The sequence below is a fragment of the Microbispora bryophytorum genome (assembly GCF_006874465.1).
Lineage (GTDB): Bacteria > Actinomycetota > Actinomycetes > Streptosporangiales > Streptosporangiaceae > Microbispora > Microbispora bryophytorum.
Genome location: NZ_VIRL01000017.1, coordinates 112,877 through 169,502, shown reverse-complemented (window position 1 = coordinate 169,502; position 56,626 = coordinate 112,877). Strand labels below are relative to the sequence as shown.

Here is a 56,626-nt window from a genome sequence, read left to right as displayed (position 1 = left end):
CTGGATCGCGCCGCTGCGGTCGAGGCCGACCGAATTGATCGGGGCGTTCACGCCGATCTTGGGGATGACCAGGCGCTTGGGCGTCGAGGGCTGCATCGCCGGAGCCGCCGGGATCTTCGGCACCGGCGGAGGCGCGGTGGCGACCGCCTGCGTCAGCGGCTGACCGGCGCCGCCCGGGCCCACGGAGGGGGCGAGCCCGTTCTGCGGCGCCGCGAGCTTCACCGTCTCACGGGTCGACGCGGCGTACTCGTCGGGGTTGTTCACCATGATCACTACGCCCACGATCACGACGACCAGACCCAGGATGGCCGCCGTGATCAGCACGCGCCGGATGGTCTCCGCGCCGCCGCCCGGCGGCTTCTCCTCCGGCGGCTGTGGCGGCGGCTGCATGTGCTGCATGTGAGGCAGCATGACCGGCTGGAAGACCGGTTGGCCGTAAACCGGCTGGGGGTAGCCCTGCCCGCCCGGCCCGAGAGGCACGCCGTACGGCTGGCCCGGCGGGTACTGTCCAGGTGGCGGGGTGGTCATGGCTCGTCCTACCGCCTCACCGGGCGGCGACGGGTCCGGAGCACGAGTCCGCCGGCCCCCGCCGCCAGCATGAGCGCGGTGCCGGTGAGCACGAAGAGGCGAGCGTCGGGGCCCGCCTCGCCTCCGCCGCCGGTGGCCGCGCCACCTCCGGGCGTGCTCTCGACCTGGGCGGACTTCGTGGTCTTCGTCTTGGACGGCGTGGGCGACGCGAAGACCGTCTCGAACACCGTCCGGGTGTTACGCGGCGAGGGCGAGGCGCTCGCGGAGGGACTGGGGCTGGCGCTGGCACTCGCGCTCGGGGACGCCGAGGGGCTCGCCACCGCGATCGTCGCGACCGCGGGAATCGTGTTGGCGCCTGTCGTCGCGACCGCGCAGTTGTAGAGCGCGGTGGGCGTGGTGGTGGTCGTGCCCGTGCCGGCCGGCGCGATCATGCTGATCTTGAAGTCCTTCGCCGTCAGCACGACGGAGGTGGCCCCGGCCGACGGCGTCACGGTCAGCGTCGCGGTGGGAAGCGCCGGCATAGGCCCCTGGGCCGCGACGACCGCGGTCAACGCCGTGCCGGTCGGCGAGGGCGTGGACACTCCCGCGGTCATGCCGACCGGCAGCACCGACGCCGACACGGTGGGCTGCAACTCGATCGTCGCGCCGCTCGCGATCTGCACCGGCACGGGGAACGGCGAAGTCGTGAGCGGCTGGATGCTCAGGGTCGCGGTGTACTGAGTGCCGGTCACCGCCGAGGTGCTCGCGTTGAGCGTCACGGTGAAATCGTGTGTGACGGCGGTGCCACCGGAGGTCCCCGGGCTGCACGTGTATGTCACGGTCTTCGTGTCGGCTCGCGCGCCGAGCGCGCTCAGGCCCAGGAGAAGGCCCGCGCTGACCACTCCGGCCGCGGCGGCCCTTCCGGCGACTCGGCCCCGCGCCTTTGACTTCAGCACTGACTTCTCTCCACTTCGATGCTCGCAGTCAACAGGCGTACCAGCATTCCAGCATACGGTCACGGTCAGGTAGAGATCTTACGGACAAAAACCCCAAGACCGCCTCCAGTTGCTCAAACTTTCTTGCTTCTTCGGCATGTCCGCGTCCAGCCGGACGCTAGTGCCCGCCGTACGAGCCGGAGTTCGGGCCGAAGCGCCGCAGCAGCAGCCCTCCCACCGCCGCCGCGGCCATCAGCGCCAGGCCGGTGAGCACGACGAGCCGGGCGTCCGGGCCCGCGTCGCCCCCGGCCCCGGTCTGCGCACCGCCGAGCGGCGTCGTCTTGATCTGCTTGGTGGCCGTATGGGAGGCCGTCGCGGTCGCCGTGACCGTGGTGGTCGTCGTGGTCCTCGGGCTCGGGCTCGGGCTCGGGGTCGTCGAGGCTCCGGCGCTGGGACTGGGCGAGGTGTTCGTGTTACCGGCCGGGCTCGGCGAAGGGGACGGCGTGGCGGACGGCGAGGGAGACGAGGAGGCGACGACGGTGAGCGCGAGCGACGCCCGCGTCGCGGACTCCGGCAGCGTGCACGTGTAGAGCGCCTCGCCCGTGCCGGCGGTGTCCCCGGCCGGTCGCAGCTTGAGCGTGAAGTCCCCTGCCGCGACTCCGATCGTGCCCACCGCCGTCGGAGTCAGCGTGACGAGCAGTTCGGGGATCGGCGTCAGCGTGGCCGACGGGGAGACGGTCGACGCAAGCACCGTTGAGGCGGACGGGCTCAGCGTGATGGCCGAGGGACTTTCCTCCTGCGTGCCGGTCTCGGTGTCGTCCGTGGCCGAGCCGGTGTCCTCGTCGGAGGGAGTCGCACTGGCTGAGGGCGACGCGCTCGGGGAGGGTGACGCGCTCGGGGAGGGGCTCGCACTCGGGGAGGGAGCGGCCGATGCGGACGGCGACGCCGACGGAGAGGGCGTGGGAGTCGGCGATGGGCTGGGAGTGGCGGACCCGCTCACGACGGGAGCGCCGGTCACCTCCATCAGGCCCTCGGCGACCATGACGTCGTTCGGTGCGATGCCCGTCGCCGGCGCCACCATCGCGCTCTGGCCGCTCGGCGGCGACGCGGGAGCGATCCGCCAGGTCACGGTCGCCGCACTGCTCACCACCGGGTCGTCGGGCGCGACCAGGGTCACGTCCACCGGGTAGGTCGCGGCGACGCCGCCCGCCGGAGTGCAGGAATACGGCACGGTCGTGGTTTTGGTCGCCGCGAGCACGGGCCACGTCATCAGGGCCAGTGCGGCCGTCGCTCCCGCCGCCGACCGGGCCGCGATGCGACGCCTGGCACTCCTGCGCCGGGCACTGGGGTCGGGCACGACGTCTCTCCTGCCACCACAGTCACGTACGAAGTAACGAACAGTCTCCCAGCAGTCGACCACCGCCATAACCGGCGGGCCCCCTATGTCAGGAAATTCTCAGGGAACCTTCATCGCCCTCCCACGGTAGTGAGGGTGGAGGTATCGAGATGAGACGACTACTCGTGGCCCTCGCGGCGATGGCCGCGATCCTCGCGCCGGCCCTGCCCGCTCACGCGCGGGCCGGCTTCTGGGCCGTGACCGAACTCGACCCGTTTCCCGCCGAGGTGCGGCCCGACGTCCCCTACACGGTGGGTTTCTGGGTGCTCCAGCACGGCACCCATCCGTACGAGGGGCCCGGCGGCCTCGATCCGATCGGCCTGCGCCTGACCGGGGAGGACGGCACGACGCTGACGTTCGGCGGAACGCCGCTGCCGGAACCCGCCCACTACGCCACGTCCGTCAAGGTGCCGGCCGGACGGTGGCGGGTGCAGGGCCTGCAGGGCATGTTCGCGCCGTACGAGATCGGCACGCTCACGGTGCCGGGCGGGCTGAAGGCGGCTCCGCCGCAGTTCCCGGTGCCCGCCGGCTCCGAGGTCATGGATTATTGGGGGCCCGTGAAGCCGCCCGGATTCCCCTGGAAGGCGGCGTCCGTCATCCCCAACCGTCTTCCCGCCGCGACGCCCGTGGCGTCCGTGGCGTCCGTGGCGTCAGTGGCGTCCGCGCAGCCGGCCGGGGCCACGCAACCGGCCCAGGTCTCCGCGGCCGTCGGTGATTCCTCGCCGTGGCGTCAGCCGTACGCGTTGGTGATCGTCGCGGTGGCGGCGGTGGCGGGCACGCTGCTGGTCCAGCGCACGGCTCGGGCGGCCGTACGGCGCAGGCCGCACGATCCGCCCGAGCGCGAGACGCGGGACGGCGAAGAGGTGATCAGCACGGGCTGATCAGCCCGCGATCACTTGCCCTTGGTCTCGGTCAGCGTCGCGTAGACGATGATGTTGTCGGTGTAGTGGTGCTGCTTGGCGTTGTAGACCCCGCCGCAGGTGATCAGCCGCAGCGACGATGTGATCGTGTTGCTGTAGACACGCTTGGTCGGGAACGTCGACTTGCTGACCTGCTCGATCCCGTCCACCGTGAAGATCGCCATCTTGCCGTCCGCGCGGAGAACGGCGATCTTGTTGCCGCGCTTGAGCTCGCGCAGGCGGCTGAAGACGGCGGCGCCCTTGCGGGTGTTCACGTGCCCGAGAATGATCGACGGCCCCTGGTCGCCGGGGGCCGGTCCGTAGCGGTACCAGCCGGTGAGGCTGGGCTTGCTCAGCGGCGGCGTCTGGATGACGCCGGACTTGTCCACGCCCACCGAGCCCACCGCGGCCTTCACGCCGATCGCCGGAATGCTGATCTTCAGCGGCCTGCCGGTGACCTGCTTGGTCGTCGTCTTCTTCGCGCCGGACGACAGCGGCTTCGTCGACGACGAGGCCGCGCTCGTGAGGGTCAGCGGGGCGATCGGCTGCATCACGGGAGACGGCGGCGGGGCGGCCGGGTCCGCCGCCGTGAGCGGGACACCGGGCCCGCCCGGGCCGACTGTCGGCGGCAGGAGGGCCACGTTGCCCGCGTCCTGAACGTTCACCGTACCCGCGACCGGTCCGCTCTCCGGAGAGTCCGAGGGGCTCAGCACGACGAGCATCCCGGCCATCACCGCCGCGATGCCGCCGAACGACCCGGCCACGAGCAGGGTCGCGAGGACCGGCTGGGGCAGCGGCTTGCGCGTCTTCTTGGCCTCGGTGCCCGCGTCACCCTGCTCGGGGACGCCACCGTCAGGAGCGTCGTTCATCGTCATCCTCCTCAGCCCCGCTCGCCCGAGTGCGCCGCCCTGCGCCGGAGCATGGCCACACCACTGAGCATGCCGATCATCAACAGTGCGCCGCCCGAGCCGATCAGCAGCATGGCCGAGGACGACACGCGCTCGGGAGCCTCACCGGTCTGCGCGCCGCCCTGCGGCGTGATCGCCACCTGCGCCACGCTCGGTGTCGCGGTCAGCGTCACCGTCCGCGTCGCCGTCGGCGACGGACTGCCCTGCGTCACCACCGCCGTCACGATGTAGTTCTGCGTCTGCGCCGCAGCCGGCGACGGGCTGGCCGACGGAGAAGGCGAAGGCGAAGGAGAGGTCGACGGGGAAGGCGACGGCGACTCGCCGCCGCCGCCCGGGTTCTCATCCGTGGGACTGGCGGAAGCACTGGGCGATGCGCTCGGCGAAGCGGACGTGTCAGGCGACGGGCTGGCGGGGTTGTCACCACCGCCGCCGATCTTGACCTGAACGGCGACCGGCGCGCTGACGATCTCGCACGTGGCGCGGTACTCCTGAGGCGGGTTGGCCACCTCCCGCGTGACCACGCGGAAGGCGTCAAGCTGGCCCCACTTGCCGTCCTCGACGTTCTTGATGCTGATCGTGTGCTCGCCGAACTTCAGGCCCCGGAACTTCCACAGGGTCTGTCCGCCCTTGTTGGCGTCGTTGACCACCGTGCCGTCGTCGTTCCTGGAGGGGTCGACACGCGGAGGGGTGCCCGGCTCGTTGTCGACGTAGATGTCGACCGGTCCGGCGCGCTGGTCCCTCTGCGCGATGTAGTCGATCCCGGTGCCCGTGAAGGTGAACGACGCCCACGCGTCCTTGGCCGTGGTCCTGTGCAGGTCCAGATGATTGTCGTTGTTCTGGCTCGGCTGGTCGTTGAGGTCTTCCCACCCGGGTCCGTAGGAAATCCGCGGATCGTCGTCGTTGACCACGACCTCCGAGGCGGGCGGGCGGAAGTCGATGAACAGCTTGCCGGGCTTGACCGTGAGGGTGCCCTCCCGATCCGTGTAGGCGAAGTCCGCGATGCCTTCGGGAAGCTTGAGCGGGGTGCCCTTGACCATCGCCCCCGGCTGGTCCACGAATCCCTTCGGCTGAAGCTGCCCGATCCAGCTGCCGCTGAGGTTGACCCGTCCGGTCACCTCGACGCGGCCGCCGTTGGGCAGGAGCGCGGGCGCTCCCAAGCGCGTCGCGTCCTTGTAGCCGAGCTTCCAGGAGACGTTGAGCGGGTCGCCGACGTTCAGCGTCGTGGGGACAGTGAGCTTCGTCCGGAGATTCACGGTCCCGGAGCCCGTTCCGGCGATGCCGCCGTTGCAGGCGTAGTCGACGACGAGATCGGCGGTATTGGCCTGCGCCGTCACCGCCGGTACGACAATCGCCGCCGTACCAGCGAGGCCGAGGGCCAAGGCAGCCACGGTCCTAGGAAGACCAGCTTTCCACCGAATCACCGCATACTCCGATCACAGGACCGCCCTGGCGGGCCTATAGCAAACCGAAGGTAGATCTTAGGGGCAACCGAAGCGGTCAAAGTGGCCATTATCACGAAGGTTTCGTAGTTGTGACCGTCCGTACGATGCGAAGCCGATCGACCGGCGGACGACCAGAATCGTATTCTGGTGCGGCCAACAGATTCTGAGCCGGAAGGCGTACCCGATGCGGCGAGACCTCTTCGACGAGGAGCACGACCTCTTCCGTGAGACCGTCCGTGAGTTCATGGCCCGTGAGGTCGTCCCCCACCACGCGCAGTGGGAGAAGGACGGCATCGTCCCCCGCGAGGTGTGGAAGAAGGCGGGCGAGCTGGGGATGTTCGGCTTCTCCGTGCCGGAGGAGTACGGCGGCTCGGGGATCACCGACTTCCGCTACAACATGGTGATCGTCGAGGAGGTCATCCGCGTCGGCGCCAGCGGCCTGGGATTCGGCCTGCACAACGACATCATGGCGCCGTACATGGTCGATCTGACCGACGACGAGCAGAAGCAGCGCTGGCTGCCCGGCTTCGCGTCCGGCGAGCTGATCACGGCGATCGGGATGACCGAGCCGGGGGCCGGCAGCGACCTGCAGGGCATCCGGACCACCGCCGTCCGCGAGGGCGACCACTACGTGGTGAACGGGCAGAAGACCTTCATCACCAACGGCATCAACTCCGACCTCGTCGTGGTCGTGACCAAGACCGACCCCTCGGCGGGCGCGCGCGGCACCTCGCTGCTGGTGGTGGAGCGCGGCATGGAGGGCTTCACCCGCGGCCGCAACCTGGAGAAGGTCGGCATGCACGCGCAGGACACCGCCGAACTGTTCTTCGACAACGTCCGGGTGCCGGTGGCCAATCTCCTGGGCGGCGAGGAGGGCCAGGGCTTCTTCCAGCTCATGCACAACCTGCCGCAGGAGCGGCTGTCGATCGCGGTGGCGGCCGTGGCCGCGGCGGAGACGGTGCTGGAGGAGACGATCGAGTACTGCCGCAACCGCACGGCCTTCGGCCGCAGCATCGGCAAGTTCCAGAACACCCGGTTCCTCCTGGCCGAGCTGGCGACGGAGGTGGAGATCGCCCGCCACTACGTGGACAAGTGCGTGCGGGCGCTCAACGCCAAGGAGCTCACGGCGGTGGACGCCGCGAAGGCCAAGTGGTGGACGACCGAGCTGCAGAACAAGGTCATCGACAGGTGCGTCCAGCTACACGGCGGCTACGGCTACATGCTGGAGTATCCGGTGGCCAAGGCCTGGCTGGACAGCCGCGTGCAGACGATCTACGGCGGCACCACGGAGATCATGAAGGAGATCATCGGCCGGTCCTTCGGCTTCTGAGCCGCGCTCCCGACGCCCCACACCCGACGCCCCGCGCCTGGCGGCCCGCTTCGGGCGGCTGCTTCTGGCGGCCCGCTTCTGACTCCCGAGAATCAGCAGCCGATCAGCTGTGCTGCTGTCCCCAGATCAGCAGCATGGCCACCACGAACACGACCATCACGCCTCCATAGGCCACCGGGCTCAGCCGGAAGAACCGGCGCACCTTGTTCAGCAGCCACGCGAACAGGAGCGCCAGGAAGACCAGAAGGATGAGTCCGGTGTCCACACTGATCAGTATGCGCGGGTTTCCCCGTCCCCGCGTGCCCCTCGGCACAAGCCGGCGCGCAGAGACTCAGCGGGGATCTTCGCCGCCTTCGAGGATGCTGCCTCCGAGAATCACCCGCGCGACCAGCTCCGGGTCGTCGCTCATCGGCACGTGGCCGCAGCCCCGCAGCAGCAGCGTCCGCTGCCCCGCCCACCGCGCCGCCCGTACGGCCTGGCGGCGCGGCAGCAGCCGGTCGCGGTCGCCCCAGGCGATGGTGACCGGCACCTGAGGCGGCGCGGGCGGCGCTGCCCAGGCCAGCGAGTCCAGCGTCTCCTCGAACCCCACGCACTCGCGCAGCGCCGTGGCCGCCGCCAGCACGGCCTCACGCGGCAGCCGCTCCGGACGGGCCACCAACAGGCCCAAGGCGAGCGCCTTCCCCCCGTCCGTGCCGGCCGCGAACGCGGGCAGTCCGTCCGCCTGCGCCGCCAGCCGCAGCAGGCGCAGCACGGCCCGCGAGTACGCGTGCTCGGCCCGGGACCAGAACCCTGCGGGAGACAACGCGACAGCCGTGCGGACGTCGCCGCTGGACGCCAGGTCGAGCGCGATGTAGCCGCCCAGCGAGTTTCCGGCGACGTGCGGCCGGTTCAGGCCGAGCCCGATCCAGAAGTCCCGCACCGCCCGCCCCAGCGTCTCCACGTTGTACGGCGTGCCGTACGGCAGCGGCGGGGAGTCGCCGAAGCCGGGCAGGTCCACCGCGATGACGTCGTGCCGCTCCGCGAGCAGATCGAGGACCGGCAGCCAGCCGCGCCGGTGGTGACCGATGCCGTGGAGAAGGATCAGCGGCGGGCCGCTGCCGCGACGGTCGTGGGCGAGCTCCATACGTCCGAGTCAAGCACCCGGGACGGCAGGAAAAAAGCGCGCAGCGCAGCGCGTCGCGTCCGCCGCCGTCCGTTGCGGCGGAGCCGCTGCATGATCGTTTATGCGGGCTGCAATCATGTTCCGTCGCAATAGTTGAATACGAAAAGAAACTGATCAATGACCTTGACTAAGCCGGAGGAACACACCGGCCTCGCCGACCTGCCGGAGCCGGACGTGAAAGCCGGCGTCATCGACTTGCTGGAACGCGGCGGATCGGTCGTGGTGCCCGTCGGCATCGCCCTCTACGCCCTGCTATATCTCGGCATCCAGCAGGTGTACGGCATCTTCAACATCAGCCCGGAGCAGGCGGGCATCGACCAGGCCACCATGTTCGGCCGCCTGGTGGGGACACTGATCCTGCTCGTCATCGCCGGCGCGCTGCTCGCGGGCGTCTTCGTGGCGGCCGTCTGGCTGCTCGACAAGGCCACCCTCGGCCATATGTCCCGCCTGACCCGGGCCGTACGCGTGCGCCCGTGGGCCGCCGCGACCGCCGGCGCGCTGTGGTGCGGAGTGAGCTACTGGGGCTTCCTCGGATACCTCGGGCTGGGCGAGGGCGTGTCGATGGCCGGCGTCGTGATCACCGCAGCGGTGATCGGCGCCCTGGCCTTCCTCGTGCCGTTCCGGTTGCTGCGGCGGCGCCCGGCCGGCCGCGCGGGCATGAAGATCGTGGTGGCCGCGTTCACCGGCATCGGGCTGGGCTTCGCGCTGATGGGGCAGATGGAGAGCGACGCGATCGCCGTCGCCGAGAAGGGCCGGCCTGCCAGCCTGCTCCTGTCGATGGTGGGCTTCCAGGACCAGTGGGTGGTGCTCAACGACCGCGAAAGCGGCAAGGTGCTGCGCGGCGGGGCGGAGGTGCTGCTGCTCGGCGAGCGCGAAGGCACGTACGCGTTGTACGACTGCGCGCACCAGGAGACCTTCCGCATCTCCATGGAGGCCACCGTGCTGCGGCAGGTGACGCTCGAACCCGAGCGGCCGAGCGGCTACAGCTGCTTGAAGCAGGAGAACTGACCGTGACGCGCCCCCGCTGCGGGGGCGCGGCCACGGCCTAACGACCGCCTATGGGGATCTCGAACCAGACCGCCTTGCCCTCGTGGGTGGGGCGGGAGCCCCAGCGTCGCGCCAACTGGTCGACGAGGTAGAGGCCACGGCCGCCCTCGTCGTTCTCCCCCGCGCTGCGGATGCGGGGCAGGCGCAGATCCTGGTCGAAGACCTCGACCCAGACGGACTCCCCGCCCCTGCGCAGCCGCAGGGTGAACTCCTTGTCGCCCGCGATCTCCTCCTCGAAGCCCGGCACGTCCCACGACTCGTCGAACGGCAGCGGGGGCCCGTCGAAGACCAGCTCGCGGCGCGGCACGCTGGCGCTGGCGGCGTGCAGGACCACGTTGGTCACGACCTCGGAGACGAGCAGGCAGGCCAGCTCCGCGCGTTCCTCGGGCACCTGCCATCCCGCGAAGGCCTCCGACGCCATCCGCCGCGCCTCGCTCACCATGATCGGCTGGGCCGGGAACGTGCGCTCCTGGGACTGCAGCTCCGCGCCAGCGGAACGGACGACGAGGATGGCCATGTCGTCGTCGATCTCGCCGGGGACGGCCACCGTGGCCAGGTCGGCGATGCGCTCGATGGTCTCCCCCGACGCCTTGGCGAGCTTCTCCCGCAGGATGTCGAGCGCCTCGTCGTCGCCGGGGACGCCCGTGGCGGAGTCGCGCGGCGGCCTGCGATCGACCAGGCCGTCGGTGTAGAGAAGCAGGGTCGCGCCGGGCGGCAGAACCCTCGTCTCCTCCTTGTAGACCAGGTCGGCGTGCATGCCCTTGGCCCGCACCCCGAGCGGCTGGCCGACCTCGGTGATGTCCAGGTCTCTGACCTCGCCCTCCACGATCAGCAGTGGGGGCGCGTGCCCGGCGTTGGCGAACGACAGCTGCCTCGACCACGCGTCGTACACCATGTACTGGCAGGTGACGATCGGCGGGTTGGTGATGTCGGCGCCGAAGTCGTCGTGCTCCGGCGCGGCGACGATCCTGGTCCACTCGTCCAGGCGGGCGAGGATGTCGGCGGGCGGTTTGTCGTCCTGGGCGAAGGCCCGCAACGCGGCCCTGAGCTGGCCCATGACCGCCGCCGCCTTGGCTCCCCGGCCCTCGACGTCTCCGATCACTATGCCGACGCGGCCGGCCGACAACGGAATCACGTCGTACCAGTCGCCGCCCACCTGGGTCTGGATGCCCTGACCGTGCGAGGCGAGCGGGGCGGCCGGGTAGTAGCGGACCGCGATCTCCAGGCCGTCGAGCGACGGCAGCGGCTGGCGCGGGAGCAGGTGCTTCTGGAACGACTCGGCGGTGTGCCGCTCCTCCTCGAACAGCAACGCGTTGTCGACGGCGAGCGCGACGCGGGTGGCGATGGCGCCGACGAAGTCGCGGTCGAAGGTGTCGTAGTGGGGCGAGCGCCGGTTCGTGAGGTTCGACAGGCCGAGATACATCAGGCCGAGTGTCTCGCCGCGCACACACAGCGGGGCGACGATGGCCGAGGTCATCCCGATCTCGCCGCACAGCCGGGCCGCGCCCTCGCTCGGCGCCGGGTAGCTGACCTGGGAGAGATCCTCGACGAGGATCGTCTCCTGGCGGCGCACGGCGCTCTCGGCGTAGTGCCCGAGGGGGTATCTGATCTCCGCGCCCACCGGCCGCCAGGTGTCCGGCGGCGGGGTCCAGCCGTTCACGTGGGTGGAGACCTTGCGCACCAGGCGGTCGCCCTCGACCAGTTCGATGAAGCAGTGGTCGGCGAACTGCGGGACGAGCATCTCCGCGACCCGGTTGAGCGTCTCCTCGACGTACAGGGAGCCGGCGAGCCGCTCGCCGATCCGCTCAAGCAGGCCGAAGCGGTCCTTCTCACGCTCGTTGCTGCGCATCGCCTCGCGGGCGGTGATCACGATGCCGCTCACGGAGCCGGAGGGGTGTCGCAGCGGCACGGCCTGCGCGCGCACGTAGATCGTGGAGCCGTCGCCGCGGGCCACGTCGAACGTGCCCTCCCACACGCCGCCGCGCAGCACGTGCTTGGCCAGCTCGGCCGCGAGCGGGTGGTCCTTCTCCGAAATCCCCAGGGTGTGCAGCGACTCCTTGCCCGCAGGCGCGCCCACACGGCCGAACAACTGCTCGGCGAAGGGGTTCCAGTACAGGACATTGCTGAACCGGTCGGTCACGACCACGGCCATCTCCGCGTGGTCGAGAACGGAACCCGCCGAAAGGTGGTCGTCGGCGTCCTGTGACAGATCTCCCCATCGCCTCATGCCACGACCGTCCCTTGACGAGGTGGGTTCGCTATGCCGGGCACGGGCGCTCCTGCGAAGGCTGGGTCGCGAGAAATGAAAGGACTCCCTAGGGGATTCAACCAGGCACAACTCATTCCGTCATCGTCTGGTGACAAAAACGTGTGAGGCGACGTCCCTCGGAAGATCGGCGGTCGTCGTCCCCACCTCACCATCACCAGTCACCGTTACACCGTTGTCACTCGCCGCGAGCGTGACCTCGCGTCCGGGTTGTATCCCAACTTGCTTGAGTTTAAGCATCACGGCCGGGTCGCTTTGCACTTGTTCGCTGATTCGGCGCACTACAACGGGCACAGGAGCCTGACCTGCGAGGGTCACCATAGGAGACACCATCTCATCTGCGGCCGAACCGGACTGCGGCACTCCCAGCTCGTCCAGGCCCGGAATCGGGTTGCCGTGCGGGCACACCCGGGGGTTCTTGAGAAGGTTCACGAGCCGCGTCTCCACCGACTCCGACATCACGTGCTCCCAGCGGCACGCCTCGATGTGGACCTCTTCCCAGGGCATGCCGATCACCTGGGTCAGCAGGCACTCGGCCAGGCGGTGCTTGCGCATCACGCGGATGGCCAGCGTGCGGCCCAGCGCGGTCATGCTGAGGTGCCTGTCCCCCTCGACCTTGACCAGGCCGTCGCGCTCCATGCGCGCCACCGTCTGGCTGACGGTCGGACCGCTCTGCTGCAGGCGCTCGGCGATCCGAGCGCGGAGCGGGACGATGCCCTCCTCTTCGAGCTCGAATATCGTCCGGAGATACATCTCCGTCGTGTCGATCAGGCCGTGTGCGGTCAAGGCTCCTCCAGTCCTTGTCAATCGATGCTACGACCTCCCCGCGTGTTCGCAGCCGACCTTATTGGGGAAGCGACCCAGGGTGGGAAACATCGGAGCCCAGCGATTCCTTCCAGAGGAGATCAGCCTGCCCGCGCTCAGGGAGGCCGCACGACACTGCGAAGGCTGCGACCTCCACCGCGCCGCCACGCAGACGGTCTTCGGCGAGGGTGTTCCCGACGCGCGGTTCATGCTGGTCGGCGAGCAGCCGGGCGACCAGGAGGACCGCGAGGGCGCGCCGTTCGTCGGACCCGCGGGGCGCATGCTCGACAAGGCGCTCGAAGAGGCGGGCATCGAGCGCGAGGCGGTGTACGTTACCAACGCGGTCAAGCACTTCAAGTACGAGCCCCGCGGCAAACGCAGAATTCACCAGAAACCCACCGTTGGAGAGATCGACGCCTGCCGGCCCTGGCTCGATGCCGAGATGCGCCTGGTGGACCCGGAGGTGACGGTGGTGCTGGGGGCCACGGCCGCCCGGGCCCTGCTGGGGCCGGACTTCCGCGTCACCCGGCATCGGGGACAGCCGGTCCCCCGGCGTGAGGGGGCCTACTACGTGGCGACGATTCACCCCTCGGCGATCCTGCGCGCGCCCGACAGGGACGAGGCGTACTCCGGCTTCCTCGCCGATCTCACGGTCGCGGCCGGGCTGCCCTGATCAGATCACGGCCCGGGACCTCAGGACGCGGGACCTCAGGGGGCGAGGCCTCAGGGGGCGAGGCGCTCCAGCGTCCAGGTTCCGCCGGTCCGCCGGTAGCGGAGCCGGTCGTGCATGCGGTCGGTCTGGCCCTGCCAGAACTCGACCTCCGCCGGCACCACGCGGAACCCGCCCCAGAAGTCCGGCAGCGGCGGATCCTGCGGCCAGCGCTCGGCCAGCTCCCGGAACCTCACGTCGAGCTGCTCCCTCGACTCCACGACCGCCGACTGACGGGAGGCCCACGCGCCGATGCGGGAGCCGTACGGGCGAGAGTGGAAGTAGGCGGAGCTGTCCTCGCGCGGGAGCCGTACGACGGAGCCCTCCACGCGGACCTGCCGCCTGATGGGATGCCACGGGAACAGCAGACACGCCCGTGGGTTCTCACCGAGGTCGCGGCCCTTGCGGGACTCGTAGTTGGTGAAGAAGACGAACCCGCGCTCGTCGAAGCCCTTGAGGAGGACGGTGCGGGCGGAGGGACGGCCACCGGCGGAGCTGGTGGCGACGACCATGGCGTTCGGCTCGGGCAGGCCCGCGCCGACCGCGTCCGCGAACCACAGCGCGAACTGCGTCACCGGGTCGGCGGCCATGCCGGATTCGAGCAGGGGCTCACCTTCGTAGCTGTGCCGGAGCCCGGGGAGGTGCGAAGCGCTGTCCACGGAAAGATATTCTCCCGTGCTCTATGTATGTCTCGCTCGCTGGCCCCTACCTGGGGGAACCCCGTTGGGTAGGGCCGGGGGCGCGGCAGTCGGGCGCTGCGGGTTAAATTGACCCGCCGGTATCTCGACATCAAGGCTCTGGACTTCACAAGAGAGGGAGGCGGCCGAGAATGTCCGACTTCAAACCCGGGCTCGAAGGCGTGGTGGCGTTCGAGACCGAGATCGCGGAACCGGACAAAGAAGGGGGCGCCCTGCGATACCGGGGCGTCGACATCGAAGAGCTCGTGGGCAACGTCTCCTATGGACACGTCTGGGGCCTGCTCGTCGACAACACGTTCCAGCCGGGGCTGCCCCCGGCGGAGCCGTACCCACTTCCCGTCCATTCCGGCGACATCCGAGTAGACGTACAGAGCGCGCTGGCCATGCTCGCGCCCTCGTACGGCTTCCGCCCGCTGCTCGACATCGACGACGACCAGGCCCGCGACGATCTCGCACGCGCCTCGGTGACCGCTCTGTCGTTCGTCGCGCAGTCGGCTCGTGGCCTGGGCCTGCCCATGGTCCCGCAGAAGCGCGTCGACGAGGCCGAGAGCATCGTCGAGCGCTTCATGGTCCGCTGGCGCGGTGAGCCCGATCCCAAGCACGTGAAGGCCATCGACGCCTACTGGACCTCGGCCGCGGAGCACGGCATGAACGCCTCGACGTTCACCGCCCGTGTGATCGCGTCCACGGGCGCCGACGTGGCGGCCGCCCTGTCGGGTGCGGTCGGCGCGATGTCCGGCCCGCTGCACGGCGGCGCGCCCGCTCGGGTGCTGCACATGATCGAGGGCGTCGAGAAGATGGGTGACGCCCGTAAGTACGTCCAGAGCGAGCTGGACAAGGGCCAGCGGCTCATGGGCTTCGGCCACCGGGTCTACCGGGCCGAGGACCCGCGTGCCCGCGTGCTGCGTCGTACGGCCAAGGAGCTGGGCGCGCCCCGCTACGAGGTCGCGGCCGCGTTGGAGACCGCCGCGCTCGAGGAGCTGCACGCCCGCAAGCCGGACCGGGTCCTCGCGACCAACGTGGAGTACTGGGCCGCGGTGATCCTCGACTTCGCCGAGGTGCCGTCGAACATGTTCACCTCGATGTTCACCTGCGCCCGGACCGCCGGCTGGGCCGCTCACGTCCTGGAGCAGAAGCGCACGGGCAGGCTTGTCCGCCCCAGCGCCGACTACGTGGGCCCGAAGCAGCGCTCCATCAGCGACGTGCCCGGCGCCTCCGAGGTCATCGGCAAGGTCTGAGCGTCAGCGCGGGTCGTGGCCCTGCGGCGTGCCACAAACTCCGAGAGGCCGCCGGGCCCGCCCGCGCACCGTCAGCACCCGTGGCGGCCCGCCCTTTCCCCGAGGGGCGGGCCGTTTCCGTGTCCGGAGGACGCGTCACCGGCCGGAGTCCGCGGCGGCGTCGCGCGGGCTCGCGGATGGGCGAACGGACGGGTGGACGGACGGGCGAGCCGACGGGGGAACGGACGGGACCGCCGCCGGGGCGTTCGCGGCCTCCCGATCCTCGGCGTCCCCGTCGAGGTTGCGGCAGATCTCCTTGGTGTCCTCGGGCTCGGTGGCCGCCAGGCGCCCGCAGCGCTCCGCGACCTCGGACCTGCCGGAGCTGTTCACCTTCAGGATCGCGATGGCCTTGTTCTCGGGCTCGTGGGTGGTGGCGCCGAAGGAGATCACCCCGCCCGAGCCGTTCCATCTGCCCCGCGGGGAGACGAGGGAGATCTGGTAGAGCACGTCTCCCCTGCTGGGCAGGCCGCCCCGATAGGCCGCGTTGACGCGTTCGTAAAAGAGCCTCACGGCGTCGTAGCTGAGGATGAGGTTGTCGTCGGACTCCTTCGGATGCCGGCCGTTCAGCAGGCTCTGCACGAAGCCCGTCGCCTTCAAGGAGCGGTCGCGCCACAGCTCGCGGCTCGCCAGCGCCGCGTAGTAGACCTGGACGCGCCGGTAGCCGCCGATCGCGGCGCCGCTGTTGGCCACCGCCTTGATGACGTCGTCGCCCGCGAGGACCTTGATCGGCTCCTTGCCGCAGTCCTTGGCCTCGACGTACTGCAGGAAGCCGAGGAAGTCGGCCGCGCGGCCCGCGTAGAAGATCAGGTCGGGCTCGCGCCCGCAGGCCTGGCTCACCGCCAGATCCATGCCCGTCCCCCGGTCCTTGTACCCGACGGCACCGCTGACCGCGATCCCCACCGCGCCCGCCTCGTCCGCGTAGTCGTCGGCGAGATTGTTCGTGTAGTTGTCGTCGTCCGTCTGGTCCTTGACGACCACCGCCGACGGCTTGTCCACCCCGCCGAGAAGCCGCGTGCGGGCGAACCGGGCGGCCAGCCGCGCCTGCCGCTGGTTCGACGACCCGAGGCGGAACACGTACGGCGAGGGGTAGCTCGACCCGGAGTCGGCGGGGCCGTCCGGCACGTAGGCGAGCCGGTCGGCGGTCGCCGTGGTCACCAGCATCGGGAGCTTCGCCGCGTCGAGCGTCCGGATGGCGTCCTCGACGCCGCCGACGCTGCGCTGGAAGCCGATCACCCCGAGCACCCGGGGGTCCTCGGCCGCCATCTCGCTGACGAGCTGCGCCGTACGCTCCCCCTGCTGGAAGTTCGTGCCCGCGTTGGCCACCAGCACCTCAAGACGGGGCGTGCCATTGGCGTCATCCTGGTACTCCTCCACCGCCGTGAGCTCCGCCCGTGCCCCGACGAACGCGCTGTCGTTCTGGTCCTGCGCGATCGAGTACTCGCCGAACAGCACCACACTCACGTACGTCCCGGCGTTCCTGGCATCGGCGTTGTGCTTATCGATCTTGCCGACGAGATTCCTTATCTCGTCCGAGGGGAAGAGATCGCCCGGGGCCGGCCCATCGGCGTTCACGACGCCGATGCACTCCTTGCCGACGCGCTCCCCCCAGGACAGGCCGCCGCAGTGCGCGTCACGGTCCTGCTGGATGCGCCCGAGCAGGACGACAGGACCGATGAGCAGGAGCGCCATCACGCACCAGTAGCCGATCGCCCGCATCCGGCTGCCCAGCAGGCGCGGCCGGTAGTCGTCGTCCAGCGGGATCTCGGGCGTGCTGACCATCAGCCGCAACGGCGGCACCCGCCGCCGGGCCGCCGTCCGCCACGACTCCACCAGCGTGGACAGGTCCGACATCCGGCCCGCGGTGACCGGCCGGATGCCCGGCGTGAACGAATCGGGCACCGCGGCCAGCACCAGGAGCGGCGGCAGCAGCCCCGTCTCCTCGACCGACTCCTCCAGCGTTCGCAGGAACCGCTCGTTGACGTCGCCGGACCATCGCGCGTCGAGGACCATCATCGCGTAGAGGCCGCGCCCCCAGCTCGGCCACGGGATCAGCCACTTCTGGTAGGCCTGGCGCAGGTCCTGGCACAGGGCGTGGACGAGCAGCCCCTCGACCTCCGCCTCGCTCGCGTTGGCGATGCGCAGCGCGTACTTCGGCAGGCGCTCGAAGGGCTTCCTGGCCAGGTAGGGCTGCTTCCTGAACCAGCCGTTGAAGAAGGACCCCCTGATCGACAGCATGGCCTGGATCAACGTGCCGACGACGGCGACGAGCACGCCGAGCGCCCACGGGATCAGGCCGACCAGGTCGGAGGCGCCGCCGAGCGACCAGGCGGCGAGCGTGCCGACCGGCACCCAGGTGGTGGCCGCGCGGCCGAGGAAGTCCGCCGCGGTCCTGCGCCCCCGGTCCCCGCCGTACCTGCCCCTGCGCCAGTCCTTGAGCCGGTCCTTGAACTCCTCCTGGCCCGTACGCGACTGCGGGTCGGGCGGCCAGGTGCGGCCGGGCACGTCGACCGGCTCCCCGGGAGGCGGCTCCTCGCGCTGGCGGCGCGCCCACAGCACGAACTGGACGAGCGGGAACCGCGGCGGGGGCAGGAACGAGCCGCCGACGGGCTTGCCGAGCTGCCCGTGCTCCCCCGCCAGCGCCGTGACGAGTTCACGCAGCGTGTCGTACTCCCCCGCTCGGACGGTGGCCTGCGGAAGGGAGTCCTCGAAGGGCTCGGCGAGCCGCCGGGCCGCGTCGAAGGCGCCGCCGTCGCGGCCGACCACGAGGACGAGGGGCAGGGGGCGGTCGGCGCGCCAGAAGAACGGCCTGCGAACCAGTGCCTCGATGACAGCGTGCGGATCGGTCACGCGGATTTCTCCCGGGGGGTGGAGTCCATGCTGGGATGGTGCGTGATCTTAAAACGAGACCATGATGTCTCACCATCCGGACCATGGTCTAGAGCATCCGCAGGTCTCACTAGGCTTGAACCGTGGCTGACATCGTGATTCCCGCTGACATCAAGCCCGCCGACGGCCGCTTCGGCTGCGGGCCCTCGAAGGTACGCCCCGAGCAGCTCGCCGCTCTCGCCGATGCCGGAGCGAAGGTGATGGGCACCTCCCACCGGCAGAAGCCGGTGAAGAACCTCGTCGCCCGCGTCCGCGCCGGGCTCACCGACCTGTTCTCCCTCCCCGAGGGGTACGAGGTCGTGCTGGGCAACGGCGGCACCACGGCGTTCTGGGACATCGCGTCCTTCGGGCTCATCCGGGAGAAGTCGCAGCACCTAAACTTCGGGGAGTTCTCCTCGAAGTTCGCGACGGTCGCGAAGAAGGCCCCCTGGCTCGCCGACCCGTCAGTGATCAAGTCGGAGCCGGGCAGCCACCCGCTGCCGGTCGCCGAGGAGGGCGTGGACGTCTACGCGCTCACCCACAACGAGACCTCCACCGGCGTCGCCATGCCCATCAAGCGGCCGACCAGCGGCGACGAGTCGCTCGTCCTCGTGGACGCCACCAGCGGCGCCGGCGGCCTGCCGGTCTCCGCCGAGGAGTTCGACGTCTACTACTTCGCCCCGCAGAAGAGCTTCGCCTCCGACGGCGGCCTGTGGATCGCGCTGTTCTCGCCGAAGGCGCTGGCCCGGGTGACGGAGATCGCCGAGAGCGGCCGGTTCGTGCCCGAGTTCTTCAGCCTGCCGACCGCGATCGACAACTCGGTCAAGGACCAGACGTACAACACCCCGGCGGTCGCCACGCTGTTCCTGCTGGCCGACCAGATCGACTGGATGAACGCCCAGGGCGGCCTCGCCTGGACCACCGCCCGGTCGGCCGACTCCGCCTCGCGGCTATACACCTGGGCCGACAAGACGTCGTACACCACGCCGTTCGTGGCCGACCCGGCGCAGCGCTCCAACGTCGTCGGGACCATCGACTTCGACGACGCCGTGGACGCCGCGGCGGTCGCGAAGGTGCTGCGGGCCAACGGCATCGTGGACACCGAGCCCTACCGCAAGCTCGGCCGCAACCAGCTGCGGGTCGCGATGTTCCCGGCGGTCGACCCCGCCGACATCGAGGCGCTGACCTCCTGCGTCGACTACGTGGTCGAGCGTCTCTGACGATTCTCACGGCGGCCGCCCCTCCGGCGGCCGCCGATGTCGCCGACGGTCTCCGGGCCGTCGGCTTTTTCTTTTTCCTCCGGCCCGGTATCGGTATGCGGCAGCCGTCCGCGCGTCAGGTCCTGCGGCGGCGTAGCAGCCAGGCGGCGATCACTCCGCCGATGAGGCCGAACAGGTGGCCCTGCCAGGAGACACCCGGCTGGGTGGGCAGGGCCCCCCACAGGATCGAGTAGTAGAGCACGGCCACCACGACGCCGAGCACGATGTCGAGGGCACGGCGGTCGAACAACCCCCGTGCCACCACATAACCGAAATATCCGAAGACGAGGCCGCTCGCGCCGATCGTCAGCGTGTCCGGCGCGCTGGTGAACCACACGCCCAGCCCGCTGACCAGGATGATGACCAGGCTCGCCGCGAGGAACCTGCCGATCCCCCTGATCGCGGCCACGAACCCCAGGATCAGCAGCGGCACCGAGTTCGCCATCAGATGGGCGAACCCCGCGTGCAGGAACGGCGCGAACAGGATCCCGGGCAGACCGTCAGGCTCGTGGGCGACGATGCCATACCTGTCGAGCCGCCCGTCCTCCATGTAGTCGACGATCTCGATCGCCCACATCACCGCCACGAGCACGATCATCAGGATCGCGCTGCCGAGGGCGCCGGTGAGCAGCGTGGACGTCCGCTCCCGCATCGACCGGCCCGGCCGGGGAAGCCCGGGCCCGGAATCACTCATGGTTTCACCGTACGCAGTCCTGCTCACAAACGAGCGGACTGCCCGGATCCACCCGGATCATGCCGGTCGACTTGCGACAACAGGCGGAGCGGCTGTATTAATAAATGAAAAGTCATTTATAAACAGGAGGAACCGGTGGCGGGACGACCCCGCGGAGTGGACGATTCGGTGATCCTGCGTGCGGCGGCCGAGGTGATCGGCCGGGTGGGGCCCACCGGGCTGACCCTCGCCGCGGTCGCCGACGAGGTGGGGCTCGTGCCCGGCACTCTCGTGCAGCGTTTCGGGTCCAAGCGCGGCCTGCTGGTGGCGCTGGCGCGGCAGTCCGCGCACGAGGCGCAGGCCCACCACGAGCGGCTGCGACAGGGACGTCCCTCCCCGTTGGCGGCGCTGGTGGCGCTGGCCGAGGAGTCGATGGCCCTCATGGACACCCCGGAGCGCTTCGCCAATCACCTGGCGTTCCTGTGCATGGATCTCACCGATCCCCAGCTGCACGAGTACGCCCTGGTCATCCACGAGACGCAGCGAAGGGCGATCCTGGCCCTGCTCGACGAGGCGGTGACCGAGGGAGAACTGCGGATCGGCACCGACACCGCCGCACTGGCCGGATCCGTCCAGGCGCTGATCGCCGGCACCGGCCTGACGTGGGCGCTCGACCGGCAGGACACGCTGCCGGAGCGGCTACGGCGGGCGGTCACCGCCCTCCTCTCGCCTCATGCCCGTTCGAAGGAGATGTCGTGAACGAGACACAGCCGCTCGCCGGGAAGGTCGCCCTGGTCGCGGGAGGCACGCGGGGCGGCGGGCGTGGCATCGCCGTCCAACTCGGGGCCGCGGGCGCCACGGTCTACGTCACCGGCCGCAGCAGCACGGCCGGCCGCTCCGACCTGGACCGCCCGGAGACCGTCGAGGAGACCGCCGCACGGGTCACCGCGGCCGGCGGCACCGGCATCGCCGTACGCACCGACCACAGCGACCCGGAGGAGGTGCGCGCCCTGGTCGACCGGATCGCCGCCGAGCAGGACGGGCGGCTCGACGTCCTGGTCAACTCGGTGTGGGGCGGCGACGGGCTGACCGACTGGGAGCACCCGCTGTGGGAGCAGGACCTCGACACCGGCCTGCGGCTGCTGCACCGGGCGGTGGAGACCCACATCGTCACGAGCCGGTTCGCGCTGCCTCTGATGGTGGCCCGCCGGAGCGGCCTGGTCGTGGAGGTCACCGACGGCAACACCGCCCGCTATCGCGGCTCGTTCTTCTACGACATCGCCAAGTCCACGGTGATCCGCCTCGCCGTCGCCCAGGCGGCGGAGCTCAAGCCGTACGGCGTCGCGGCCGTGGCCGTCACCCCGGGGTTCCTTCGCTCGGAGGCCGTGCTCGACCACTTCGGCGTGACCGAGGCCGACTGGCGTAACGCGGTGGCGGAGGATCCGCACTTCGCCCACTCGGAGACCCCCGCCTACCTGGGACGGGCCGTCGCCGCCCTGGCCGCCGACCCCGGCGTCATGGCCAAGACCGGACGCGCCCTGGCCACCTGGGGGCTGTACCGGGAGTACGGCTTCACCGACGCGGACGGCACCCAGCCGGACTGGGCCGCCCACTGGGCCGACGTCCTGGAGGAGGAGCACGGCCCCCTCGGCGACCCGCTCTGACCCCCGGCTGGAAGGCGACCGCCATCGCCCTGCGCGGGGCGCCGCCGGTCGCCTATGAGGCGAGGGTTACTCGCCCTTCCAGACGGGGGCGCGCTTCTCGGCGAAGGCGGCGGCGCCCTCCATCGCGTCCTTCGAGGTGAAGACCGGGCCCACGATCTCACCCTGCCTGCGGAACATCTCGTCGAGCGGCCAGTCGGCCGACTCGACGATGACCCGCTTGGTCGCGGCGAGCGCCAGCGGCGCGTTCGCGGCGATCGTGCGGGCCAGTTCGAGCGCGCCGTTGAGCGCCTCGCCCGGGTACGTGATCCGGTTGACCAACCCCAGCTCGTACAGCCGGGCGGCCGGGTAGTGATCGCCGGTGAGGGCGATCTCCATGGCGACGTGGTACGGGATCCGGCGCGGCAGCCGCATGACCCCGCCCGCGCCGGCGACCAGGCCGCGTTTGGGCTCCGGCAGGCCGAACTTGGCCTCCTCGGAGGCGACGATGATGTCGCACGACAGCGCCAGCTCGAACCCGCCGGCCAGCGCGTACCCCTCGACCGCGGCGAGGATCGGCTTCTTCGGCGGCGCCTCGGTGACACCGCCGAAGCCCCGGCCCTCGACCACCGGCATGTCCCCGGTGAGAAAGCCCTTCAGGTCCATGCCTGCCGAGAACGTGCCGCCGGCCCCGGTGAGGACGATCGCGGACACGTCGGGGCTTTCGTCCAGCTCGTCCAGGGCGGCCGCGATCCCGCGCGCGACCGCGCCGTTCACGGCGTTCCTGGCCCTGGGCCGGTTGATGGTGACGACGGCCACGCCGCCGTCGACGATCTCTACGAGCACCTCGTCCGGCTCAGCGGCCGTCCCGGAGTTCACCTCGGACACCTGACCTCACTCGGCTTACTTGGGCTGGAAGCGGATGCCGCCGTCGAAACGGATGACCTCGCCGTTCATGTAGTCGTTCTCGATCAGCGTGCGCACCAGGTGGCCGAACTCGGAGGCCTTGCCGAGCCGCTTGGGGAACGCCACCGGCCCGATGAGCTTGGCCTTGAACTCCTCGGCGTTCTTGTCGCCGATCTTCCCGTAGATCGGGGTGTCGATGATGCCCGGGGCGATGGTCAGCACGCGGACGCCGATGGCCGCGAGGTCGCGGGCGGCGGGAAGGGTCATGCCGATGATGCCGCCCTTGGACGCGGAGTACGCCACCTGGCCCGTCTGGCCCTCGATCCCGGCGACCGACGCGGTGTTGATGACGACGCCGCGGGCGCCGTCCTCGTCCACCGGCTCGGTCTTGGCCATGGCCGCCGCGCCGATGCGCATGAGGTTGAAGGTGCCGATCAGGTTGACGTCGATCACCTTGCGGTAGGACGCCAGGTCGTGCGGCGAGCCGTCCCGTCCGACGGTGCGCTGGGCCCAGCCGATGCCGGCGCTGCTGATCACGGCGCGCAGCGGCTTGCCGGTGGCCACCGCGGCCTCCACCGCGGCCTGCACCGACGCCTCGTCGGACACGTCGGTGTGGGCGAACACGCCGCCGATCTCGTCGGCCAGCGCCTTGCCGCGCTCCACGTTCAGGTCGGCCACGACCACGGTCGCACCGACACGGGCCAGCTCGCGGGCCGATGCCTCACCGAGGCCGCTGGCACCGCCCGAGATGATTGCTGCTGCTCCGTTCAGATCCATAGCCGGACCTTAACGCGCGAACCGAATGAAGTTCTACTCGGGATGCTGCAAAATCGCGGTATCGACGTCGGGGTAGACCTTGATCCGCCGGTCCAGGCCGGTCGTGCGCAGGATGCGGGCCACCGGAGGCTGCGGTGAGGCGAGGCACACCCCGCCGCCCTCGCTCGTGGCGAGCCGCCAGGCCTCGATGAGCACGCTGAGCCCACTGGAGTCCATGAACGACAGCTCGGCGAGGTCCAGCACAAGCTTCGGGCCGTCGTCGCGTATGGCGTCCCGTATCTCGTCTCGCAGGAACGGGGCGGTGAACAGGTCGAGCTCCCCCTCCACGGCCACCACCACCACGGCGTTGGAAAGCGATTGGCGCGCGAGCCGCAGCTTCATCGTCGGGACCTCCTCAGCTCCGGCCCACTTTACTTATTCATCACCCCGGCTGAGCAGGGACGGCAAAGCCGTAGGGGAGTTCCAGCCGGTGTGCGGCGAGCAACCGCTCGTCTGCGAGCAGCGCGTGCGTCGTCCCGTCGGCGGCGATCACCCCCTCGGACATGATGAGCGAACGCTCGCACAACTCCAGCGCGTACGGCAGGTCGTGGGTGACCATCAGCACCGTCACGTCCAGGCTTTTGAGGATTTCGGCCAGCTCGCGGCGGGACGCCGGGTCGAGATTGGACGACGGCTCGTCGAGGACGAGGATCTCCGGCTCCATCGCCAGCACCGTGGCCACGGCCACCCGCCGGCGCTGGCCGAAGGACAGGTGGTGCGGCGGCCGGTCGATCGCGTCCAGCATGCCGACCCGTTCCAGCGCGTCGCGCACGCGGCGGTCGAGTTCCGCGCCGCGCAGCCCGAGGTTGGCCGGGCCGAAGGCGACGTCCTCGCGTACGGTCGGCATGAAGAGCTGGTCGTCCGGATCCTGGAACACCAGCCCGACCCGGCGGCGGATCTCCCGCAGGGTGTCCGCGCGCACGGGGAGCCCGGCCACCTCCACCGTCCCGTGCCCGGCCGTGAGGATGCCGTTGAGGTGCATGACGAGCGTGGTCTTGCCCGCGCCGTTCGGGCCGAGCAGGGCGACCCGCTCCCCCCGCTCGATCGTCAGGTCCACTCCGTACAACGCCTGCGTCCCGTCGGGGTAGGCGTACGCGAGCCTGCTCACCGTGAGCGAGGGGCTGCCGGAGGTCATGTCGTGCTCCACGCCAGTAGGGCCGTCACCGCGGCGAGGCAAGGCAGCACGCCCGCCATCGCCCAGTCTCGCCCAGTCGCTGATATATCCCTAATCGTCGGCATCTCACCGATGTAGCCGCGGCTCAGCATGGCGAGGTGGACCCGCTCCCCCCGCTCGTACGAGCGGATGAACAGGGCTCCCGCCGACTTCGCCAGCACAGGGGCCTGCCTGAGGTCACGGGCGACGAAGCCCCGTGACTCCCTGGCGATCCGCATGCGCCGCATCTGATCGAGGATCACGTCCAGATAGCGCAGCATGAACGTCGCGATCTGCACGAGCAGCCGGGGCAACCGCAGCCGTTCGGCGCCGAGCAGCATCATGCGCGGCTCGGTCGTGGCCGCCAGCAGGATCGAGGCGACCACACCCAGTGAGGCCTTGGCCAGGATGTTCCAGGCCGCCCACAGACCCGGGGCGCTCAACGACAGGCCGAGCACCTGGACCCGCTCACCCGTGCCGATCAGCGGAATCGCCAGCGCGAACAGCACGAACGGCACCTCGATCGCCATACGCCGCACGATCATGCCCGCCGGCACCCGGGCGGCGGCCGCGACGGCGGCCAGCAGCAGCGCGTCGACGGCGAACGCCCACAGGCGCTCGCGCGGTGTGGCGACCACGAACACCGCGAACGTGACGACCGCCGCCAGCTTGCACTGGGGCGGCAGCCGGTGGACGGGCGTGTCGGCGGGCCGGTAGATCGGATGATGGTGCCCGCCGCTCACTTCACACTCACCGTCTCATCATGGCCGACCCGCCCCGCCCCGCACGCGGACAGGGCGATCACGGCCTCATCGGCGCGGGGCTCATCGCCGCGGTGCCCATCGGCGCGATGCCCGTCATCGCGGGGTTCATCGGCGCACTCACCGGGCGCTCGCGGGCGCCATCGCGTCGGTCGCCCGCCGGCGCCGGCGGATGAGGTAGAACACACCGCCTCCGGCCACGACCGTCAGCGCGACGCCCGCCACACCGGCCAGGCCGCCGGACAGCCGCTGGTTCTCCACGCCCTTGATGCTGTATCCGGACAGCGGGCCGTGCTCCGCCGTGTGCGGCTTCTCCTGCGCGCTCAGGCCCTTGTCGGCCGCCACCTTCTCCAGACCGTCGGGGGCGCTGGAGGCGTAGAACGAGACGACGCCGGCCAGCAGCACGGCCACGAGCGCGCCGCCCACCAGGACCGGACGCAGACCCCGCAGGCCGGTCCCGGCCGAGGGAGCCTCCGGAGCCGCCGGCCCGACCTGGACATCCCCATCGGCGGTGCGCAGCGTCAGCGTCCTGGTCATCCCGCGCGCGCCGTACACGAGATCGGGACGCACGGCCAGCACGCTGCTCACGGTGAGCGCGGTGATGAAGCCCTCGCCGAGCCCGATGAGCAGGTGCACACCGCCCATCGCGGCGGCCACGGAGCCCACCTCGATCGGCGCGGTGCCGCCGAGCCAGAACAGGCCCGTGAACACGAGCGCCGCCGTCGGAACGGAGACCAGCGCCGCCACGAACGATGCGGCCACCAGCGCCGTCCGCCCGCGTGGCGCGCCCCGGGTGATCAGCCGGAACACCGCCCAGCCGACGACCGATGTCACGATCGCCATCAGCGTGATGTTGACGCCCAGCGCGGTCAGCCCGCCGTCGGCGAAGAAGAACCCCTGGACGAGCAGCACGACCGCGACGCACAACACGGCGGTGTACGGCCCGACGAGTATCGCCGCAAGGGCCCCGCCGAGCAGGTGACCGCTGGTGCCGGCCGCCACGGGGAAGTTGAGCATCTGCGCCGCGAAGATGAACGCGGCCACCAGGCCCGCCATGGGGGCGGTCCGGTCGTCGAGCTCCCGTTTGGCGCCCCGAAGGCAGACGGCCACTCCGGCGGCCGCGAAGACCCCGGCACCGACGGACACGGGGACGTCGAAGAACCCATCGGGCACGTGCACGGCTATAACCCCTTCGAAACGGGCGAATCTCCCCTCACTTTAGAGCACCAGGTTGTAGTTGCAAATGATTCGCAATTAGTGCCGGCGCAGGAGCCTGACCATCCGCCTGACCACGGTCAACGGGGTCGCCACCCGCACCGACACGCTGAGCCGCCGGTTGACCGCCGTGGCGTACGGCCGGACGGTCCACTGCGCCCCTCCCCATCTCAGCGCGCCGCACCACCACCGCAGCGGCCGGCCCAGCGCGTCCGCGTCGGCGACCTTGACCGGGAAGCGCACCGGAGGACCACCGAGGGCGAGTTCGAGGTAGGCGTCCCAGGTGCCGGGCCGCAGGCCGGCCGTCTCGGCCGCGAACTCCCGTGGCCCGACAGCCACCGCCCGTTCGCGGTGTTCCCGCCCCGACGCCCGCTCGCGCCAGATCAGGTGCCGTACGGCCGCGGCGGCGTCCTCCTCGCCCATCAGCGCCTGTCCCTCGACCCGCAGCCGTCTGCCCCGCCACCACGCCCGCGACAGCCGTACGACGGCGGGGACCCGGACGACGTGCCCCCCGACGTCGAGGCCCAGGTGGCCGTGCGACCGGGTGAGGAAGGGCACCGCGACGACCCCGCCCACCAGATGAGCGGACGGAACGCCGGCTCCGGGGTCGCGGCGGGAGCCCAGCCGGGCGAGCCTCCGCGCGCCCTCGCACTCGACGACCACGTGGACGTCCCACACTCCGGGCGACAGCGCGGCCACGTCGAGCACGGCGGTGAAGGATCCGGCCGCGCCGCGGGTCACGAAGGGCACCCGCTCCTCACGCGACATGCGTTCGCGCACCACCAGGCCGACAGCGCCGGTCAGCGCCGCGCCGTCCAGCCCTGCGCCGTTCGTACCTGCGCCGTTCGTACCTGCGCAGGCCAGCGCCGCGCCGCTCGCACCTGCGTCGTCCGATTCGCCGTCCGCGCCGGCGTCCGCGCCGACGAGGGCGGCCCACCCCTCGATCACCAGGCGGTCGTCCCGCCACTCGACGCGATTCAGCCGGTGCCGCAGCGGGGCCGCCTCGACGAGCGCGAGCCGTACGAGCCGGTCGGGGTCGTCGAGCGCGGCGACACGAGCGGCGTCCACGCCGTCGAGACCCGCGCGCACGCCCGGCGTCACCCATTGGCCGCAGATGTCGGCCACCTCTACGGCGATCTTCTCGCGCTCGGCCTCGCAGGCCGCCAGGAACGGCGTCCCGAGCTGGGCCAGCACGTCGCGGCGTATGTGCCGTAGGAGCAGGCGGTCGCGCAGCGCGCCGGGCGGCACGTGCCGCGTCATGACCTCGATGGGCGTGCGGACCACGCGCAGCCAGCCGAGCGGATCCCGCGTGGACGCCTCGCCCCCGCCCTCCGCGTGGTAGCAGTCCCCGTCCGCGACCACCGAGATCACCCGCGCGTGGCAGTACGCGTGGACGGTGAAGGTCATGTCCGCGCCGCGCCGCTGCGTCTCGTCGAAGTGGATGGCGTGCCGTGCCAGGAAATCCCGGCGGAAGAGCTTGAAGCAGGACAGATCGTCGTAGGCGGCCGCTAAGGAGGCCCTGTCGGCGCTGTCCCGCAATCCCCGGCGCGCCCCGGAGACCTTCCCCACAACGACGTCGGCGCCGTTCACGTCGGCCGCGGCGACTAGGCGGGCCAGCGCGTCGGGGGCGAGGTGGTCCCCCGCGTCGCAGAAGAAGACGTATCTGCCGGCGGCTCGTTCCAGTCCGCGGTTGCGGGCGCCGCCGGGCGTGCCGGGCTGGGCGTCCCGGATCACGGTGATCAGCCGGGGGTGGTGCGCGGCGTAGAGGCGGAGCAGCGCGCGGGTTCCGTCCCGCGAGCCGCCGTCGACCACAATGATCTCCTTGGCGACTCGCTGCACGAGCAGCGAGGTGAGGCAACGGTCGAGTGACGCCCGGCGGTTGTACGCCGGGACGACGACGCTGACGTCGATCCCCCGATCGGCGCGCTGGTCACTGTCCGTATCCATCGCCCTTCATTATGTGCCGACGACCCGCCCCGACCCCGCCTTCGCCGCGCCTCGGGCGCGTCTCACCACGTTCACCGCCGTTCACCGCCGTTCAGCGCCGTTCAGCGCCGTTCACCGCCGTTCACCCCTGCTCGCCACGTTCGCCCCCGTACGGCTCTCGCACCCGGGCGACCGCCTCGTCCGCCGTGCCGCACACCTCGAACCGCCCCAGCAGGCCGGCGACATGCAGGTGGCGGGCCAGCCGCGGCGCGACCCCGGCCAGGATGAGCCACCCGCCGGTCCAGCCGCAGGCCGCCGCCCGGCTGCTGGAGGCCGAAGACCGCCAGGCGCTCACCACCCGCAGGCTGGCCGCCGAGGTCGGGGTGTCGACCATGGCGGTCTACACGCATTTCGGCGGCATGGACGAGCTGGTCACAGAGGTCGTACGGGAGAGCTACGCCAGGCTCGGCCGGGCCCTGGCCGGCGTGCAGGAGACCGCCGATCCGGTGACGGACCTCATGGCGCTGTGCCGCGCCTACCGGCGCAACGCGCTCGCGAACACCAGCCTGTACGCCACGATGCTCGGCTTCACTCCCACATCCGACGATCAGCGGTGGGGGGCTCAGGCGTTGCAGGCGCCGCTTTCGGCGATCCGGCGGTGCCTCGCGAGCGGGCGGTTCCGTCCCGCCGAGCCGCTGCTGCTCGCGCACCAGGCGTGGTGCGGTGTGCACGGTCTCGTCACGCTCGAACTCGGGGGGTATTTCTTTCCTTCCTCGCTCGCCGAGCAGTGCTTCGAGGGCCTGCTCCGGGACTTCGCCGTGGGCGCGGGCGACACGGTGGAGGCCGCGGCCCGCTCACTGGAGGCTTCGCGCTCCTCCCGGCCGGGACCGGCGGCGGCCGACTGAGTGGCGGCCGTCTGAGTGGCGGGTCCGGCACGCGACGCGGCAGACTGAGCGCTCACCGAGTCACCGGGGGTTTCGCGTAGATGCGCACCGCGTTGTTCCCAGAGGGTTTCGTCTGGGGAGTGTCCACGTCCGCGTTCCAGATCGAGGGCGCCACCGACCGCGACGGCCGGGGCCCCTCCATCTGGGACGCCTTCGCGGGTGGGGAGTACGGCGACCCGGCCTGCGACCACTACGCGCGCCATCCGGAGGACGTCCGGCTGATGCAGGACCTGGGCATCGCCGCCTACCGGTTCTCGGTCAGCTGGCCGCGGGTGCTGCCGGAGGGGCACGGCCGCGTCAACGGCCCGGGGCTCGACTTCTACGACAGGCTCGTGGACGAGTTGCTGGAGGCGGGCATCGCGCCGTACGCGACGCTGTATCACTGGGACCTGCCGCAGGCGCTGCAGGACGGCGGCGGGTGGACCTCGCGAGATACGGCCCGCCACTTCGCCGACTACGCCCGCGTCGTGTACGACAGGATCGGCGACCGCGTGGACACCTGGTTCACGTTCAACGAGCCGTGGGTCGCCGCCTTCCTCGGCTACGGCTCGGGGGTGCACGCCCCCGGCCTACGGTCGGCGGCCGACGCGTTCGTCAGCGCTCACCACATGCTGCTCGCGCACGGGCTCGGCCTGGAGGCGCTGCGCGCGCAGGGCGCCGCGAGGGCCGGCGTCGTGCTGAACCTCTCCCCTGTCCTCACCCCCGCGCAGCTCGGGGACATGTCCGCCGGCATCCCCGACGAGGACGCCGCGGCGGTGGCGAGGATCGACGCCCTGCACAACCGGCAGTTCCTGGAGCCGCTGCTGCGTGGCCGCTACCCCGCCGAGCTGCTGCCCCTGATCGAGAGGACCGCCGGGCTCGGCCACATCCGCGACGGGGACCTCGACGTCATCGGGCGGCCCGTCGACCTGCTCGGGGTCAACTACTACACGCCCATCGCGGTGCAGGCCCAGCCCAGCGCCCCGGCCGACCCGGCCTTCCCGGGCAGCGAGGGCGTCCTGTTCTGCAGTGTGCCGACGGCCGTCACCGCGATGGGCTGGCCCATCATGCCGAGCGGCCTGTCCCTGCTCCTGCGGCGCCTGTCCGAGGAGTATCCCGAGACCGAGCTGATGATCACCGAGAACGGCGCCGACTTCGAGGACGTCGTGACCGGCGACGGCATCCACGACGTCGACCGGATCAGCTTCGTCGAGGAGCACCTGCGGGCCCTGCGCACCTCGATCGACGAGGGCGCCCGGGTCCGCGGCTACCTGCTGTGGTCGCTGCTCGACTGCGTCGAATGGGCGGACGGCTACCGGCGCAAGTTCGGCATCGTCCACGTCGACTTCACCACCCAGCGGCGGCTGCTCAAGGACAGCGCGCTGTGGTATCGCGACGTCGTCAAGCGCAACGGACTCGGCGCGGAGCGGCCGAAGCGGCCCACTCTCGAGACCGTCGCCGCCCGCGCGCGCGTCTCCCGGGCCACGGTCTCGCGGGTGGTGAACGGCGAGGCGCGGGTCAGCCCCGATGTGCGCGCCACGGTGCTGCGCGCCGTGCAGGAGCTGGGCTACGTGCCCAACGCCGCCGCCAGGAGCCTCGTCACCCGGCGGACCGACTCGGTCGCGCTCGTCCTGTCGGTCCCCCGGCACGGCGGTGAGGCGCTGACCTCCGCGGTCGTGCAGTACGTCACCAGCGTCCTGGAAGGAGCCGGCAAGCAGATCACCCTCATGCTCGCCGACACGCCCGAAAGCCATCGGCGCATCATCCGGCATGTGGAGGCGCGGCAGGTCGACGGGGTCGTGCTCGTTCCCCCGGACGGCCCGGACACGCTCACCGAGCGGCTCGCCCGCACCGGGGTGCCGGTGGTGCTGCTCGGCAAGCCCGCGATCGCCTCCCTCGTGCCGCATGTGGACGTGGACAACGGGGGCGGTGCGAGGGAGGCCGCCCGGCACCTTCTCGACCGGGGCCGCCGCCGCATCGGGGTGATCTGCGGCCCCCTTGACCTCGTCGCCGTACAGGACCGCCTCGCCGGGCACCTGGCCACGCTCCACGAGGACGGGCTGCGACCGGTGATCGCGCCCGCCGGTCTGGACAGCGGATCGGGCGCCGCCGCGGCCCGCGAGCTGCTGTCTGGCGGCCAGGACCTGGATGCCCTGTTCGCCACCTCGGACGAGCTGGCGATCGGCGCGATGCGAGCGGCGCGTGAAGAAGGACTGCGGGTGCCGGAAGACCTGGCGGTCGTCGGCTTCGGCGACATCCACGCCGCCTCCTGCACGACCCCGGCGCTCACCACCGTCCGGGTGCCCGTCGCGGACCAGGCCCTGGCCCTGGCGCGACTGCTCCTGTCCCGCCTCGACGGCCGCCACACCAGCTCCGTCGTCCTCCCCACGCGCCTGGTGGTCCGCGCCACGACCTGACCCTCGCGGGCGGGATGACTGCCAGGGAACCACAGGATGCCCGGCCCGGCCGGCTCCGTCCGTGTCAGGGCTGGGTGGCGAGCCATTCCTGGAAGGTGGGGCCGGCGAGCCTGGCGTGCGGGCCGGGCAGGAGGCCGCCGCCGGCGGCGTATTCGGCATCGGGCAGGCCGGGGTCGTCGACGCCGACGACCTTGATGCCCCGGCGGGCGCCGAGAAGCCCGGCCGCCTCGGAAATGATCTCCTTGCGCGGCCCGGCGATCTCGGGGATCGGCGTTCCGGAAGCGGGCTGGGCGGGCGCGCCGGGGTCGGTGGCCAGGTCGACCAGCGCCTCGGCCACCGTACGGCAGGCCACGAGCTGGCTGGGCCACTTCGGGACGTAGGCGACCTCGCCCTGCTGCCAGTCCAGGAGCTGACCGACGAATTCGTGGAACTGCGCGGCCCGCAGGATGCGAGCGGGCAGCGGGCCGGACAGGTTGAGCTCCTCGTGCACCTGCTTGGCGACGCCGAAACCGGCGGTGGCCTTGTCCACGCCAATGATGGAGGCGATGACGATCCGGCCGGCTCCCGCCTTCCGGCCGGTCTCGTGCAGGTTGCGGGTCGAGGTGCGGAAGAACTCCGTCGCCGCCTCCTGCTCGGAGGCATGCCACGACGCGACGTCGACGATGACGTCGACCCCCGTGATCGCCTCGGCGAGGCCTTCACCGGTGACGACGTCCACGCCGGTGGCTCGGGACATCGGAACGACCTGGTAGCCCCGTTCAGCGAGGACGTCGACGACGTGGCGTCCCAGCCGCCCGGTCGCTCCCGCCACTGCGAATTTGCCGATGCTCGTCGTGGGTGCGGGCATGGCGATGCCTTCCCTTCTCTCGATCACCATTCGTGGTGTCGCGTGCCGCCCGATCGTTCGCGCGGCGTCCTGACGAACACGAGACGCCGGCGCTCCGGCCCCTGTGACAACGCGCTCGTGTGACGTGAACCACCGATCATGGGTGTCACAAACCGGCGGACACCGGCGTCCTGTGCGTGTGGCAGGGATGGAAGCGGACAGGAGAAGCCACGGCATGAGCGAGCGAGGCGATCGATCCGCATACACAGCCGCGCCACGCGATCGCGCCGACCCCGCCGACCCCGCCGACACCGCGGACACCTTCGACACCCAGGACGCCTTGGACGCCGTGGAGTCGGCCACGGAGGCGTTCGTCGCCCACCGCAACCTGCTGTTCACCGTCGCCTACGAGATGCTCGGTTCGGCCGCCGACGCCGAGGACGTGTTGCAGGAGACCTGGCTCCGATGGGCGAGCGTCGACCTGGACACCGTGCGGGACAAGCGCGCCTTTCTGGTGCGGATCGTCACTCGGCAGGCGCTTGACCGGCTGCGTGCGCTCGGGCGGCGCAGGGAGTCCTACGTCGGCCCGTGGCTGCCCGAGCCGCTGCTGACCGCGCCCGACGTGGCCGAGGACGTCGAGCTGGCCGACAGTGTCTCGATGGCGATGCTGCTGGTGCTGGAGACGCTGTCACCGACCGAGCGAGCGGTGTTCGTGCTGCGTGAGGTGTTCGACCTGGACTACGACGAGATCGCCGAGGCCGTCGGCAAGAGCCAGGCCGCGGTCCGCCAGATCGCCCACCGGGCACGCGCACACGTCGCCGTGCGCCGGCCACGCGGCATGGCCTCACCGGCCGAGACCCAAGCCGCACTCCACGCCTTCCAGCGAGCGGTGGAGACCGGCGACCTGCAGAGCCTGCTCGACATCCTCGCCCCGGACGTCGTCGCCCTGAGCGACGGCGGCGGCATCAGACACGCCCTGCTTCAGCCCATCGTGGGGGTCCGCCAGGTGGCTCGCCTGCTGGCCGTCCGCTGGTGGCGGCGCGACGCCGTAAGGTCGGTCGAAGTGGTGCAGATCAACGGCGGCCCTGGGCTGCTCGTCCGAGTCGACGGGGAGATCGACGGCGTGCTGGCGATGCGGATCGAGAACGGCTACGTCACCGGCGTCTACCACGTGCGCAATCCCGAGAAGCTGTCGCACGTGGAGCGGGAGATCGCCGTGAGCCGCTGAGGCCGCTGGTGGCGAACCTGGCCCGCCATCGAACTTTTGCGCCGTACGGCATAGGTTGTCTGGTGTCGTCCCCCGGTGCGAAGGCAGGTCGTTGTGACTCACGAACTCAGCCACGAGCGGTTCGAGACCCTCAAGCGTGAATTCGACGCGATCGACGGCGACGGCGACGGCTTCATCACCGAGGCGGAGCTGCGGTCACACTTTCCCGCCCTGCCGCCGGAGGCGATCGGCGCGCTCGACCGGGACGCCGACGTGGACGCCGACGGCCGGTTCTCCCTGGAGGAGTTCATCCGCCTGACCGGCGCCCGCGACTGAAGCATCCCTCGGCACAAAGTGCGGCTCGCGCAAATTTACGTCTCACGCATCTTTGCGTTGTACGCAAGTAGTTGTATGGTGGTCCTGTGAGCAGGGAAGGCGAGCGTCCGGGGCTGCGCGAGCGCAAGAAACAGGAGACGCGCATCGCGTTGAGCTGGGCGGCGATCCGGCTCGCCGTGGAGCGCGGACTGGAGAACGTACGCGTGGAGGACATCGCCGCGGAGGCCCGCGTGGCTCCGCGGACCTTCAACAACTACTTCTCCAGCAAGGGCGAGGCGATTGCCGCCAGGCACCTCGACCGCGCCCGCCTGATCGCACAGGAGCTGCGCCGCCGTCCGGCGTCGGAGTCCCTGTGGGAGGCCATCAAGATCGCCGTAGTCACCCAGCTCGCGATGGGTGCGGAGTACGACGCCAGGCAGCCGGACCAGCAGTGGCAGACCGGCATCCGGCTCATGATCAGCGAGCCCTCGCTGCAGGGCGAGATGCTCAAGGCCGACGCCATCGCCGAGGACGAGCTGGCGGCGGCCATCGCCGAGCGGACCGGCACCGACGTCGCCCGCGACCTCTACCCGCGCCTGGTGGCGGGCGCGGCCGGGGCCGCGATCAGGGTGGCGATGGACCATTGGTTGCGGAGCGACCCGCCCGTGCCCGTCAAACCACTCATCGAGGACGCGCTCGACCGGCTGTCCGCCGGGCTGCCCGAGCCCTGACAGAAGCGCGGCCCTGACAGAAGGACGCCCCCGCGGGGGCTTTCCCCCACTCGCGAAGTGACGTGCCACGCCGGCCCGCCGCTCGGCCTTTCACGCCCTGACTGACGCGGGGCGCCGTAGGCGACCACGCCGTCCCGTCGTTCGCCATGCCGCGAATTCGCCCTGCCTTCCACCCGCCCTGCCTTCCACCCGCCACGCCTTCCACCCGCCACGCCTTCCCTTCGCCACGCCTTCATTCGCCATGCCCGCCGAATCCCCAAGGAGGACCGCCATGACCGCCGACGTCGTGATCGCCGGAGCCGGACCGAACGGGCTGATGCTCGCCTGCGAGCTGAGCCTGGCCGGAGTGCGGCCGATCGTGCTGGAACGCCTGAACGGGCAGACCAAGGAGAACCGGGCCAACGGACTCGTCGGCCAGGTCGTACGCGCACTCGACCGCCGTGGGCTCTACGAACGCCTCAGCGGCGGCGCCGAGCCGCCCCGGCCGAGCCCGGCCTTCGTGTTCGGTGCGATGCCCCTCGACCTGAGCAGGCTCGACGACAACCCGATGTACGGCCTGCCGGTGCCGCAGCACCGGATCGAGCAGGTGCTTGCGGAGCGCGCCCTCGAACTCGGCGTGGAGATCCGCCGGGGACACGAGCTGACCGGCCTCTCCCAGGACGAGGACGGCGTCGACGCGGAGATCGCCGGTCCCGAGGGCTCCTATCGGCTGCGCACCCGCCACTTCGTCGGCGCGGACGGCGGGCGCAGCATCACCCGCAAGCTGTGCGACATCGGCTTCCCCGGAGTGACCAGGGACGGCTCGGTCTCCCGCGGCGCGCACGTCACCGTCCCCGCCGAGCTGATCGACCCGGTCACCGGCGGGCTGAACGTGCCCGGCTACGGGCCGATCCCCCCGTTCATGCACCACCGCACCGACCACGGGCTGTTCGTGTACGCGCCGTTCCCCACCGGAACGCTCGTGCACGCCACCGAGTGGAACCAGGACGGCGGCGACCAGCCGATGAGCCTGGACGAGCTGAGAGACAGCGTGCGCCGCGTGCTCGGCGTCGACCTGCCGTTCGGCCCGCCCGAGGGCCCCGGCCCGCACCAGTTGCGCCGCGTGAGCGGCGGCAACACCCGCCTGGCCGAGCGCTTCCGCGACGGCCGGGTGCTGCTGCTGGGCGACGCCGCGCACGTGCACAGCGCGATCGGCGGCCCCGGCCTCAACCTGGGCCTCCAGGACGCGATCAACCTGGGCTGGAAGCTGGCGGCGGAGATCCACGGCTGGGCCCCGCCCGGACTGCTCGACACGTACGAGACCGAGCGGCGCCCCGCCGCGGAGCGCGTGGTCATGCACACGCAAGCGCAGTCGGCGCTCATCGCCCCCGGGCCTGAGGTCACGGCGCTGCGCGCGCTGTTCACCGAGCTGCTGGGCGACGAGCGGACCACCAAGCACATCGCGGACATGATGTCCGGGGCGGACATCAGATATGACCTCGAAGGGACCCACCCCCTCACCGGGCGCCCCGCCCCCGACCTGGTGCTGGAGACAGCGACCGGCTCCGTGCGGCTGGCCGAGCTGACCAGAACCGCCCGGCCGCTCCTCATCGACCTCACGCCGGACGCCGCGCTCGCCGGGGCTCTCGACGGCCGGCGCGACCGCGTGGACCTCGTCACCGCCAAGACGAGCCAGGACGGCCCCCCCACCGAGCTGCGCAGTGCCCCCACCGCTGTGCTCCTGCGCCCCGACTGCTACGTGGCCTGGGCGTCGGACTCCCTCCGGCCCGACGCGAAGGAGCACGACACCCTGCGTACGGCCCTGGCCTCCGCCTTCGGCGCCGCTCGCTGAAGGGTCAGGCCGCTGAGGCTGTTCAGGCGAAGGCGGCCAGGATCGACTCGGTCGTGTCGATCTGCGCGATCCTCGGCAGGATCACCCCGAGAGCGTTCTCGTGGGCCGAGACGACCAGGTCGGTGACCGCGTCGGAGGCCACCGCGATCTCGTAGCCCCGCTCCCGGGCGCCGCGCGCGGTGGACTCCACGCCGATGCTGGTGGAGATCCCCGCCAGCACGATCCCCGTGATCTTCCGGCGGCGCAGTTGCAGGTCGAGTTCGGTGCCGTGGAAGGCGTCCCAGCCGCGCTTGGTGATCGCGATGTCGGTCGGCCCGTCCGGCACGCGCTCGTCGTACTCGGCGAAGTCCGGGGCGGGCGCGATCGCGGGCCCGGGCGCGTCCGTCCGGGCCCGCAGCACGTCACCGCCGTCGGGGGAGAACGCCACCCGCACCCGTACGACCGGAAGGCCGCGCTCGCGGGCGGCCCCCGCGAGCCGGGCGGCGTTGGCGACGACCTCGGCCGCCGGATGCGCGGTGGGCAGGGCGGTGATCCCCTTCTGCAGGTCGATCAGGACGACGGCCGTGCGGTCGTCGAGCAGCGTGACGGGCATGTGAGCTCCTTCAGGGATAGTCAGCCGGCCAGAGATAGACAGCTGAACTGTACAGTCATGCTGAATATATTGCCAGCAAGGCTGTACAGTTCGGTTACGCTGAGCCCCATGAGGGACGCGTCCGAGGTCGCCGCCGAGCTGCGGCTCGTGGTCGGGCAACTGGTGAGGCGGGTGCGCGAGGACGACCCGATGCCTCCGGGGATCATCGCGGTGATCGGTCTACTCGGCCGGCAGGGCCCGATGACCACCAGTGACCTCGCCGCCGCCCGGGGGGTGCGCCCGCAGTCGATGGCGCGCACCGTCGGCCAGCTGATCGACCAGGGGCTCGCCGAACGCGGCACCCATCCCGTCGACGGCCGAAAGGCCCCCGTCTCGCTGACCACCGCCGGGCTCGACGCCCTGGAACAGGTGCGCACCCGGCGGGCCGACTGGCTCGCCGAGGCGATCGAGGACACGCTGTCCCCCTCCGAGCGGGAGACGCTCGCGAGCGCGGTGGACCTGGTTCGCCGCCTGGTCGACCGGGAGCCGTCCGGGCCGGGCCGCTGAGGGGCGGGGTCAGGCCGGGCCGCGGGACGTGAGCCGTCAGCCGGTGGCGCCGGACAGCTCCGGGTTCTGCTGGCGGATGGGCGTGAAGAACGCGGCGAACGCGATCAGCAGGCAGGCCGCCCCCGCCAGCAGGCAGACCACCTCGACGCCGTGACTCTGCGCGCCCCAGGTCAGCACGGCCGCCCCCGCCGGGCCCAGCGAGAAGTGGATCGTCCAGAAGGCCGAGGTGACCCTGCCCAGCAGGTGGTCGGGGGTGACCTGCTGGCGCAGCGACATCGAGCAGATCCCGGCCACGCTGACGCAGGCGAGGTAGGCGGCGGCCGCCGCCCCGGCCACGGGGACACCGGTGGACACGCCGAGCCCCACGATGGCGAGCCCGGCGACCGCGATCGCCCCGATCCAGGACGCGCCGAACCCCAGCCGGCGGCGTACGGGACCGACGAGGAGCGAGCCGGCGACGGTGCCCAGCGCGGCGGCCGCGAGCACCACCCCCACGGCGCCGTCGGACTGGCCGAGGTCGTGCTTGAGGTGATAGATCAGCACGTCGGTCAGCCCGAGGGTCAGGAAGATGAAGAACGACAGCAGGACGGTCAGGGCACGCAGCACCGGCTGCCGCCACAGGAAACGGGCTCCGGCGAGCAGCTCGTGCCAGGGCCCCCGTGCCTCCTTCGCCGAGGGCGGGGGCGCCGGCTGCCGCCTGAGCCGGATCAGCAGGACGCCCAGCGCGGAGACCCCGAAGCTGGCCGCGTTGATCGCGACGGCGGCCGTGGGCCCGAACCAGCCCGCCACCACCCCGGCCAGCAGCGGCCCGCCGATTCCCGCCGCGGCGGCGGTGGCGTACAGCCGCCCGTTGGCCTCGGTGATCCGGTCCGCGTCGACCAGGCCCCGCACCGCCGTGACGTACGCGACCTGGAAGACCATGCCGATCGCCTCGCTGAGCGGCAGGACCACGTAGAGCAGCCAGATCTTCGGGCCGAAGGCCCAGGCGACCGGGACGACGCCGTACAACGCCATCCTCGCCACGTCACACCAGATCAGCAGGCGCCTGCGGTCGAGCCGGTCGACCAGGACCCCGGCGAAGACCCCCGCCGCGACCGACGCGGCGCTCGCCAGGCCGGTCAGCAGGCCCATCTGCGCGACCGACCCGGTCACGTGCAGCACGAGCAGCGGGACGGCGATGAGGGCGAAGGAGTCACCGGCGACCGACAGCGTCTGGGACGCCCAGAACACGGTGAAATCCCGGTCGCGCCACAGCGGTGATCCCTTCGCCATCCCACCATGCTGCCGCATGGTCGATCAGGTGCGGGGGCGGCGGACGACGGGCACGGGCTGGCCCCGGCGCCCGGCCTCGGCGCGCAGGCGCTTGCTGAGCACCCTGCCCTGGCCGAGGAACGACCGGAACCGCTCGCGGCCGCTCCCGGCGAGGCTCCAGTCGTTCAGGGCCCGCTCGACCCGTACGGCCAGCCGGTCGCCCTCCCCCGTCGCGGTCCCGACGAGCACCACGTTCTCCTGCCACTCCATCTTCGGGCCGTGCCGATGGAAGGTGAGGCACACCGGCCCCGCGACGGCCTCGACGCCCGCGGGCAGCAGCAGGTCGAAGCCCGCCTCGGTGCGTACGGCCGAGCGGGTGCGCACGGCCAGCGGCATGCCGCCGGCGTCGACCATGGTGACGACGGGATCGCCCAGACGGGCCGCGCGGCCGGCGAAGGGCCGCCAGTCCGCCGGCGCGACGGACCGGCTCGGCAGCCGGGGGCCGTTCGGAGCGGGGTCGGAGACGGGCGCGACCGCCTCACCGGGCCGGGTCCACACCTTCGGTGTCCCGGACAGGTCGCCCTCGGGCCACCAGACGATCCGCTCGGGGGTCACCTCCACATAGATGCGGGCGAAGTACCACCCCAGCCGCTTCGTCAGGAACCACGGCATCCCGGCGAACCCGGAGCCCGTCCTGGCCAGGGACTCCCGTACGTACCTGTCGGTGTTGGCCTGCAGATCGGCGTCGCGTACGGCGGCCCGGCCCTGCACGAGGACGACGGGCGGCCGGTCGAGGCCGGTGCCTTCGGCGGAGGAGTACAGCAGCGCGACGCGCGGGTCGCGGCGGGCCCGCTCCGCCTTGTCGGGATAGGTGAGGCCGGTGCTCACGTCGAGCGTGCCGCCCCGGCCGGCGTACGGCGTGACCGGCCAGGTGACGGGCCGTCCGTCGCGGGTGAGCGAGGCGTACTCGCAGACGACGGCGCGGTCGAACAGCTCGGCCGCCTCGCACGGCCAGGCGGCCGGGGTGGTCAGGGTGGTCAGGGCGGTCGGGGTGGCCGGGGTGGTCGCGTTGATCAGGGTGGTCATCATGACTCCAGGGGTGCGGGCAGCGAGACGGAGGCGCCGTACAGCCGGGCGAACCGCCGCTGGTAGGCGGGCCACCAGAACAGGCGGAACATCAGCCGGGCCACGACCGGCAGGTCCGCGAACGCGGCCGTGAGCAGGGCGGGGCCGGCGCTGGAGGCGAGCCAGCCGAAGATGACGGGGATCCTGCGGCGGCCGAAGTCGGCCGTCGCCTTGCGCCTGTCCGCCTCGATGTCGTCGGGTGTGAGGTGCCGGAGCATCAGCGGCACGGCCGTGCGCTCCTCGTGGTCGAGGTGCTCGTTGACCAGCTCGTGCAGCCGCCGCAGCGCGGGAGCGCGCTCCGGCAGGGGCACCGCGCGGTCGGCGGCGGCCGCCACGAGCGGGTCGAGCACCGCGTGCTCGGACTCCAGCTCGGCCAGCACGTCCGCCGCCTCCGGGGCGTGGGCGACGAGCGTGGGCCACAGCGTGGCGTCCTCGTGGGTGTGGTGGGCGTGGAGCATCTCCAGCACGAGCGCGAGCTGCTCCTCCAGGAGTTCCTCGTGCTCGCCGTCCCTGGGGCCGCGGCACGCCTCGGCCAGGCGGCCGAACTCCGCCCGGAAGCCGGCGTGCATCAGCAGGAAGCCGGCGAGGTGTTCTTGTGTGATCATCTGCTCCCTCACGTGTGTGGGGAACAGCGTGTGTTTCCTGCCCTTATGAGCACTTGTCGAGGGCTTGTCGGGCCCTTGTCAGCCAGTAGCCGGCGCCCGCCTCCTCCAGGAGGCGCACCGCCTCCCGCAGATGGGCCCGCGCTCCCGCGTGGTCTCCCAGCGCCAGCAGCGCCTCGCCCAGGTGGCCGTCGTACGCCCCGTCGACGGTGGTGCAGGTGCCGTTGACGTGCAGCAGGCCGGCGAAGGGACGGAACGCGTCGTAGACCTCCCGCACGACGTCCAGCTCACCCAGCCGGATCGCCGCGTGCAGCCGACACATGGTGGCCATCGCCCAGTGGTAGTCGCGCGGCGGGAGAGGGGTCTCACGCAGCAGCCGCAGCGCGCGCTCACGCTCGCCCAGGTCCGCCAGCGCGTACGCCAGGACGTAGGCGAGCCCCGCCAGGCCCGTACGCCGGAACATCTCCTCGATCTGTTCCACCTCCGCGCTGAGACGGTCCTCCTGGAGGAGCGTCTCGGCCCGTACGGCGAGCATGCCCACCTCGAAGTACGCGAGGTCGGAGAAGGACGACGTCGCCCCGGCCCGCTCGACGTGGCGGGTCGGCTCCGGCACGCCCTGGAACAGGTCGAGCCCCACGTGCGCGATCGCCGCCTGCAGCGCCAGCGTCGGGTTGTGCAGGTCGCGCAGCAGGGCGTCGGTCTCCGTCAGCAACTCGCGCGCCTCCGCCACCCGGCCGTACTCGACGAGATGAGCGACGAGGTGGAGCTGCGCGACCGCGGTGAGCTGGGACGACAGATCCGGCTGCGCCAGCAGGCGCTGCGCGGTCTCGGCCAGTTGGTCGATGAAGTCCTGCCCCTGCATGGCGAGTAGCCGCAGATGGAGCACGCGCCGCAGCAGCGCGGGGTCGCCCAGCCGCTCGGCCGCCGCAACGGCCTGCGACGAGACCCGCTCGACCTGGTCCTCACCGCCGGTCTGGGCCAGCACGACGGCCCGCACGGCCTGCGCGGACGCCCAGGCGGAGGCGTCTCGCGGCAGCTCGCGCACGGCGCGGTCCATCGACTGCCGCAGGACGCGCACGTCGAGGCTGTGCCGGAAGGGGACCCAGATGCCATGCCCCATCGCGATGTCGGCGGCCCTGACGGCCCGCTCCAGGTCGTCTCCGGCGAGGGCCAGCGCCTGTTCGATCGCCTCATAACCCTCGTCGTACCGCCCGGCGGCGTAGCGGCTGTCCGCCAGGCCGACCGCGAGCTCGAACCGCTCGGCCGCCTCCGCCCCGGCGAGCTCGGCCGCCGCCAGCGCCTCCTGCCATGAGGTGGCCGCGTCGTCGAGCGCGTGCCTGCGCATGGCCGCCCGCGCGGCCCGGGCGGCGTAGTCCATCGCCATGCGGGCCGGCTCCGGGCCCAGCTCGGCCGCCGCCAGCCAGTGCCGCGCGATGGCCGCCGCCTGGTCGTCCCGGTCTCCGTACTCATGGGTGAGCACGCCGGCCAGCCGCGCGTGCACGCCCGCCCGCCACAGCCGGGAGCGGCGCGACAGCAACGCGTCGGTCACCAGGGCGTGCGCGAACGCGTACCCGCCCAGCCTGGCGCCCGACTCGCGGATCAGACCGGCCGCCAGCGCCGCCTCCAGCGACGGCACCAGGTCACCCAGGTCGCGCCCGGAGACCTCGGCCACGACCCGCGCCTCGAACTCGTCGCCCGCGACCGCGGCCAGCTCCAGCAGGGCGGCCGTCTCCTCCCCCAGCCCGGCCACCCGGTGCAGCACGACGTCGAGCACGCCCTGCGGCAGCTCCTCACCCGCCCGGGCCAGCTCGGCGAGGAAGAACGGGTTTCCCCCGGTGCGGCCGCGCAGCTCCTCGGCCTTCCGGCTGCCGGGGTCGCGGCCGGACAGCTCCCGCACCAGCGCGCGTACCTCCTCGACCGCGAGCCCGTCGAGCCCCAGCCGGCGCGCGCCGAGCCGGGACAGCGCCGACAGGGTGGCGGTCAGCGCCGACGCCTCGTGCCGCCGGAAGCTGGCCACCACCAGCAGGCCCGGCCGCGCGGTGGACGCGACGTGGACCAGCAGGCGCAGCGTCGCGTCGTCGGCCGCGTGGACGTCCTCCAGCACGACGGCCACCGGGCCGAGATCGGCCAGGAACGTCCCCACCGCCTCGAAGAACCGCAGTCGCGCCCCCTGCGCGTCGTACGCCGGGATCGCCGCCGCGCCGCCCGACAGGAACGTGCGGACCTCCTCGGGCAGGACGGCGCCGGGCGCCGCGTCCGCGAGGTCGCGCAGCACCTGCTCCCACGGCCACAGGGCGGGCGCCGTCTCGTGGTCGGGGCTCGACCCCCATCCCACCGGGACGCCGGCCGTCGCGCGGAACCTCCTGAGCAGGCGGGTCTTGCCGACCCCCGGCTCACCGTCCACGAGCACGACCTGCCGGGCCGTGGACGCCGCCGTCACGGCGCCGGCCAGGAACTCCAGCGCGCTCTCGCGTCCCACGAACGGCCCGTCGTCCGCGCGTCGCCCCGGGTCGCGTCGTCCCGGGTCACGTCGTCCGGAGTCGGACCGTCCGGAGTCGGACCGTCCCGGCGGCGGCGCGGCGGGTCTCGCCGCCGCGGTCAGCGAGGTCACCGCGGTCAGCGCGGCGTCCTGGCGCAGCACGGCGGTCTCCAGCTCGCGCAGCCGGGGCCCCGGATCGATGCCCAGCTCGCCCGCCAGCACCTCGCGCACCCTGCGCAGGCACGCCAGCGCCGCCGCCTGGCGGCCCGACCGATAGTGCGCCAGCGCGAGCAGCTCCCAGGCCCGCTCCCGCAGCGGGTGGTCGTGCACGAACGGTTCGAGCCGCGCGACCACGTCCGTGTGGCGCCCCAGCCCCAGCAGCGCCTCCGCCAGCCCTTCGACCGCGTCGAGGCGGAGCTGCTCCAGGCGGGCGATCTCCGGCCGCGCCCACTCCTCGGACCGCGCGTCCGCGTACGCGTCGCCCCGCCACAGGGCGAGCGCCTCGGTGAGCACGGCCGCCGCCTGCTCGTGCCGTCCCTTACCGAGGTGTCCCGACCCCGTGGACACGAGCACGTCGAAGTCCCGCGTGTCGAGGCCGATCCCGCCGGTCATCAGGCCGTATCCGTCCGCCGCGCTTACCAGGACCGTGGCCGGCGCCCCGGCCTTCCTGCCGGGCTCCAGGCGGCGGCGCAGATTCGAGACGTACACCTGAAGGCTGCCCTGCGCGCTCGCGGGCGGGCTGCCGCCCCAGAGCCGGTCGGTCAGCACGTCCGCGGGGAGCACTCGATCGGCGTTCATCACGAGGAGGGCCAGGAGCGCCCGCTGCTTGGGCGGTCCGGCCGGCACGGCCTGCCCGGCCACGACGAGTTCCATGGGACCGAGGACGTTCAGCCGCACGGGCCAATGCTAGGGAGACGGCGTGAACCGGTCCAGCCGTCACTTTCCCGGCCTGCCGCACGGCGCCGGCGGGGTTACGATCGCCCGGCAGTGCGGACGGTACAGAAGCGGAGGAACGGCCACATGGCGGACGAGGAGACCACGATCCGGCTCATCCGGGTGGACGACGCCGGGGTGATCGCGGCGCACCGCGCCCGCGACAGGCAGGCGAACGCCACCCGGGAACCGGCCCAGCCGGACGAGTTCTACACCGAGGCCGGGCAGCGCCGGCGCATCGAGACGCTGCTCGGTGAGCACGACCGGGGCGAGCGCTGGCCGGCGGTCATCCTCGCGGACGGCGAGGTCGTCGGTCAGGTGACCGTGAGCACGATCCTGCGCGCCCCCTTCCGGAAGGGCTTCCTGGGCTACTGGGTCGCCTCGGCCTCCAGCGGCCGGGGGCACGCGACCCGGGCGGTGAGCCGGATACTCACCGTGATGACCGAGGAGCTCGGGCTGCACCGCGCGGAGGCGCACACCCGGATGGACAACCTGGCCTCGCAGCGGGTGCTGCGCGCCAACGGCTTCCAACCCTGGGGGGTCGCCCACGCCCACATCTTCCTCGACGGCGCATGGCATGACGAGGTGTTCTGGGAGCGGACACTGGACGACGCCCCCTCGTCTTGACCATTGCCTGGGACACCAGTTGCCCGCCCCCGGCGCGTCGCGTGCGGTCGCGTGACCATGACCCCGACACTCACTGTCCGTAGTCGACTCGCGGAGGAGGAGTTCGTGGTCTCAATCGACCGTCGGGGATTCGCCAGGCTGGCCGGGCTGGGCGCGGTGGGATCGGTCATGAGTCCGTCCCTGGGCACGCCCCCCGCCTCGGCGGCGCGCGCGCCGTACGCGGGACAGCGCTGGCAGACCTGTCTTCAGGTGGCGCGCGACCATCTGCTCGTCGACAAGGACGGCAACGACCTCAAGCACCGTTACCTGCGGGTGCTCATCGACAACGGCCTGCCGAAGACCCGCACGCCCAAGAAGGTCCTGATCGTCGGGGCCGGGATCTCCGGCCTGGTGGCCGCGACGCTGCTGAAGCGGGCGGGGCACCACGTCACCGTCATCGAGGCCAACGGCAACCGGATCGGCGGCCGGATCAAGACCTTCCAGACGGGCTTCCAGGACAGGCGGCAGTACGCCGAGGCGGGGGCCATGCGCATCCCGGACTTCCACCCGCTGACGCTGGCGCTCATCGACAAGCTGGGAATCACCCGCCGGCCCTTCTACAACGTCGACGTGCCGCCCGGCGCCGTCCCCCGCGGGCCGGTGCCGCCGGTCCTCTACACCTCCTACACCGGACAGGAGTGGCGGTCCGGCCCGTCCAAGGGCGCCTTCACGGCGCCCCCGCGCGCGAACCACACGTTCCTCCACGTCAACGGCATCACCCAGCGGCGCGACGAGTACGCGAAGGATCCACGCAGAATCAACGCGTCGTTCGGCCTCAAGGACGACCGGACCGCGGCCGAGATCCTCGACACCGCCCTGGACCCGGCGAGGGACTACTTCTCCGTACGCAGGGGCGGCAAGCGGATCGACAAGCCGCTGCCCGAGCAGATCGAGGGCTGGGCCCGCCTGCTGTACGACTTCGACGGCTACTCGATGTACGCCTACCTCAAGGAGCACGCGAAGCTCGGCGACGAGGCGATCGACGCCATCGGCACGCTGGAGAACCTCACCTCCCGGCTGCCGCTGTCGTTCATGCACACGTTCCTCACCCGCAGCCTCGTCAACCCGGCCGTGACCTACTGGGAGATGGCCGGCGGCAGCAGGGAGCTGCCGTACGCGCTGGAGCCGGGCCTGCGCGACGAGATCCGCATGGACCGCAGGGCCGTACGGATCGAGACGTCCGGACGCCGCGTGCGCATCTCGACGGTCAGCGAGGCGGGCAGCACGGAGTCGGAGTTCACCCGGCAGACGCGGCGGGAGACCTTCGAGGGAGACGTGGCGATCATCACGGTCCCGTTCTCCGCACTGCGCCACGTCGAGATCGCGCCGGCCCTGTCCTATCGCAAGCGCCGCTCGATCATGGAACTGCACTACGACTCCGCCACCAAGGTGCTGCTGGAGTTCCGCAGGCGCTGGTGGGAGTTCACCGAGCAGGACTGGAAGCGCGAGCTCGGCGGACGCTACCGCCCCGGGCCGGTGACGCACACGATGGGCGGCGGGTCGGTCTGCGACAACGCCAACCGGTTCATCTACTTCCCCTCGCACCCGGTGCCGGGCAGCGAGGGCGGCGTCGTGCTGGCCAGCTACTCGTGGGCCGACGACGCGACCCGCTGGGACTCGATGGACGACGAGGAACGGTACGGCTACGCGCTGCGCGGGCTCCAGGAGGTGCACGGCGACCGCATCGCGGAGTTCTACACCGGCCGCGGCCAGACCCAGAGCTGGATGCGCAACCGCTACGCCTTCGGCGAGGCGGCGGTCTTCACACCGGGCCAGATGACCGAGATCCACCCCGCCATCGCCGTCGCCGAGGGCCCGCTGCACTTCGCCGGCGAGCACACCTCGCTCAAGCACTCCTGGATCGAGGGCGCGCTGGAGTCGGCCGTACGCGTGGCTCTGGAGATCAACGGCTGACCCGTACTCCCGCGGGGCCCTTCGTGCCCGGGGCCCCGCGGGTTCACACGAACAGGCCGGGGGTCGACCCCGGTCACGATCGACGCCGACGCCCGGCCGACCGGGGTGATCACGGCGAGGAATGCGGGCAGGCCGGCGGCCCCACCACTGTCAGCAGAGTGGGGCTTCGTCGCAGGCGGCCACCTCGGCGCATGCCTCCGCACTGCCGGTGGCGACCTGCCGGAGCAGGCCGTAGAGACTCTCGCGCTGGTCGTAGTCGAGCGCGCCGAGCACCTCGTCCTCGACCGCCGCCAGCGCGAACTCGGCCTTCGCGAGTAGCTTCGCGCCGGCCTCGGTGAGTTCGACGAGATGCCTGCGGCGATCCTCCGGCGACCGCCGCCGCTCGATCAGTTTCTCGGCTTCCAGGTCGTTGAGCAGCCCGACGACGTTCGTCCCGTCCATCTCCAGCGTGCTCGCGAGCGCCTGCTGGGTGCTGCCGCCGCGTTCCCGCAGCACCGTGAGGGCGACGAGGTGGCGGGGACGCAGACCGAGCGGCGCGAGCACCGACTCGGAACGAAGGCGCAGACGGCGCGCGAGGTGTTCGAGCAGCGCGCCGCACCGGTGCACCGGCTGGTTGACGACGGGCAGTGACGTCATGGCCCAACTCTAGCCGACTTGACCTGCGATGCGCGGAAGACTAATGATTGGTGCAGCACAAACCATCTGTGAAAGGTCATCAGATGTCTCATTTGCTGCACATCGACGCGAGCATCCAGGGCGAGCGTTCCGTCAGCCGCAAGCTCACCGCGCGGGCCGTCGCCGCCTGGCGCGCCGCGCATCCCGCTGGCACCGTCACCTACCGCGACCTGGGCAGGACCCCGCTCCCGCACTTCGACCAGGAGGGCGGCCTGGCCCGGATAGTCCCGCGAGAGCAGCACACCCCCGCCCAGGAGGCCTCGTGGAGGTTGACGGAACAGTTGATCGGCGAGGTGAGGCAGGCCGACACGATCGTTCTCGGGCTCCCGCTCTACAACTACGGCGCGCCCAGCACCGTCAAGTCCTGGGTCGACCACCTCATCGCCCCCGGGCTGTCGTACGACCCCGCGACGGGCGAGGGCCTGCTGGGAGGGCGTGACTTCCTGGTCCTCGCGAGTCGCGGCGGCGGCTACGGCGCGGGGACCCCACGCGAGGGATGGGACCACGCGGAGCCGTGGCTGCCGCACGGCCTGTCCATGACGGGCCTGCAGCCCCGCTTCATCACGGCCGAGCTCACCCTCTCCTACGTCACACCGGCGATGGCCGAGCTGATTCCGCTGGCCGACAAGAGCCTCGCGACGGCGCAGCAGGAGATCGACGGTCTCTGGACTCCCGCCGCCGTCGCGTAAAGGGAGCCCGGCGGGGGCGGGCATCCGGCCGGCGAAGGCCCCTTCCCGGGCGAGGGAAGGGGCCTTCGCCGTCGAGATCGCCCTCGACGGCACCCGGCTCTTCGTCGACCGGCTACAAGAACATTTCGAAGCGCGACGAACTCCCTGCCGGGTCGATTGAGAACTATCGTGACCAGCATGGAAAATCCCCCTCAGCGCCGGGACTCCCCCACGTCGCATCTACGCGCCTCGGACAGCAACAGGGACCAGGCCGCCGCCCTGCTCGGGGAAGCCCTGAGCACGGGCCAGCTGAGCCACGACGAGTACTCCGAGCGGCTGGACAGCCTCTATCAGGCCAAGACCGTGGGAGAGCTCGACGTCCTCACCCAGGACCTCCAGGTCGAGCAGCACCGTCCGGCCGCGAGCCCGGCCTACTACACGCCGCAGAGCGAGAGCACCGAGACCGACACCATCGTCGCCATCTTCGGCGGGGCCGAGCGCAAGGGCCGCTGGCGCGTGCGGCGCAACACCAGGGCGCTGGCCGTCTTCGGCGGCATGCGGTTCGACCTGACCGAAGCCCTGTTCGAGGCGAAAGAGGTCGAGATCACGATCAACGCCATCTTCGGCGGGGCAGAGATCATCCTGCCGGAGGGGGTCGAGGTGCGCTGCCAGGGCGCCGGCATCTTCGGTGGCTACGACGTGCACAACAGCCCGAACGTCGACCCGTCGGCGCCGGTGGTCGTGATCAAAGGCATGGCGCTGTTCGGCGGAGTCAGCGGCAGGTTCCGGCGCCGCGCCAATCCTTGAGCACGGTTGTTGACTGATCGGTTCCTTATTGGTACGGTCGTGGCATGGGCAGGCCGAGGACGTTCGACATCGACGCGGCAGTCGACCGCGCGATGGAGTTGTTCTGGCGTCAGGGGTTCGAGGGGACCTCGACGGAGGATCTCGTCGAGGGCCTCGGGATCGCCCGGGGCAGCCTGTACAAGGCGTTCGGATCCAAGGAGCAGCTCTACGCGATGGCGCTTCGCCGTTACTGCGAGCGCCACGCGACCGGGCTGATCGAGATGCTGGACCGGGCGGAGCAGGTGCGTCCGGCCATCCGGGCGGCGCTGTTGGAGCTGGCGGAGGCCGACCTGGCCGATCCGGAGCTGGGGTGCCTGCTGGTCAATGCGGCCACGGAGCGCTCGGCACACCAGGACACGGTGCGGCAGGTCTCCCGCACCATGAGCCAGATCGAGTCGGCCCTGGCCGGGGCGTTGGAGCGGGCCCAGGCCCGCGGGGACATCGCGGCGGACAAGAAACCGCGGGAGCTGGCCCAGTTCCTGACCACGTTCCTGCAGGGTCTGCGGGTCATGGGCAAGGCCCGCGCGGATCGCGCGTTCCTCAACAACGCCGTGGAGGTCGCCCTGGGCGCGCTCGACTGACTTTTTGTTACCCAAATTAGGAACCGATCAGTCAACAAAGGGGAATTTCATGAATCTCGAACTGCAGGGCAAGGTCGCCGTCGTCACCGGCGGGAGCAAAGGCATCGGTCTGGCCGTCGCGGCGGCGTTGCTCGACGAGGGCGCGCACGTGGTGACGAGCAGCCGCACGAGCACCCCCGAGCTCGACGCCCTGGCCGCGCGTGGCGCCACCGTGGTGCTGGCCGACATCACCGAGGCGGGCACCCCGCAGCGGCTCGTCGATGCCGCGCTGTCGGCATACGGACGGCTGGACGTGCTGGTCAACAACGTCGGCGCCGGCAGCGCCCGGTCGAGCTTCCTCGATGTGGACGACGCCGAGTGGGCGCGGATATTCGACGTGACCTTCTTCAGCGTCGTGCGCACCAGCAGGGCGGCCCTGCCCGCTCTGCTGGAAAACGGCGGGACGATCGTCAACATCAGCAGCATCAACGCCCGGCTGCCGTTCCCGACGGTGGTCGACTACTCCGCGGCGAAGGCCGCGGTGACCAACCTGACCAAGGCGCTGTCGGAGGAGTTCGCACCACGCGGCGTGCGGGTCAACGCCGTCTCACCCGGGCCGGTGCGGACCCCGTTCTGGACCGGACAGGACGGCATGGCGCACAGCGTGGCCGCCGGCGCCGGAGTCACCGCCCAGCAGGCGCTCGACGAGGTCGTGCCACAGAGCATGGGGATCAGCACCGGCCGGGTCACCGAGGCCCGCGAGGTCGCCGACCTGGTGCTCTTCCTCGCCTCCGCCCGCTCCGCCAACACCACCGGCGCCGAGTTCATCCTCGACGGCGGGCAGATCAAGACCATCTGACCGCCGCCGCCCCGCATCCATGACGCGGGCTTCCGCAAACAGGACGTATTAGGCGCCTACTTGCTGTGGTCCGCCGGGCGGCGGTAGACGCCGTACCACCAGGTCAGTGCCAGCTCGCGGGCGAACGCGGCGTCGCTGCCGGAATCCTCGGCGGTGACGTGGGCGACGAGGGCCCGTTCGCCGCCCATGACGATCACCCGGGTAGCGCTCACCGGGTCCAGGTCGGCGGGAGCGCGGCCCGCCTCCTGCTCAGCGCGGAGCAATGCGATCGTCCAGTCCGTGAACTGGTCGAGCTCCGCACTCCAGAAGTCACGCACGGTCGCGTCGTAGGTGGCGACCTCGGCGAGCGCCCGCCGTACGGCGGCGTGTTCCCGATAGACCTTCACCACGTGCAGGAAGGTGTCCGCGAGGCGTTCGACGCCATCCGATGGGGCCCATGCCGAGGCGAAGTCGAAGGATGAGGCCGTGAACGCGGCGGCCAGGCGCACGAGCAGGTCGACCTTGTCGCGGAAGTGGCTGTAGAAGGTCGAGCGGGCGACTCCGGCCTCGGTGCAGATCTGTTGCACGCCGAGCTCGGTGAAGTTCGCGCCGTTGATCAGCAGACGCTGCGTCGCGGCCAGGATGTCCGCCTCGGCCGAGGTGGGGCGGCCGACATTCGCGGTGCGTCGCCGGGTGATCGAAGGCATGTCCAGGATCCTAGAGTCGTCGCCTTGCGGCCAACGTCACACTACACCTCGTCCGGACACGGTGTAGCGTAATTTTCGGACACGATGTCCGGACTCGGCGACCGGTGAGCGCGAAACGCCTGGTCGCCGGCCGGTAGACCGCACGTACGGCACGAAGGAGTAGCTGTGAAATATCGTCTGCTGGGACACACCGGGGTCTGGGTCTCCGAGATCTCCCTGGGCACGATGACGTTCGGGGGCAAGGAGCACCCGGTTTACAGCACCATCGGAGCACTCGGGCAGGAGGAAGTGGATCGGGTCGTCGGCACGGCACTCGACGCCGGGATCAACTTCTTCGACACCGCCGACGTCTACGCCGACGGCGAGAGCGAGGAGTTGCTCGGCCGGGCGATCGGGCGGCGCCGGCGGGACGTGGTGCTCGCCACCAAGCTGCTCGCTCCGGTCGGGCCCGGGCCCAACGACCAGGGGCTCTCCCGTCTTCACGTGATGCGGGCCCTGGACGACAGCCTGCGTCGGCTGAAGACCGATTACATCGATCTCTATCAGCTCCACAACTACGACCACGTGACGCCGATCGAGGAGACGCTGAGCGCGCTCGACGACGCCGTACGACAGGGCAAGATCCGCTACATCGGCTGTTCCAACTTTGCCGCCTGGCAGATCAGCAAGGCGCTGGGCGTCTCCGCGCTGCACAACCAGGCGAAGTTCGCCGCCAATCAGACGCTCTACTCGCTGGTGTCGCGCGACGCCGAGCGTGACCTGGTGCCCTTGGCCGAGGACGCCGGGCTGAGCCTGACGGTGTGGCAGCCGCTTGCCGGCGGATTCCTCACGGGCAAGTTCGACCGCGGCGGGGTGACCACCGAACAGGACTCCCGCCGGGCCCGGAGCGGCTACGACTTCGTGCCCTTCGACGAGGAGAAGGGCTTCAGGGTGCTCGACGTGCTGCGGACCGTCGCCGCGCGACACGAGGTGAGCCCCGCTCAGGTCGCCATCGCCTGGCTGCTCGCCCAGCGCGCCGTCACCAGTGTCATCGTCGGCGCTCGCAAGGTGGAACAGCTCACGGACAACATCGCCGCCGGCGACCTGGCTCTCACCGAGCAGGATCTCGCCGAACTCGACGAGGTCAGCCGGCCGCCGATCGCCTACCCGAACTGGATTCAGGAGCAGTTCGCTCCGGCACGGATCCCGGCCGGCAACCTGGCCTGATCACGACGTCCGGCATCCTCTTCCGGCCCTGGGCGCGTGGCCTCCGCGGGCTCCCCAGCCCGCGGCCGTCCAGGACCGTCCAGGACCCTCCATGACCGTCCACGGCCGTTGACGGATCCGCGCCGGGCGAGATCACCGGCCCGGCCGAGGGTCTCCCTCGCCTGGAGCGCCTCGACGACAACCCGGTCGGCCTGGCGCTCATGGTGGGGCCATGTTCCCGGGAGCATCCGAAATCGGATGTCGGGCATGGAGGACCCGCAGGAAAGTTTCAGCCCCTGCCCGGTATAGCCGCAGGTCGCCCCCGTCGGGGAACGGCGGCGGGTAACGTGATCTGTACTCATATTGTCCGCGCTGCAATGCTCCGCAGTGGAAGTTCGGCACGACCTACACTGCGAGGAGAGTCAGTGGGGAAAATCAGAGCTTTAGCCGTCGCCAGCGCTTTGGTCGGTGGGCTGGCAGTCATCGCAAACGCCGCCCCCGCGCAGGCCGACACGCTTCGTAACGTCTACTACTCCTCGTCCGACTGCTATCGGTACGGGGACTACGGCGTCCAGAACCACCTGTGGACCTGGTATCACTGCGATTACCAGTACAACTTCTGGTTCCTTTACAGCGTCCCGTAAACAATTCCCCCACGGCCTTCACTGGTCGCCGGACGGAACGGATTCCACCCGGCGACCAGCTCGTTCACGTGATGCTCATCGGACGGCGACCGGTCGCCGCGTCTCGGTGCTGCATCGGCGCCCCGTCTCCGAAGTCGGCCGTGCGCGCCGACAGAGGTTCGTACTTGCCTGCCGTGGCTGGTTGCCCATCCGGTTTCGGCGAGAACCACCCCTCCCGTGGCCTCGTACCGGTCCGCGTCCTTCTCGGCCTTCGCGACCAACTCGACGAGGTCAGCCAGGATCTTCGGGGTAGCGGTGATGGGAAGCGGGCGGCTCAGGGCGACGCCGAACAGACCGGATGACCCGCGAAGGCACAAGGCCCCCGACCGAGAATCATCACGAAGTGGGTCCAACTGAGGGTCATAGCAGTTCAAGCCGAGGCGGGACGCGACCTCAACCGCATACTCGGACGCTTCCTCTGTACGACTCCACGACATCGGAAAGTAGATGTACGGCCCGCTCGCCACCCGGATCAGCGGCGCGGCTGACCATGGAGTGTTATCGCCCGCATCAACTTCCGGACCGCGGGGTCCGTACGCCCGAACAGGGCGCGGCGATCGCGATCCGGCTCGCGACCCTGCCCGACGACGGCCCGACCGGCGGATTCTTCGACGACGCCGGGCCGGTGCCCTGGTGACGCGCGGCGTCACACGCGTCCGGCCTGGATGGCGACGGCCTCATGTCGGCCGGGGAACCGGTCATGATCGTGCGTACGTGCTCGGTGACCAGTTCGACCGGCCAGTCCCACCACGCCGAGCCGCGCGCACCAGTCTTTCGACGTCGGCGTCCTCGTAGCGGCGGCGGATGGTGCGTGCGGGTCGCAGGCATGTGAGCTGAGACCGATTGGGGTCGCGCCATATCGGCCCCTCGATATGGCGCGACCACACGCCGCGGACGGAGTCACCGTCCCACAGCGGGTTCCACAGCCGGGTTCACAGCAGACTCGGGCCGCAGGAAGCGGGTGCCGACCGAGCCATAGGCCAGCACAAGCAGGACGCCCCCCACCGCTTCGGTGATCGGTACGAGGAACGAAACCAGTGTCGCCAGGAGCAGCGCCGGCACGGCCCATGGGACCGTACGAGCCCGGAATAGGGCGACCGCCAGCAGGACGAAGCCGAGCAGGCCAATCAGCACCATGAACTGGATGACCATGAAGACGGGTTCGCCGGCGACCGCGTCCGCGATCGCCACCTTCTGGTCGGTGACGCCGCCAGCGGCCATCGCGGACAGGACCGAGCCGCTCGCCGCGTCGCCCAGATTCCCGAGCATGTTGAGCCAGAGCAGCGCGATCCCGAGGTGGCCGAGCACCGCGCCGCGTCCGGGGAAGAGCCGCGGCAGCCCGGCCAGCCCCGCCACCATGAGCAGTGCCGCAACTAGTTGGAGCAGGATCGACAGCCGGAATCGGCTCGGGTCGGCGGCGACCTCGGTGAGGATGGCGCTGGAATCGCCGCCTGACACCGTCTTGAGCGCCATCGCCGCGGCCATCGCGACCGGCCCGGCGATCAGGCAGACGCCGGCGAAGCGGCGACGGAAGTCCTCAAGGGATGTGGGCATGTGAGCCTCCTTGACGTGTGAGGCCGCCAACGTAGGTCGCGGGCACATCTCTGGTCGTCCGGCATAACGATGATTCCGGCGTCGTCCACGCGGACGATTCGGCGGCCCCGCCTGCGGCGTTATCGTGAGCGCCATGCGCTGGATCCCGCCTCGGCCTCCCTGGACCGATATCGCGGTCGCCGGGGTGCTCGGCACCGCCGCCGTGCTGGAGGCGCTGACGAGCACCGATCTCCCTTTTACCGCCATGGAGATGCTCGTGGCCGGCGCCACGGTCGCGCCCATCGCGTGGCGCCGGGTCTGGCCACTCGGCGTGGTCGCCGTCGTCATGGTCGTCGTGGCCGCCTCCTCGCCGGTGACGCACAGCTTCGAGAGCGGCTACGCCTTCTTCGCCATGATCGTGTGCTGCTACTCCGTCGCCGCTCACGCCAAGTTCAGGGACTCCGCCGTCGGCGCGGCCATGGTGACCACGTTCGTGCTGGTCGGCTTCGCCATCGACCCCCACCGCGGCGGCGTGGGGGACTACCTGTTCACCGGCGTGCTGTTCGGCGGGGCGTGGACGCTGGGGTACCTGATCCGCAGGCGCGGCCAGGAGGCGACGCTCCTCAAGGAGCAGACCGCCGAGCTCAAACGGCGGCGTGCCGAGGACGCGGAGCGCGCCGTACAGGCCGAGCGGACCAGGATCGCCCGCGAGCTGCACGACGTGATCGCCCACAGTCTCAGCGTTATGGTCGTGCAGACCGGGGTCGTACGGCGGCGCCTGCGGCACGACCGGCCCGGAGACAGCGAACTCCTCGACGAGGTCGAGCAGGCAGGGCGGGGCGCGATCGGGGAGCTGCGGCGGCTGCTCGGAATCCTCCGCGCGGACGGCGAGGCGCTCTCGCTCGCCCCACAGCCCGGGCTCGACGGGCTGCCGCCGCTGCTGGACCAGATGCGCGAGACCGGGCTCATGGTTGAGATGACGGTCGAGGGCGTGCCATCCCCATTGCCACCCGGCATAGACCTTGCCGCCTACCGGATCGTGCAGGAGGCGCTCACCAACACCCTCCGGCACGCCGGGCAGGGCGCGCGGGCCGAGGTCGCGATCCGGTGGAACGGCACGGCCGTCGAACTGGAGGTTCACGACGATGGCAATGGCGCGGCGCCGCTCGGCCTGGGTACCGGGCACGGGCTGATCGGAATGCGCGAGCGGGCGGCGCTTTACGACGGGGTCCTGGAGGCCGGGCCGTACGAAAGCGGCGGTTTCCGGGTGTGCGCCGTGCTGCCGTTGAACGGGAGCCAGCGGTGAGCATCCGCGTAGTGGTCGCCGACGACCAGGCCATGGTACGGCGGGGTTTCAGGCTGATGCTCGACGACGAGCCCGATATGGAGGTGGTGGCGGAGGCGGGTGACGGCGAGCAGGCCGTACGGGTGGTCCGCGCGCTCACCCCCGACGTCGCGCTCATGGACATCCGGATGCCCGGCGTCAACGGCCTGGAGGCGACTCGGCGGCTGGCCGGGCTGCCCACCCGGATCATCGTGTTGACCACATTCGACCTCGACGAGTACGTCTACGAGGCGCTTCGAGCCGGAGCCGCCGGGTTCCTCACCAAGGAGGCCCCCGCTGAGCGGCTCATCGAGGCGGTCCGGGTGGTCGCTGCGGGGGACGGCATGCTCACGCCAGGAGTAACCCGCCGCGTCATCGAGGCCTTCGCCAGAGCCCCCGTCCCGCGCCGATCACCCGCCCTCGACAGGCTCACCGCCCGGGAGTTGGAAGTGCTGCGGCTCATGGCACGGGGCCTGTCCAACCCCGAGATCGCCGCAGAGCTCTTCATCTCCGACACCACTGCCAAAACCCACGTCAGCCGGATCCTTACCAAGCTCGACCTGCGCGATCGCATCCAAGCGGCGATCTTCGCCTACGAGTCCGGCCTCATCGTGCCCGGCTGAAGCACGTCGGACAGGTCGAGTTCCTCAGTCCA

The 56,626-nt window shown here is 71.1% G+C and carries 54 protein-coding genes and 1 pseudogene (1 of these 55 only partly in view); 26 read left to right on the top strand and 29 right to left on the bottom strand.

Annotated elements, in window-relative coordinates; genetic code table 11:
* The 3 genes from FLX07_RS26975 to FLX07_RS26965 all read right to left on the bottom strand — a co-directional run.
* Positions 1-528 carry the 5' portion of a class F sortase gene (locus FLX07_RS26975; RefSeq protein WP_142574473.1) on the bottom strand. 384 nt of this gene lie to the left of the window's left edge, so only the first 528 of its 912 coding nucleotides appear in the window; it begins with the start codon at positions 526-528; its stop codon lies beyond the left edge, outside the window.
* 8 nt (positions 529-536) lie between these two features.
* On the bottom strand, positions 537-1,463 hold the full coding sequence (locus FLX07_RS26970) for a hypothetical protein (RefSeq protein WP_142574472.1): 927 nt from the start codon (positions 1,461-1,463) through the stop codon (positions 537-539).
* Positions 1,464-1,620: 157 nt separating this feature from the next.
* Entirely contained in the window at positions 1,621-2,799 is a 1,179-nt protein-coding gene (locus FLX07_RS26965; RefSeq protein ID WP_142574471.1) for a hypothetical protein, read from the bottom strand.
* A 149-nt stretch (positions 2,800-2,948) separates the two neighbouring features.
* On the opposite strand from FLX07_RS26965, the gene FLX07_RS26960 reads away from it, so the two are divergent.
* Positions 2,949-3,719, top strand: coding sequence for a hypothetical protein (locus FLX07_RS26960; RefSeq protein ID WP_142574470.1), 771 nt, complete (start codon positions 2,949-2,951; stop codon positions 3,717-3,719).
* An 11-nt stretch (positions 3,720-3,730) separates the two neighbouring features.
* Here FLX07_RS26960 and FLX07_RS26955 read toward each other — a convergent pair whose 3' ends face one another.
* Together FLX07_RS26955 and FLX07_RS26950 are read right to left on the bottom strand one after the other, a co-directional pair.
* Positions 3,731-4,606 carry a class F sortase gene (locus FLX07_RS26955; RefSeq protein ID WP_167748391.1) on the bottom strand — a complete coding sequence of 292 codons (876 nt, stop codon included), beginning with the start codon at positions 4,604-4,606 and terminating at the stop codon, positions 3,731-3,733.
* Positions 4,607-4,617: 11 nt separating this feature from the next.
* Positions 4,618-6,033 carry a hypothetical protein gene (locus FLX07_RS26950; protein ID WP_142574468.1) on the bottom strand — a complete coding sequence of 472 codons (1,416 nt, stop codon included), beginning with the start codon at positions 6,031-6,033 and terminating at the stop codon, positions 4,618-4,620.
* A gap of 238 nt (positions 6,034-6,271) precedes the next feature.
* Here FLX07_RS26950 and FLX07_RS26945 point away from each other — a divergent pair, with 238 nt between their 5' ends.
* Positions 6,272-7,417, top strand: coding sequence for an acyl-CoA dehydrogenase family protein (locus FLX07_RS26945; protein ID WP_142574467.1), 1,146 nt, complete (start codon positions 6,272-6,274; stop codon positions 7,415-7,417).
* Positions 7,418-7,520: 103 nt separating this feature from the next.
* On the opposite strand, the gene FLX07_RS36655 is transcribed toward FLX07_RS26945, so the two are convergent.
* Both FLX07_RS36655 and FLX07_RS26940 read right to left on the bottom strand, forming a co-directional pair.
* Entirely contained in the window at positions 7,521-7,682 is a 162-nt protein-coding gene (locus FLX07_RS36655; protein ID WP_167538831.1) for a hypothetical protein, read from the bottom strand.
* A gap of 66 nt (positions 7,683-7,748) precedes the next feature.
* Positions 7,749-8,540, bottom strand: coding sequence for an alpha/beta fold hydrolase (locus FLX07_RS26940; protein ID WP_142574466.1), 792 nt, complete (start codon positions 8,538-8,540; stop codon positions 7,749-7,751).
* 156 nt (positions 8,541-8,696) lie between these two features.
* On the opposite strand from FLX07_RS26940, the gene FLX07_RS26935 reads away from it, so the two are divergent.
* Complete coding sequence (locus tag FLX07_RS26935) at positions 8,697-9,587, top strand: hypothetical protein (RefSeq protein ID WP_142574465.1); 891 nt, start codon at positions 8,697-8,699, stop codon at positions 9,585-9,587.
* Positions 9,588-9,624: 37 nt separating this feature from the next.
* Here FLX07_RS26935 and FLX07_RS26930 read toward each other — a convergent pair whose 3' ends face one another.
* Together FLX07_RS26930 and FLX07_RS26925 are read right to left on the bottom strand one after the other, a co-directional pair.
* Entirely contained in the window at positions 9,625-11,853 is a 2,229-nt protein-coding gene (locus FLX07_RS26930; protein ID WP_142574464.1) for an ATP-binding SpoIIE family protein phosphatase, read from the bottom strand.
* 120 nt (positions 11,854-11,973) lie between these two features.
* On the bottom strand, positions 11,974-12,678 hold the full coding sequence (locus tag FLX07_RS26925) for an iron-dependent transcriptional repressor DtxR (protein ID WP_142574463.1): 705 nt from the start codon (positions 12,676-12,678) through the stop codon (positions 11,974-11,976).
* Between the two features lie 79 nt (positions 12,679-12,757).
* Here FLX07_RS26925 and FLX07_RS26920 point away from each other — a divergent pair, with 79 nt between their 5' ends.
* Positions 12,758-13,369: a UdgX family uracil-DNA binding protein gene (locus FLX07_RS26920; protein ID WP_229689521.1), complete on the top strand. Its 612-nt coding sequence runs from the start codon at positions 12,758-12,760 to the stop codon at positions 13,367-13,369.
* Positions 13,370-13,419: 50 nt separating this feature from the next.
* Here the strand turns inward: FLX07_RS26920 and pdxH are convergent, their stop codons facing one another.
* On the bottom strand, positions 13,420-14,064 hold the full coding sequence (gene pdxH, locus FLX07_RS26915; RefSeq protein ID WP_142574461.1) for a pyridoxamine 5'-phosphate oxidase: 645 nt from the start codon (positions 14,062-14,064) through the stop codon (positions 13,420-13,422).
* 170 nt (positions 14,065-14,234) lie between these two features.
* Between pdxH and FLX07_RS26910 the strand changes: the two genes are divergently transcribed.
* Entirely contained in the window at positions 14,235-15,341 is a 1,107-nt protein-coding gene (locus FLX07_RS26910) for a citrate synthase 2 (RefSeq protein WP_142574460.1), read from the top strand.
* A gap of 135 nt (positions 15,342-15,476) precedes the next feature.
* Here the strand turns inward: FLX07_RS26910 and FLX07_RS26905 are convergent, their stop codons facing one another.
* On the bottom strand, positions 15,477-18,227 hold the full coding sequence (locus FLX07_RS26905) for an ABC transporter substrate-binding protein (RefSeq protein ID WP_142574459.1): 2,751 nt from the start codon (positions 18,225-18,227) through the stop codon (positions 15,477-15,479).
* 122 nt (positions 18,228-18,349) lie between these two features.
* Between FLX07_RS26905 and serC the strand changes: the two genes are divergently transcribed.
* Positions 18,350-19,465, top strand: coding sequence for a phosphoserine transaminase (gene serC, locus FLX07_RS26900; RefSeq protein WP_142574458.1), 1,116 nt, complete (start codon positions 18,350-18,352; stop codon positions 19,463-19,465).
* A 115-nt stretch (positions 19,466-19,580) separates the two neighbouring features.
* Here the strand turns inward: serC and FLX07_RS26895 are convergent, their stop codons facing one another.
* Positions 19,581-20,198, bottom strand: a complete 618-nt coding sequence (locus tag FLX07_RS26895; protein WP_142574457.1) for a rhomboid family intramembrane serine protease — start codon at positions 20,196-20,198, stop codon at positions 19,581-19,583.
* Positions 20,199-20,333: 135 nt separating this feature from the next.
* Between FLX07_RS26895 and FLX07_RS26890 the strand changes: the two genes are divergently transcribed.
* Positions 20,334-20,936, top strand: a complete 603-nt coding sequence (locus tag FLX07_RS26890) for a TetR/AcrR family transcriptional regulator (protein WP_142574456.1) — start codon at positions 20,334-20,336, stop codon at positions 20,934-20,936.
* Positions 20,933-21,841: an SDR family oxidoreductase gene (locus FLX07_RS26885; RefSeq protein ID WP_142574455.1), complete on the top strand. Its 909-nt coding sequence runs from the start codon at positions 20,933-20,935 to the stop codon at positions 21,839-21,841. Before FLX07_RS26890 ends, FLX07_RS26885 begins: the two co-directional genes overlap by 4 nt.
* Before the next feature lie 66 nt (positions 21,842-21,907).
* Here the strand turns inward: FLX07_RS26885 and FLX07_RS26880 are convergent, their stop codons facing one another.
* The 8 genes from FLX07_RS26880 to FLX07_RS36650 all read right to left on the bottom strand — a co-directional run bounded on the left by FLX07_RS26880 (position 21,908) and on the right by FLX07_RS36650 (position 28,988).
* The gene (locus tag FLX07_RS26880) at positions 21,908-22,705 is read right to left on the bottom strand and encodes a crotonase/enoyl-CoA hydratase family protein (protein WP_229689520.1); all 798 of its coding nucleotides are present in this window, start codon (positions 22,703-22,705) and stop codon (positions 21,908-21,910) included.
* A gap of 15 nt (positions 22,706-22,720) precedes the next feature.
* Positions 22,721-23,500 (bottom strand): SDR family NAD(P)-dependent oxidoreductase, encoded by a 780-nt coding sequence (locus FLX07_RS26875; RefSeq protein ID WP_142574454.1) that lies wholly within the window; start codon positions 23,498-23,500, stop codon positions 22,721-22,723.
* A gap of 33 nt (positions 23,501-23,533) precedes the next feature.
* On the bottom strand, positions 23,534-23,881 hold the full coding sequence (locus tag FLX07_RS26870) for an STAS domain-containing protein (RefSeq protein ID WP_142574453.1): 348 nt from the start codon (positions 23,879-23,881) through the stop codon (positions 23,534-23,536).
* Between the two features lie 40 nt (positions 23,882-23,921).
* Positions 23,922-24,674, bottom strand: coding sequence for an energy-coupling factor ABC transporter ATP-binding protein (locus FLX07_RS26865; RefSeq protein WP_142574452.1), 753 nt, complete (start codon positions 24,672-24,674; stop codon positions 23,922-23,924).
* The gene (gene cbiQ / locus FLX07_RS26860) at positions 24,671-25,435 is read right to left on the bottom strand and encodes a cobalt ECF transporter T component CbiQ (RefSeq protein WP_142574451.1); all 765 of its coding nucleotides are present in this window, start codon (positions 25,433-25,435) and stop codon (positions 24,671-24,673) included. The genes FLX07_RS26865 and cbiQ overlap by 4 nt, the downstream gene beginning before the upstream one ends.
* A gap of 138 nt (positions 25,436-25,573) precedes the next feature.
* Complete coding sequence (locus FLX07_RS26855) at positions 25,574-26,632, bottom strand: energy-coupling factor ABC transporter permease (protein ID WP_142574450.1); 1,059 nt, start codon at positions 26,630-26,632, stop codon at positions 25,574-25,576.
* Between the two features lie 75 nt (positions 26,633-26,707).
* Positions 26,708-28,615: a glycosyltransferase family 2 protein gene (locus FLX07_RS26850; protein WP_142574449.1), complete on the bottom strand. Its 1,908-nt coding sequence runs from the start codon at positions 28,613-28,615 to the stop codon at positions 26,708-26,710.
* Between the two features lie 121 nt (positions 28,616-28,736).
* Entirely contained in the window at positions 28,737-28,988 is a 252-nt protein-coding gene (locus tag FLX07_RS36650) for a hypothetical protein (RefSeq protein ID WP_167748389.1), read from the bottom strand.
* Here FLX07_RS36650 and FLX07_RS26845 point away from each other — a divergent pair.
* Entirely contained in the window at positions 28,879-29,499 is a 621-nt protein-coding gene (locus FLX07_RS26845) for a TetR/AcrR family transcriptional regulator (protein WP_142574448.1), read from the top strand. The two genes, FLX07_RS36650 and FLX07_RS26845, sit on opposite strands and share 110 nt — an antisense overlap.
* Positions 29,500-29,579: 80 nt before the next feature.
* Entirely contained in the window at positions 29,580-31,934 is a 2,355-nt protein-coding gene (locus FLX07_RS38735) for a GH1 family beta-glucosidase (protein WP_142574447.1), read from the top strand.
* Positions 31,935-31,998: 64 nt separating this feature from the next.
* On the opposite strand, the gene FLX07_RS26835 is transcribed toward FLX07_RS38735, so the two are convergent.
* Positions 31,999-32,781 carry an SDR family oxidoreductase gene (locus FLX07_RS26835; RefSeq protein ID WP_142574446.1) on the bottom strand — a complete coding sequence of 261 codons (783 nt, stop codon included), beginning with the start codon at positions 32,779-32,781 and terminating at the stop codon, positions 31,999-32,001.
* Positions 32,782-33,172: 391 nt separating this feature from the next.
* Here FLX07_RS26835 and FLX07_RS26830 point away from each other — a divergent pair, with 391 nt between their 5' ends.
* The 4 genes from FLX07_RS26830 to FLX07_RS26815 all read left to right on the top strand — a co-directional run bounded on the left by FLX07_RS26830 (position 33,173) and on the right by FLX07_RS26815 (position 36,844).
* The gene (locus tag FLX07_RS26830; RefSeq protein ID WP_229689562.1) at positions 33,173-33,988 is read left to right on the top strand and encodes an RNA polymerase sigma-70 factor; all 816 of its coding nucleotides are present in this window, start codon (positions 33,173-33,175) and stop codon (positions 33,986-33,988) included.
* A gap of 93 nt (positions 33,989-34,081) precedes the next feature.
* A complete protein-coding gene (locus FLX07_RS26825) occupies positions 34,082-34,303 on the top strand; it encodes an EF-hand domain-containing protein (RefSeq protein WP_142574444.1) in 222 nt (73 codons plus the stop codon).
* Positions 34,304-34,389: 86 nt separating this feature from the next.
* Positions 34,390-35,013: an acyl-CoA-like ligand-binding transcription factor gene (locus tag FLX07_RS26820; protein ID WP_142574443.1), complete on the top strand. Its 624-nt coding sequence runs from the start codon at positions 34,390-34,392 to the stop codon at positions 35,011-35,013.
* Positions 35,014-35,284: 271 nt separating this feature from the next.
* On the top strand, positions 35,285-36,844 hold the full coding sequence (locus FLX07_RS26815) for an FAD-dependent monooxygenase (RefSeq protein ID WP_142574442.1): 1,560 nt from the start codon (positions 35,285-35,287) through the stop codon (positions 36,842-36,844).
* Positions 36,845-36,866: 22 nt separating this feature from the next.
* Here FLX07_RS26815 and FLX07_RS26810 read toward each other — a convergent pair whose 3' ends face one another.
* Positions 36,867-37,436: an isochorismatase family protein gene (locus tag FLX07_RS26810; RefSeq protein WP_142574441.1), complete on the bottom strand. Its 570-nt coding sequence runs from the start codon at positions 37,434-37,436 to the stop codon at positions 36,867-36,869.
* Positions 37,437-37,544: 108 nt separating this feature from the next.
* Between FLX07_RS26810 and FLX07_RS26805 the strand changes: the two genes are divergently transcribed.
* Positions 37,545-37,982 (top strand): MarR family winged helix-turn-helix transcriptional regulator, encoded by a 438-nt coding sequence (locus FLX07_RS26805; RefSeq protein ID WP_142574440.1) that lies wholly within the window; start codon positions 37,545-37,547, stop codon positions 37,980-37,982.
* 36 nt (positions 37,983-38,018) lie between these two features.
* Here FLX07_RS26805 and FLX07_RS26800 read toward each other — a convergent pair whose 3' ends face one another.
* Genes FLX07_RS26800 through FLX07_RS26785 form a run of 4 tightly spaced genes read right to left on the bottom strand, consistent with a single transcriptional unit; the run spans position 38,019 to position 44,336 of the window.
* Positions 38,019-39,254 carry an MFS transporter gene (locus FLX07_RS26800; RefSeq protein WP_208762411.1) on the bottom strand — a complete coding sequence of 412 codons (1,236 nt, stop codon included), beginning with the start codon at positions 39,252-39,254 and terminating at the stop codon, positions 38,019-38,021.
* 24 nt (positions 39,255-39,278) lie between these two features.
* Positions 39,279-40,322 (bottom strand): pyridoxamine 5'-phosphate oxidase family protein, encoded by a 1,044-nt coding sequence (locus FLX07_RS26795; RefSeq protein ID WP_208762410.1) that lies wholly within the window; start codon positions 40,320-40,322, stop codon positions 39,279-39,281.
* Entirely contained in the window at positions 40,319-40,963 is a 645-nt protein-coding gene (locus tag FLX07_RS26790; protein ID WP_142574438.1) for a hemerythrin domain-containing protein, read from the bottom strand. Before FLX07_RS26790 ends, FLX07_RS26795 begins: the two co-directional genes overlap by 4 nt.
* Before the next feature lie 43 nt (positions 40,964-41,006).
* Complete coding sequence (locus FLX07_RS26785) at positions 41,007-44,336, bottom strand: ATP-binding protein (RefSeq protein ID WP_142574437.1); 3,330 nt, start codon at positions 44,334-44,336, stop codon at positions 41,007-41,009.
* A 123-nt stretch (positions 44,337-44,459) separates the two neighbouring features.
* Between FLX07_RS26785 and FLX07_RS26780 the strand changes: the two genes are divergently transcribed.
* Positions 44,460-44,999 (top strand): GNAT family N-acetyltransferase, encoded by a 540-nt coding sequence (locus tag FLX07_RS26780; protein WP_142574436.1) that lies wholly within the window; start codon positions 44,460-44,462, stop codon positions 44,997-44,999.
* A gap of 105 nt (positions 45,000-45,104) precedes the next feature.
* Positions 45,105-46,952, top strand: a complete 1,848-nt coding sequence (locus FLX07_RS26775) for an FAD-dependent oxidoreductase (protein ID WP_208762409.1) — start codon at positions 45,105-45,107, stop codon at positions 46,950-46,952.
* A 150-nt stretch (positions 46,953-47,102) separates the two neighbouring features.
* Here the strand turns inward: FLX07_RS26775 and FLX07_RS26770 are convergent, their stop codons facing one another.
* Positions 47,103-47,588: a MarR family winged helix-turn-helix transcriptional regulator gene (locus FLX07_RS26770; RefSeq protein ID WP_142574435.1), complete on the bottom strand. Its 486-nt coding sequence runs from the start codon at positions 47,586-47,588 to the stop codon at positions 47,103-47,105.
* Positions 47,589-47,671: 83 nt separating this feature from the next.
* On the opposite strand from FLX07_RS26770, the gene FLX07_RS26765 reads away from it, so the two are divergent.
* From FLX07_RS26765 to FLX07_RS26750, 4 genes are all read left to right on the top strand, one after another.
* On the top strand, positions 47,672-48,316 hold the full coding sequence (locus tag FLX07_RS26765) for an FMN-dependent NADH-azoreductase (RefSeq protein WP_142574434.1): 645 nt from the start codon (positions 47,672-47,674) through the stop codon (positions 48,314-48,316).
* Between the two features lie 177 nt (positions 48,317-48,493).
* Complete coding sequence (locus FLX07_RS26760) at positions 48,494-49,102, top strand: DUF1707 SHOCT-like domain-containing protein (RefSeq protein ID WP_142574433.1); 609 nt, start codon at positions 48,494-48,496, stop codon at positions 49,100-49,102.
* Positions 49,103-49,146: 44 nt separating this feature from the next.
* On the top strand, positions 49,147-49,722 hold the full coding sequence (locus FLX07_RS26755; protein ID WP_142574432.1) for a TetR/AcrR family transcriptional regulator: 576 nt from the start codon (positions 49,147-49,149) through the stop codon (positions 49,720-49,722).
* 49 nt (positions 49,723-49,771) lie between these two features.
* Positions 49,772-50,560 (top strand): oxidoreductase, encoded by a 789-nt coding sequence (locus FLX07_RS26750; RefSeq protein ID WP_142574431.1) that lies wholly within the window; start codon positions 49,772-49,774, stop codon positions 50,558-50,560.
* 56 nt (positions 50,561-50,616) lie between these two features.
* Here the strand turns inward: FLX07_RS26750 and FLX07_RS26745 are convergent, their stop codons facing one another.
* A complete protein-coding gene (locus FLX07_RS26745; RefSeq protein WP_142574430.1) occupies positions 50,617-51,246 on the bottom strand; it encodes a TetR/AcrR family transcriptional regulator in 630 nt (209 codons plus the stop codon).
* Between the two features lie 165 nt (positions 51,247-51,411).
* Here FLX07_RS26745 and FLX07_RS26740 point away from each other — a divergent pair, with 165 nt between their 5' ends.
* The 3 genes and pseudogenes from FLX07_RS26740 to FLX07_RS26730 form a co-directional block, all read left to right on the top strand.
* Positions 51,412-52,452, top strand: coding sequence for an aldo/keto reductase (locus tag FLX07_RS26740; RefSeq protein ID WP_142574429.1), 1,041 nt, complete (start codon positions 51,412-51,414; stop codon positions 52,450-52,452).
* A gap of 404 nt (positions 52,453-52,856) precedes the next feature.
* Entirely contained in the window at positions 52,857-53,075 is a 219-nt protein-coding gene (locus FLX07_RS26735; RefSeq protein ID WP_208762408.1) for a hypothetical protein, read from the top strand.
* 571 nt (positions 53,076-53,646) lie between these two features.
* Positions 53,647-53,751: pseudogene (locus FLX07_RS26730) on the top strand (dehydrogenase); the annotation flags it as partial.
* A gap of 263 nt (positions 53,752-54,014) precedes the next feature.
* On the opposite strand, the gene FLX07_RS26720 reads toward FLX07_RS26730, so the two are convergent.
* Positions 54,015-54,668 (bottom strand): hypothetical protein, encoded by a 654-nt coding sequence (locus FLX07_RS26720; RefSeq protein ID WP_142574427.1) that lies wholly within the window; start codon positions 54,666-54,668, stop codon positions 54,015-54,017.
* A 133-nt stretch (positions 54,669-54,801) separates the two neighbouring features.
* On the opposite strand from FLX07_RS26720, the gene FLX07_RS26715 reads away from it, so the two are divergent.
* Positions 54,802-55,953 (top strand): sensor histidine kinase, encoded by a 1,152-nt coding sequence (locus FLX07_RS26715; protein ID WP_142574426.1) that lies wholly within the window; start codon positions 54,802-54,804, stop codon positions 55,951-55,953.
* Positions 55,950-56,594 (top strand): response regulator, encoded by a 645-nt coding sequence (locus FLX07_RS26710; RefSeq protein WP_142574425.1) that lies wholly within the window; start codon positions 55,950-55,952, stop codon positions 56,592-56,594. The genes FLX07_RS26715 and FLX07_RS26710 overlap by 4 nt, the downstream gene beginning before the upstream one ends.
* Positions 56,595-56,626 lie beyond the last annotated feature (32 nt).

Coding starts and splice junctions, on each gene's coding strand:
- FLX07_RS26960 (WP_142574470.1), top strand. CDS start 2,949: ATGAGACGACTACTCGTGGCCCTCGCGGCGATGGCCGCGATCCTCGCG.
- FLX07_RS26955 (WP_167748391.1), bottom strand. CDS start 4,606: ATGAACGACGCTCCTGACGGTGGCGTCCCCGAGCAGGGTGACGCGGGC.
- FLX07_RS26945 (WP_142574467.1), top strand. CDS start 6,272: ATGCGGCGAGACCTCTTCGACGAGGAGCACGACCTCTTCCGTGAGACC.
- FLX07_RS26940 (WP_142574466.1), bottom strand. CDS start 8,540: ATGGAGCTCGCCCACGACCGTCGCGGCAGCGGCCCGCCGCTGATCCTT.
- FLX07_RS26935 (WP_142574465.1), top strand. CDS start 8,697: ATGACCTTGACTAAGCCGGAGGAACACACCGGCCTCGCCGACCTGCCG.
- FLX07_RS26930 (WP_142574464.1), bottom strand. CDS start 11,853: ATGAGGCGATGGGGAGATCTGTCACAGGACGCCGACGACCACCTTTCG.
- FLX07_RS26910 (WP_142574460.1), top strand. CDS start 14,235: ATGTCCGACTTCAAACCCGGGCTCGAAGGCGTGGTGGCGTTCGAGACC.
- FLX07_RS26895 (WP_142574457.1), bottom strand. CDS start 20,198: ATGAGTGATTCCGGGCCCGGGCTTCCCCGGCCGGGCCGGTCGATGCGG.
- FLX07_RS26875 (WP_142574454.1), bottom strand. CDS start 23,500: ATGGATCTGAACGGAGCAGCAGCAATCATCTCGGGCGGTGCCAGCGGC.
- FLX07_RS26870 (WP_142574453.1), bottom strand. CDS start 23,881: ATGAAGCTGCGGCTCGCGCGCCAATCGCTTTCCAACGCCGTGGTGGTG.
- FLX07_RS26865 (WP_142574452.1), bottom strand. CDS start 24,674: ATGACCTCCGGCAGCCCCTCGCTCACGGTGAGCAGGCTCGCGTACGCC.
- FLX07_RS26850 (WP_142574449.1), bottom strand. CDS start 28,615: ATGGATACGGACAGTGACCAGCGCGCCGATCGGGGGATCGACGTCAGC.
- FLX07_RS26845 (WP_142574448.1), top strand. CDS start 28,879: ATGAGCCACCCGCCGGTCCAGCCGCAGGCCGCCGCCCGGCTGCTGGAG.
- FLX07_RS36650 (WP_167748389.1), bottom strand. CDS start 28,988: ATGGTCGACACCCCGACCTCGGCGGCCAGCCTGCGGGTGGTGAGCGCC.
- FLX07_RS38735 (WP_142574447.1), top strand. CDS start 29,580: ATGCGCACCGCGTTGTTCCCAGAGGGTTTCGTCTGGGGAGTGTCCACG.
- FLX07_RS26835 (WP_142574446.1), bottom strand. CDS start 32,781: ATGCCCGCACCCACGACGAGCATCGGCAAATTCGCAGTGGCGGGAGCG.
- FLX07_RS26830 (WP_229689562.1), top strand. CDS start 33,173: ATGCTCGGTTCGGCCGCCGACGCCGAGGACGTGTTGCAGGAGACCTGG.
- FLX07_RS26815 (WP_142574442.1), top strand. CDS start 35,285: ATGACCGCCGACGTCGTGATCGCCGGAGCCGGACCGAACGGGCTGATG.
- FLX07_RS26810 (WP_142574441.1), bottom strand. CDS start 37,436: ATGCCCGTCACGCTGCTCGACGACCGCACGGCCGTCGTCCTGATCGAC.
- FLX07_RS26805 (WP_142574440.1), top strand. CDS start 37,545: ATGAGGGACGCGTCCGAGGTCGCCGCCGAGCTGCGGCTCGTGGTCGGG.
- FLX07_RS26800 (WP_208762411.1), bottom strand. CDS start 39,254: ATGGCGAAGGGATCACCGCTGTGGCGCGACCGGGATTTCACCGTGTTC.
- FLX07_RS26795 (WP_208762410.1), bottom strand. CDS start 40,322: ATGATGACCACCCTGATCAACGCGACCACCCCGGCCACCCCGACCGCC.
- FLX07_RS26790 (WP_142574438.1), bottom strand. CDS start 40,963: ATGATCACACAAGAACACCTCGCCGGCTTCCTGCTGATGCACGCCGGC.
- FLX07_RS26780 (WP_142574436.1), top strand. CDS start 44,460: ATGGCGGACGAGGAGACCACGATCCGGCTCATCCGGGTGGACGACGCC.
- FLX07_RS26770 (WP_142574435.1), bottom strand. CDS start 47,588: ATGACGTCACTGCCCGTCGTCAACCAGCCGGTGCACCGGTGCGGCGCG.
- FLX07_RS26765 (WP_142574434.1), top strand. CDS start 47,672: ATGTCTCATTTGCTGCACATCGACGCGAGCATCCAGGGCGAGCGTTCC.
- FLX07_RS26760 (WP_142574433.1), top strand. CDS start 48,494: ATGGAAAATCCCCCTCAGCGCCGGGACTCCCCCACGTCGCATCTACGC.
- FLX07_RS26755 (WP_142574432.1), top strand. CDS start 49,147: ATGGGCAGGCCGAGGACGTTCGACATCGACGCGGCAGTCGACCGCGCG.
- FLX07_RS26750 (WP_142574431.1), top strand. CDS start 49,772: ATGAATCTCGAACTGCAGGGCAAGGTCGCCGTCGTCACCGGCGGGAGC.
- FLX07_RS26745 (WP_142574430.1), bottom strand. CDS start 51,246: ATGCCTTCGATCACCCGGCGACGCACCGCGAATGTCGGCCGCCCCACC.
- FLX07_RS26720 (WP_142574427.1), bottom strand. CDS start 54,668: ATGCCCACATCCCTTGAGGACTTCCGTCGCCGCTTCGCCGGCGTCTGC.
- FLX07_RS26715 (WP_142574426.1), top strand. CDS start 54,802: ATGCGCTGGATCCCGCCTCGGCCTCCCTGGACCGATATCGCGGTCGCC.